Below are 57,671 nucleotides of genomic sequence, written 5' to 3'. Positions count from 1 at the left end.
CGCCCCAGGCCAGCATGCCTAGCAGTTCACCCATGGCCGCAGGCGCCAGGTAGGCACGGTGGCAACCGGGCTTTACAACCACAGTAGGCAACCCCAGGTACTTCAATTGCTCACGGCCCCGCGCAAGCTGCCGGTCGAACGCAGCGGGGTCCCAGACAGGCCCGGCAACACTGGTTTTGACGGCCTGGCCGTTTTCGTGGAACAGGCTCCAGTCCAGGTGCAGGCTGTAAGCATCGTGCCAACCGAACGCACCGGCGCTGTTGGCAAAGCCCCGGCTCACCGGGCCGTTGGCCAGGATACCTACCAAGTCCAGCCCCTTCGCCGCAGCGCAGACATGATTCACTACCGCTAGGGTATCGGCCCTGTTGTCGGGGGCCAGGTTGCGTACCTCCCAAGGTGCTGTATGGGGTGCCAACCAAGGGTCTGGGGCAATCAGCGGCAACAGCTGTCGTAGTTGGGAAACCCCGGCCTGCACTTGGGCCAGGTCTTGGGCGGTGCCGGCCAGGGTGAGCTGAAGGCTGGCCTGGCGAACGCCATCGTTCAAGGCCAGCGTGAGCATGGCCTGTTTGACCTGCCCCGCCTGGCGTACCTGGGCATGGTTGAAGCGTACGAAGTCTGACGTTTCAGCCGCCAGCGAAACGTTCAGGTGCTCACCAGGGCGCAGGGTCTCTATCGCTGCCTGGGCCAGCTGCTCGAACTGGGCCGCGCGCATCATTCCTGCCCACCAAATACGTCAATGTTCCCGAACAGGCAGGGCGGTGACGCATGGCCTACCCGGATTATCTGGTTGGGTTCGCCCTTGCCACAGTAGGGTGTACCCAGCACGCCAAGGCTGTCGCGGTCGCCTACGCCTGTGAGGCTGCGCCAGAAACTGGCGGAAATGCCTCGGTAATTGGGGTTTTTCACCACGGCGCCCAGTTGGCCGTTTTCAATCAACTGGCCCCACTGGCAACCGAACTGGAATTTGTTGCGGGCATCGTCAATGGACCAGGACCGATTGGTGCGCATGAGAATGCCGCGCTCTACTGAAGCGATCAGTGTTTGTAGCGATTGCTGCCCTGGCTCGATGTTGAGGTTGGCCATGCGGTCGATGGGCGCACGGTTCCAGCTGGAAGCTCGGCTATTGGCCACACCCGGCAACCCGCTGCGTAGCGCCGACAAGGCACTACCCAGCGGGCGCTGCAGGATACCGTCGCGGATTAGCCACGTTTTGCTGGCTGAAGTGCCGTCATCATCAAAGCCATAGCTGGCCAGCTCTTCCGGCAGGGTAGGGTCAAAGGTGACGTTCAACAGCGGTGAGCCATAGCGCAGGCTGCCAAAGTCTTCCAGGCGAACAAAGCTGGTACCTGCATAGTTGCGTTCATCGCCCAGAATGCGGTCCATCTCCAGCGGGTGGCCGATGGATTCATGAATCTGCAGGGCCATCTGGTCTGGCATCAGCAAAAGGTCGCGAGCGCCCTCAGGGGTATTGGGCGCCAGCAGCAACTGCAACGCTTCGTCGGCTACCTGTTCGGCGCTACCGGCCAGGCCAAGGCGTTCAAGGACTTCCAGGCTACCCTGTTGGCCAAAGTTCTCGCGGCCCAGGGTGCGGGTCTGGCTGTCCGTGCTATTGGCGGCCGTTACACTCACACCGGGGTACACAAAGCGAAACGCCTGGCGCAGTTCGCCACCGGCGCTGTTGAAATACAGGTGCTGGACGTCGCTGATACCCAGTGTGGTTTCCCAATTGGCAAAGCGAGCGTCAGCCGGAACCCGAGCCGCTTCAGCCTGTAGCAGCGCCACGCAATCGCTAAGCGCAGCGAACGGCTGTTCCACGCCAGGCGCGAGGTAATCCTGGCGAGCCTGGGTCATGGCCAAAGGGGCCTGGTCGATCAACCCATGGGGGCCAAGCTGCCGTGCCAAGGTTTCGGCACGGTTCAGTGCCTGTTGCAGGCCCGCCTGTGACAGGTCGCTGGTGGCGGCATACGCCTCGTTGCCCCCTACCCGCGCTACCAGCATTGCGCCTTCATCCAGCACCAGGCGGGGCGGCTCGGCAACGCCGCGGCGCACGCACAGGTACTGGTCGGCCTGGCGCACATGGCGCAGCGAAAAAGCATCTGCCCCAGTGCGCAAGGCTTTAAAGCGCTCGCGCAGGGTAGCAGTTTGGGCAAACAGTGGGCCGCTCAGATGGGGCAACCTTTGGCACGCAGGATCGCATCGAAACGCTTCGGGTCCAGGGTGCCATTGGCAATGCCTTCCAAGGTAGCGCGCTCACGGGCCAGCAGGTCGTTGCAGCGTTGAACCAGTTCCGGCAATTCAGCACGTGCCGCAGCGACTACGCCGTCGCCGTCACCGATCATGAGGTCACCTGGCATTACCAGCATGCCGGCGCAGGAGATGGGTACGTTGATTTCGCCGCCGCCATCAGTGCTAGGGCCACGGTGTACTGCGCCGATAGCGTACACAGGCAGCTCGCCGGTCTGCCATTCGTCTACGTCACGCAGTGCGCCGTTGATGACGACGCCGGCAATGCCTGCCTTCAGGGCCATGGCGCGCATGATGCCGCCGAACACGGCGCGGGTCAGGTCCGCGCTGCCGTCGATGACCAGCACGTCGCCTGGGCGAGCCATCTGCATGGCCTTGAGGATCATCAGGTTGTCGCCCGGGCGAACCCGCACGGTCAGTGCGCTGCCCAGCATAGGCTTGTTGCCATGAAACGCCTTGAGGCCCAGGCCACCAACATTACGGCCCAGGCAGTCGCTTACTGCAGCGGCGGGGATCTTGCTGAATTCTGTCAGCCACCGCGGATCAAGCGGCTCGACGTTGGGATTGATCATGTAGCCAGCGGGCCATTTGCTGGAAGATACGACATCAAACATAGGGATAAAGCCTCGGTGAAACCTCGACGCCGGCCGATGCCAGCAGGGCGGGGAACTTTTCTCTTGGGTGAGCAAGCTTAGGCCCGGTGTCCGGTACACCGCAAGCAGTGGCTGGCCAATGGCTTAACTGGGGCTGAATCGTTTAGCCTTTGAAGGGTGCAGGCCGCTTGTCGGCGCGAGATCGCAAGGGCTACAGGTCTCGCCAGAGGGAATCGAAATCTTCGTCGCGCGCGGCTACGTCCAGGCTGGCGGGTTTGGCAGGGGCCTGTGGTGCCTGTTCGGCAAAGCGGTACTCGAACTGATTGAAGCTGCCCGTGCTGGAAAGGCGCTTCAGCAGGCTGGCCCTATGCTCGCTTCCGTTAGTATTGAGCACGACCTTGTGGCCTTCCTGGAACGGCAAGCGAGGGGCCAGCAACGTAGCGGGAATATCGATGGCACGGATTTCCGGCAGTACCAGCCCGCGCAGGTACTCGCTGTGCGGGTCATCCCCTCGTACCAGTTGCAGACCACACGGCTGCGCATGGGGAGCGATCAATTCGATGCCCATCTGTGTACCGCCGTCACGTACCTGGCGAATCCACCTAACCACGGCCACGCTCCAACCTTGGGAAGGGGTATCCTGAATGCCTACCAGCTCGCCTGCCTGCAGTTGAGAGGGCACTTCCTTGCGCCATGCCAGGCAGTAACCGCCTGGGCTGTGGTTGACGATCTGCAGCCCATAAGTGGGGAACTCAGGAGGTTGCCCTTGCTGATGGGCGCGTTCGGGCATGTACTCGATCTCTTCGACTGCCGGCACCTCTATTACGGGGCCCCAGACACCCTGCTTGCCTAGCGCATTGAACTGAGCGGAGGTGGTGCTGCCGGGCAGCCCCAACTGTTCACCAAAGGTGCGCTCGCCGCCCAGGTAGTAATGCATGGCACTCATGCCGATGCACACAGTGAGATGGCCTTGGCCCGGCGTGCGTTGGAACGTGCGCTCGGCCACGTCGCCCCAGGCCGCTGCCACATGCTGCAGTACATCACTGCTGAAACCAGGCGGCACCGCCAGGCGTGCCTGCGGGCGCTGCTCTTCGGGCAGCGTAAGGAACTCGGAGATGTAGTGTGCCAGTACTGAGGTATCCAGCCCTAGCAGGTCAGGCAGTTCAGTCGGCTCGAACAAAGCCTTGTAGCGAGGTGGCCCATCGATTGTAGGGGCAATGGCGAACAGGCTGCTGACGGCCAGTGCGGGCTGCATGCGAGCATACTGGCTCCAGCCTTCGAGCATTTCGGCCAAGCGCATGATCGCCGTTTGCCGCATCTGGTTGCAGCGAGAGCTGCCTAGCAACAGCGCCGCTACATAGGTTTGCTCCGGCGTGAGGGCCTTCACATGATGAGCAAGGTTGTCTGCTACTGAGGTGTGCTGCACCTTATGTTCGCAAGCGGTAAGGTACAGATGATGCAGGTCCAGCCATAGCCGTTCTGGTACAGGGCAATACAGCAACGCTGCCCGCACCAAGGGGCCATAAAGGCAATGGGCGGCCCGTTGTAGCGAAATGGCCAAGGCCGTCGACTGTTCACGACCCGCCGACGCCAGGCGTATCACGATGATCTTGTAGCCCACAGCGAGGTGGTTCTGCAGCGCTTGGCACAAGTTGACGACCTTGCGTGCGCGCTCGTCCAGCACAATGGCCTGGTTGAGGAAGTGCCGCTCCAGCTGCTTGCAGACGTAATACACCTCCGGGCGCAGCAATTCGAGCAGCTGTAGCCGGTTTTCACTGGGTGTTACCAGCTGGTTGAGTTCGGTAAGCCCCTGGTACAGCAGCCGCGCCGTTTCCCCAATATTGGCCTTGGGCAACTGCGAGATCCATCGCTTGAGGTCGCGCGGGTTCGCCTCGCAGAACGACAAGGTGTTCTGCGTGGGAGTGGGCGCACGAAGCGACAGATGGGCATTGGGGCGAAGCATCCGCTGGTTCCTGATCATCGTCCGAGGTAGGTACGGCATTGGCCCGAACACGCATGGCCTTTGGCGGACCTTCGTTCATTGAACTCTAACAGCATCCCGATAAGGCCGCACTCGCTGCAAGGCACATCACGGCGTAACAGTAGGCATCCCCAGCGACTGGCCCATGCGTACGGGTGACACTGCGGCCAGATGATGCCCCCAGGTCACTTGGTCTGGCCCGAACAGCATGATCACCGTGGAACCCAGCTTGAACCGGCCCATTTCAGCCCCTTTTTCCAGGTGAATAGGGCCACGGGCCGCTTCGTCGTAGCGCCAGCTTTTCAAGGTGCGCTTGGGGGGCGTTACCAACCCGGCCCAGACCGTCTCGATGGAAGCGACGATCATGGCACCCACCAGTACCATGGCCATGGGGCCGCGTTCGGTATCGAACAGGCACACCACGCGCTCGTTGCGTGCGAACAGTTCAGGTACGTTCTCGGCGGTTGTCTGGTTCACCGAGAAAATTCGGCCCGGAACGTAGATCATCTCCCGCAGGGTGCCTGCCAGTGGCATGTGCACGCGGTGGTAGTCCCGTGGTGACAGGTAAACAGTGGAAAAGCTGCCGCCCATGAAGGCAGCAGCGTGCGCAGGGTCGCCGCCGAGCAGCTCCAGCACGCTGAAGCTGTGCCCTTTTGCCTGGAAGATGCGGCCGTGTTCGATGGGGCCCATCTGGCTGATGGCGCCGTCAGCGGGTGAAAGAATGGCACCAGGGGTAGGGTCCAGCGGGCGGGCATCGGGCTTGAGGGCCCGGGTGAAGAAGGCGTTGAAATGCTCATAGGCATTCTGGTCTTCGACCAGTGCTTCGCTCATGTCCACATTGAACCGCCGCACAAACCAGTTGGTGAACGTGTTCTTCACCCAGCGTGCGCGTGATTCTGCCAGGCAGCCTGCCAGCCGGGACAACAGGTGGTGGGGCAGCAGGTACTGGGAAATGATAAACAGCCGATCTTTCATGAAGTGCCCTTAAAGGTCGATAGGGGTGTCAGGGTTATTGCCCCATTCACCCCAGGAGCCGGCATAGGCTTTGACTCGCGGGTAACCGAGTGCCTTGGCGGCCAGATAGGTAAAGCCTGACCGATGGTGGGTCTGGCAATGTGTAATGATTTCCTTGTCCGGCGTGATGCCGAGCGCTTCCAGCACCTGAGGAAGGTCCTTGCGAATGCGCAGGTGACGGGTAGGGTCCATGCCGGCGGTCCATTCGAAGTTCACGGCGCCGGGCACATGGCCACCGCGCGCAGCCACAACCTTTTTCCCGGAAAACTCCAGAGGGCCACGAGCGTCCCAGATCACCAAGTCCGAAGCGCCCAGGCGGCTGCGCAAATAATCGAGCGTGGCCGTTGGGCCGTCGTCGACAGCCAGGTTTACAGGTGTAGACAGCGGCGCAGGCACTTCAGTGCTGAGGGGATAGCCTTCGGCCTCCCAGGCCAGCAGGCCACCATCCAGGTAGTGATAGCGGCTGTGGCCGATGACGTCCAGTAGCCAGATGAACCGGCCCGCCCAGCCACCGCCTTCGTCGTCGTACACCACATACGTGGCCTGCGGGTTATGGCCAAGCTCGCCAAACAGTGCATTGAGGCTGGCCAGGCTTGGCAGGAGCCCCGGCGCTGGCGCGGTGCCCAATTGGGTGCGGGAGGGCGCAACGAACCGGGCACCTGGAACATGCCCGGCGGCGTAACGCGCCTGGCTGGTAAGGTCGACCACGATCAGGCCGGGCGCATTCAGGCGGGCTGCCAGGTCTGAGGGTTCGATGATCAGCCCCAGGTCAGAGAAGTCAGCCATACAGGAATCCTTGGTGGGTAAGAGGCCAGATTGTAGCGCAACCCTTAGCGGCTGCGGCTACTGAACACCGTCAAGGCGTGCTCGATACATTGAGCTGTTTTGCCAAACGCCTGAACGCTGGTTTCGGCCATGGGTTGCCCACCTTGGTCGGCTAGCACCAGCATCAACACGCGATCCTGGCTGGCAATTGAGCGCAGCAGCAGGTGCTCGCCGCGAAACATGACCCGTAGGCTGGCAGGCACAAGCCGGGACAACGATGCGTTGTTTTCAGGGGTAAGCCGCAATTGGCCGGGGCGCTCCACCAGGCGCTGCAGAAGAGGGGCATGGCTCAAAGGCATGCTCAGGTCCACGGCTGCCTTTGGGAGCCCGGCAATCAGGTGAACGCGCAGGTTGGCCTGGGCCTTGTCTACCATCAGCAGGGCCACACGGCGCATGCCGCAGGCTTCCAGCGCCTGCATGGCTACCCCCATCAGGTGCATGGCGTTATTGAAAGGGCTGGGCGCCTGGCGCAGGGTCAGACAATGCTGGCGCCACAGCGCCAAGGCCTCCTGGCTCGGCCCGGCCACTGGCAACAGGCCAGGGTGCACGCGACGTTCATGCAGCGGCCAGACCAGGGCCATGGCCGGGTGCCAGAGCCCAGGGCCGGCGTGGCTATGGGCACTCTGCACCGCCTGTACATGTGCCTGCTGCTGCACCTGCTCTAACGGTGCCTGCGTATACAGCGCCAGTAGCTGTTGCCAGCGCAGCACATGGGGCGTACCCCAGCCCTGCTCGCAAGCCAGGGCCATGCCGTTGGCCAGCAACACGGTGGTGGCGGGTTGGTTGAGCCAGCGGTAAAGCTCTGGGTCGCTGTCCAGCTTATGCTGCTGGGCCAAGGGGGCGTCCTGGTTACGGGCGATCAACATGGCCTTGGTGAGTGAGCGCCGCTCCAGGGTAAGGGCGCGGTAGCCCTGGCGCACCCAGGCAGGGAGCCCCCAGTAGTCTGCCAATGCCTTGCACAGGTCCAACACCCGTATGCCAAACAGCTCGTGCTCCACGCGGCCCGGGTTTTCACCCTTGTGCAGCACGCGCAGGTCCCACTCCTCGAACAGCTTGGGTTCGGTCATCGCCAAAGGCCATAGCGGTGCCAGAAACAACAGGCTGCCCCAGTGTATTTCCTGCCACAGTCGCGCCAGGCGGGCGGCAAAAAAGCCGCTGGCTTGCTGGGTAGCGTGCTGGCTGATCAGCTGGAGTTGGCGCAGGGGCAGCGGGATGTCTTCAGGTGCCATGGCTGGCACGCGTGCCAGCAACTCGCCGGTGCGCTGCAAGCCCAGGCGGTTGAGGGCGATTTCCAGGCTCTCGGCTGGCTCCACCAGGGTATTGCTGGCCTGCAGGTTGGCTTCGCGGATAACGTTGAGTACCAGGGCCGGGCTGCCCTGCATGCATTCTGCGATGTCTCGCAGCGAACTGCGGCTATCGTTGAGTACAGCGCATACGCGCTCATGGCTGGCACGAGGGACCGGAATGCGAACGTTACCCAGTGATTTAACCCAGGTTTCAAGGCTCTGCTGCCGAACGGCTGACATAGGAGGTGGCGCTCGCGTACGTGTGTTTAAGAAAACGTAACTATAGTCTGGCGCAGTTCTGCCGATAGGTAGAAGCAGAGATTGAAACGGCCTTGCGCCAGTTGTCCCACGTTTGCGAAGTGTTCCTGACCTATGGCTAAAATTATCGGCATTATCGTCGTATTCGCGAGCGTTCTCGGCGGGTACGTCCTTTCCCACGGAAAAATCGCGGCCCTGATCCAGCCTTTCGAGGTCATGATCATCGGCGGGGCATGCTTGGGGGCCTTCCTTCAGGCCAACCCAGGGTCGGCGACCATGCACGTGCTCAAGAAATCGTTGAAGATGTTCAAGAGCCGGTTTACCCACGCCTTCTACTTGGAAGTGCTGGGCCTGGTGTACGAGATCCTCAATAAAAGCCGCCGTGAAGGCATGATGGCCATCGAAAGCGACATCGAAGATGCCGCCGCCAGCCCGATTTTCGCCAAATACCCGGCCGTGCTGAACGATGCTCGTATGACCGCGTTTATCTGCGATTACCTGCGCATCATGTCCTCGGGCAACATGGCGCCCCATGAGCTGGAGGGCCTGTTCGACATGGAACTGCTGAGCATGAAGGAAGAGTTGGAGCACCCTTCCCATGCCGTGCAGGGCATTGCCGATGGCTTGCCAGGTTTCGGTATCGTGGCGGCTGTACTGGGTATCGTGGTCACCATGGCTTCCCTGGGTGATGGCGACAAGGCAGCCATTGGCGGTCACGTGGGTGCGGCCTTGGTCGGTACGTTCTTCGGTATTCTGGCGGCCTATGGTTTCTTCGGGCCCTTGTCGACGAGCCTGGCCCATGACGCCAAGGAAGAAATGAACGTGTTCGAAGCCATCAAGGCGTGCCTGGTAGCCTCTGCCTCCGGCATGCCGCCTACCCTGGCAGTGGAATTCGGCCGCAAGGTGCTGTACCCCGCCCACCGTCCGAGCTTTGCCGAGCTCGAACAAGCGGTTCGCGGTCGCTAAGCCATGGAGAACAATCAGCCGATCATCGTCAAGCGCGTAAAGCGCTTCGGCGGAGGGCACCACGGGGGTGCCTGGAAAATTGCCTTTGCCGACTTCGCAACCGCGATGATGGCCTTCTTTCTGGTGCTGTGGCTGTTGTCTGAAGCCACCCCGGAGCAGAAGCTTGCTATCGCGGGCTATTTCAAGGACCCGATCGGCTTCACTGAAAGCGGCTCACCTTACGTGATCGACCTGGGTGGGTCGCCCCAGCTGGCGCCTGACCATACGCTGAACCCGGAAACCAAGGACACTCCGCCAAAACCTGAAGCGGAAAGCTCGGTGGACCCGGACCAGGCTGAAAACATTGCTGAGAAGGTGGAAAAGGATCGCTTGGAGCTGCTGCTGCAGGAATTGCAGAACAAGGTGGACGAGAACCCGCAATTGCAGAAATTCAAGGACCAGATTCTGTTCGAGATCACGCAGGACGGCCTGCGCATCCAGATCATGGATGCTGAGAACCGCCCCATGTTCGACTTGGGCAGTGCCCGGCTCAAACCCTATTTCGAAGACATTCTACTAGCGATGGCCGATACCATCAAGGAAGTGCCTAACAAGGTCAGCATCAGCGGCCATACCGACGCCAAGCCCTATGCGGCCAGTGCAGACTTCGGCAACTGGGAGCTGTCGGCCAACCGTGCAAACGCTGCCCGGCGCACGCTGGTGGCAGGCAGTTACCCTGAATCACAGATTGCACGTGTGGTGGGCTACGGTTCGTCTTCGCTCTTTGATCGCAAGAACCCGCTGAACCCGGTAAACCGCCGTATCGACATCATCGTGCTGAACAAGAAGGCCCAGCGTGATATCGAGGGAGAGCAGCCGGATAGCCCGCCAGCCACGGCGCCTGCTACACCGGCGGCACCTGGCGCCGCTGCACCGCCCACAGCACCTGCGCCAGCAGTGCCCAGTGCTGCCAGCGGACAGATCCCTACGGTCCAGCCTAGGGACCTGCGAGAGAAGGTGAACATCTTTGACAACGGCGCCTTGCAGATGCAGGCACCGGCACCCTCGGCCCGGCAATTGTAGCCGGGCGCAAGGGGAGGCCTGAGGGCAGAGGGTGTGGGCTCAGTTCCCGGTTTAAGCCTGCAGCTTCGCCCGGTCTCACACAGTGAACCGGCTCAGTAGCGTTCTTGTGCCAGGCTGGCAATGATCGAGCGATAGCTGTGCATGCGTTGAGGGTGAATACGGCCCTCTTCCAAGGCCATCAACAGGGCGCAACCCGGCTCGCGGTCGTGCTTGCAGTCGCGGAAGCGGCAGTGGCCGAGCAGGCCGTCGAACTCGATAAAGCCTGCTTCCACATCCTCACGGCTGACATGGGCCAGGCCGAACTCCCGGATGCCCGGTGAGTCGATCAGGTCGCCCCCTTGAGGGAAATGGAACAGCTTGGCCGTGGTGGTGGTGTGCTGGCCCTGGCCGGACCACTCCGATAGCGCGCCCACCCGAGCCTGGGCCTCAGGCAACAGCTGATTCACCAGCGACGACTTGCCCACACCGGACTGGCCCACGAATACGCTGGTGTGCCCCTTAAGCCGCGCCTTTAGCTGCTCCATGCCATCACCCTCATGGGCGGACACCTCCAGCAGCGGGTAGCCCAACTGCCGGTACGCCTCTAAAAGGTCGTTAAGCCTGCCCTCGTTGTCGGCGTTGATCAGGTCAGCCTTGTTCAGCAGCAGCAGGGGCCGGATGCCCGAGTGCTCCGCTGCCACCAGATAACGGTCGATCAAGTTGGCCTGAGGCTCAGGCGCGGGTGCGAACACAATCACGATAAGGTCGACGTTTGCTGCGACGGGTTTGAGTTGCCCGCGGTGGTCGGGGCGGCACAGCTCCGTGCTGCGTGGCAACTGCGCCACGATAACGCCAATGCCTTGGTTGCCGGCGCGCCATACCACTCGGTCCCCCGTAACCATGGCCGGCAGGTTGGCCCGCAGGTGGCAACGGAACACCTCGCCTGCCCGCTCGCCTTGCTGGGCTTCCACTTCAACCTGAACCCCGTAGTGGGCAATGATCAGGCCGGTCTCTTCCGGGCCCAGATCGCCGCCTTCAAGCACTTCTACGGCGTGTGACTCACGTTTGGCGACGCGTTCGGCGCGCTCGTTCTGGATCTTGTCGATACGCCAGGCCTGGCGACGGTTGAGTTGGCGTTTGGCCATGGGATTCCTGGAAAAAAGCACCGACAGGGGCGCGCAGACGACGGGGATGGAGCGAGCCATGAGTCTAGCATGCCCCGGTGCGCTACACTTCCCAGTCTTGTCGAGGAGAGTGCAATGCTGAACCCCACCAACCTGATCTGGATCGACCTGGAAATGACCGGCCTGGATCCGGACACCGACGTCATCATCGAAATGGCGACGATCGTTACAGACAGTGAACTCAATACCCTGGCTGAAGGGCCAGTGATTGCCATCCACCACAGCGATGAAGTACTGGCACGCATGGACGAGTGGAACACGCGTCAGCACGGTGGCTCGGGCCTTACCCAGCGGGTGCGTGAAAGCCAGGTGTCCATGGCCGAAGCCGAAGCCCAGACTATCGCGTTTCTAGAGCAGTGGGTACCTAAGGGCAAGTCGCCGATCTGTGGCAACAGCATCTGCCAGGACCGCCGTTTCCTGTACCGCCACATGTCGGCGCTGGAGGGCTACTTCCATTACCGCAACCTGGACGTTTCCACGCTCAAGATTCTGGCGGGCTTATGGGCGCCGGAAGTGCGCGACAGCCTTAAAAAAGGCGGCAGCCACCTGGCACTGGACGACATCCGCGACTCCATTGCCGAGTTGCAGCACTATCGCAAGCATTTCATCAAGGCGTGATGCACTGCCCGTGGCGGCCCAAGGCCCACTCTACATGCTCGCGAACGAGCGCCGAGGGGTGGTCGCGGCGGGCATTGAGTGCCTCGACCGCTGCAATGGTAGTTGGCGCATTGCCCAGGCCCACTGCCAGGTTACGTAACCAGCGCTCGTAGCCTGCACGGCGCAGGGGTGAGCCTTCGGTCTGCGCCAGAAACTCCTGCTCATCCCAGCGAAACAAGGCGGCCAGTTCCGCATTGTCCAAGCCGTGACGTGGGCTGAAATCGCGCTCGGCTGTGGGCCGGGCGAAGCGGTTCCAGGGGCATACCAACTGGCAGTCGTCGCACCCGAATACGCGGTTGCCGATCAGAGGGCGCAGGTCTTCAGGAATCGAGCCTTTGTACTCGATCGTGAGGTAGGAAATGCAGCGCCGGGCATCCAACTGATAGGGGCCCACAAAGGCCTGTGTGGGGCAGATGTCCAGGCATGCGGTGCATTTGCCACAGTGCTCGGAGGCCTGTGGCGGGTCGGTGGGCAGGGGCAGGTCGACGAACAGCTCGCCCAGAAAGAAATAGCTACCGGCCTTACGGTTCAGCACCAGCGTGTTCTTGCCAATCCAACCCAGGCCGGCCTGTTCGGCGATGGCTTTTTCCAGCACGGGTGCGCTGTCCACAAACGCCCGGTAGCCAAAGGCACCAATCACGGCAGTGATACGCTCGGCTAGCTGCTGCAGGCGTTTGCGCACGAGCTTGTGGTAATCCCGGCCCAGCGCGTAGCGTGAAATGTAAGCAGCGTTTGGGTCTGCCAGGCGTTCGGCCATGCGTGTGTCACCGGGCAGGTAATCCATGCGTACCGATACCACACGCAAGGTGCCAGGCACCAGCTCATCGGGCCGCCACCGCTTGCTGCCGTGGGCACCCATGTAGTCCATTTCACCGTGATAGCCGGCGTCCAGCCAGCGTTGCAGGTGCTGCTCGTGCTCACCGAGCGCCAGGCCGCTGATGCCGACTTGCTGGAAGCCGAGTTCGCGCCCCCAGTCCTTGATGGAGGAGGCCAGGGCAGTGAGGTCGATGACGGCGGCGGACATGAAAAGGGGAAACCGAAGCTTGGGTGCGTATAATTCTGCCAGACATCCAGGCTTATGGTTGAACGATGGCACAGGAAGATACCGCTTTACCCGACGTACTGTACTCCGCGCAGCAAGTTCGCGACCTGGACGCGCGCGTGATCGCAGCCGGTACGCCCGGCTTCGACCTGATGCAGCGTGCCGCCAAGGCATGCTGGCGAGCGTTACGCCTGCAGTGGCCGCAGGCCAGGGCGCTGACGGTGCTGGCAGGCGCTGGCAACAATGGTGCTGACGGCTACCTGGTCGCTGCATTGGCGCAGCGCGCCGGGTGGCAGGTGACGGTGTACACCCTGGCCGACACCACTGCCCTGGCGGATGACGCGGCGAAGGCCTATGCCGAGGCCTGCAGCGACGGCGTGAACATACAGCCATGGGCCCCAGGCGCACCCCTGAAAGGCGTGGTGGTGGATGCCCTGTTCGGCACAGGCCTGGCACGCGACGTTCAAGGTGTTTATCAGCAGGCCATTGAAGCAATCAATGCCAGTGGCCTGAGCGTACTGGCGGTGGATATACCTTCCGGGCTGAACGCTAGCACCGGGCATGTAATGGGTAGCGCCGTGCGCGCCGATATGACCGTGACCTTCATCGGCCTCAAGCTGGGCCTGCTGACGGGTGAGGCCCCTGCACTGGTGGGCCGACTGGTATTCGACCCACTGCACACCGACCTTGCTCTAGCCCACGGTATTCAGGCCGAGGCGCAATTATTAAGGCCGGGTAACCTGAGCCTGCCAGCACCGCGCCGGGCTACGGCACACAAGGGCCAATTCGGTCGCGTGCTGGTGGTCGGTGGTGAACAAGGCACCGGTGGTGCGGCCATCATGGCGGCAGAGGCTGCCCTGCGCAGCGGGGCGGGCATGGTGTCCCTGGCCACTCGGCAGGCTCACGTGGCGCCGGCGCTGACCCGGTTGCCCGAGGTCATGACGGCCAGCGTGGCATCTGCCAACCAGCTCCGCCCGCTGGTGGAGGCCGCATCGGTCCTGGTGGTAGGCCCCGGCCTTGGCACAGCGGCCTGGGCGCGCAGCCTGGTTTCTGTAGCGGCGACGCGGCAGGTGCCTCAAGTGTGGGATGCCGACGCGCTGAACCTGTTGGCAAAAGGCATCGTGCGCCTGCCGGAAGGGTCTGTCATCACTCCGCACCCTGGGGAAGCGGCGCGCCTGCTCGGTATCGACACCGAGCAGGTGCAGAAGGACCGGCCCTCGGCGGTGCGCGCTTTGGCCGGCCGATACCGTGCTACCTGTGTGCTCAAGGGGGCCGGCAGCCTGGTCGCGGCGCCTGACGGTAGGCTGGCCCTGTGCAATCATGGGCACCCGGCCATGGCCACAGGTGGGCTGGGCGATGTGCTGTCGGGGGTGATCGGCGCATTGTTAGCTCAACACCTAGCGCCGTTCGAGGCGGCCTGCCTGGGCGTGTGGCTGCATGCCAGGGCCGGTGAGTTGCAAGGTGCACAAGGGCGAGGGTTGGCCGCAGTCGACCTGATCCCCACCATTCGTCAGTTGATAGAGGAACTTGCGCCATGCAAAGCCTGACGCTATTCATGCCAGACGAAGCGGCCATGACTGCCCTGGGTGCCAGGCTCGCCGCAGTTTCCAGCGGTAAAGGCACCGTATTCATGGAAGGGGACCTGGGGGCGGGCAAAACCACCTTGTCACGGGGCATCGTTCGCGGTTTCGGGCACATGGGCGCTGTCAAAAGCCCCACCTTTACCTTGGTCGAGCCTTACGAGCTAGGCGATGTAGCCCTTTATCACTTCGACCTCTACCGTTTGGCAGACCCCGAAGAGCTGGAGTTCATGGGTGTCCGTGATTACTTCGACGGCCATGCACTGTGCCTCGTGGAGTGGCCAGGCAAGGGCGAGGGCGTTTTGCCAAAGCCAGACCTGACCATTACCATAAGCGCCCAAGAACAAGGGCGCCGTCTCGAATTGCACGCCAGCAGTTCGTTGGGTGAAACGTGGTTGGGCGCACTTGCGCCGGTTATTCAATGAAGGGGTAGGGAACATATGCGCATTCGCGCGCTGATCGCCGTCGTGGGACTCTGGCTTACGGTATTCGCGGTCGACGCCATGGCCGTCACACAAGTCAAAAGCATGCGACTGTGGCGAGCTCCCGATAACACCCGCCTGGTGTTCGACCTGTCCGGCCCTGTGGAGCACAGCGTGTTCACGCTGACGGCCCCAGATCGCCTGGTGATTGACATCAATGGTGCGACCTTGGGCGCGCCGTTGAAGGTCTCCACGGCTAATACGCCTATTGGAGATGTACGCTCCGCGCAGCGTACGCCGACCGATCTGCGGGTAGTGATCGACCTGAAAAAACCGCTCACGCCTAAAAGCTTCACCCTGGCGCCAAACGCCCAGTATGGCAACCGCCTGGTAGTGGACCTGTATGACACCCCGGCCGATGCCGAGCCAGAGGCGCCGCCACCTACGCTGGCCACTACGCCAGCCGTGCCCGTTAGCCCAGCCAAGCCCGAGATCAAGCTGGCGCCGGTACCCAATGGCAAGCGTGACATCATCATTGCCATCGACGCCGGCCACGGTGGCGAAGACCCCGGCGCGTCCGGTTCGCGGGGTGAGCATGAGAAAGACGTAGTGCTGGCCATCGCCAAGGAGCTGCAGCGCCAGATCAACCAGGAAAAAGGCTTCCGGGCAGAACTTACCCGTACCGGGGACTACTTCATTCCTCTGCGGGGCCGTACCGAAATCGCCCGCAAGAAAGGCGCTGACCTGTTCGTCTCGATTCACGCCGACGCGGCCCCGTCCTCGGCGGCCTACGGTGCGTCGGTATTTGCCTTGTCCGAGCGGGGCGCAACGTCGGAAACGGCCCGCTGGCTGGCGGACAGTGAAAACCGTTCCGACCTGATCGGAGGCGCCGGCAATGTGAGCCTGGACGACAAGGACCGCATGCTGGCCGGTGTGCTGCTGGACCTATCCATGACCGCATCGCTCAGCTCCAGCCTTAACGTAGGGCAGAAGGTGCTGAGCAATATCGGCCGGGTGACGACCCTGCACAAGAACCGAGTCGAGCAGGCCGCCTTCATGGTGCTCAAGTCCCCGGACATCCCTTCGATTCTTGTGGAAACAGGCTTCATCTCGAACTCGGGTGAATCCAGCAAGCTGCGCTCTGCCGCGCATCAGCAGGCGTTGGCACGTTCCATTCGGGCAGGTGTGAAGCAGTTCTTCGAGCAGAATCCGCCGCCTGGCACTTACATCGCCTGGCTCAGGGATTCCGGCAAATTGGCCCGGCAGGCCAGTGAGCACACCGTCCGCAGTGGCGAGACGCTGCCTATGCTTGCCACGCGCTATCAGGTGTCGGTAAGTGCCCTGCGCAGTGCCAATGACCTGAAAAGCGATGCCTTGAAAATCGGGCAACTGCTGACCATTCCTTCTGCCCCTGTAGCGTCCCAGCCATGACTACCGTTCTTACATCACGCATCGAGCTGCTGAGCCCCAGGCTGGCCAACCAGATTGCTGCGGGTGAGGTGGTGGAGCGCCCGGCATCGGTAATCAAGGAGCTGCTGGAAAACAGCCTGGACTCCGGTGCACGCCGTATCGATATCGAGGTAGAGCAGGGCGGCGTGAAGCTGTTGAAAGTACGCGATGACGGTTCCGGTATTGCCTCTGATGACCTGCCGCTGGCACTGGCCCGCCATGCCACCAGCAAGATCCGGGACCTTGAAGACCTGGAGCGCGTCATGAGCCTGGGCTTTCGCGGTGAAGCCCTGGCTTCCATCAGCTCGGTTGCCCGTTTGGTGCTTACGTCCCGTACGGTCGATGCTGAGCAGGCCTGGCAGGTGGAAACCGAAGGCCGGGACATGGAACCCCGGGTTCAACCGGCGGCCCATCCGGTGGGCACTTCGGTGGAAGTGCGGGACCTGTTTTTCAACACGCCTGCCCGGCGCAAGTTTCTCAAGAGCGAAAAAACCGAATTCGATCACCTGCAGGAAGTGATTCGCCGCCTGGCCCTGGCGCGTTTTGATGTGGCCTTCCACCTGCGGCACAACGGCAAGAGTGTGCTTAGCCTACACGAGGCGCCTGACGAAGCCATGCGAGCACGGCGCGTAGGGGCTATCTGCGGGCCTGGTTTTCTGGAGCAGGCCATGCCCATCGACGTGGAGCGCAGCGGCGTGCGGCTGTGGGGTTGGGTAGGCCTGCCCACATTCTCACGCAGCCAGGCTGACATGCAGTATTTCTTTGTGAACGGCCGGGTAGTGCGCGACAAGCTGGTTGCACATGCGGTTCGCCAGGCCTACCGCGATGTCCTGTTCAACGGTCGCCACCCTACGTTCGTGCTGTTTCTTGAGGTAGACCCAGCCGTGGTGGACGTGAACGTTCACCCTACCAAGCACGAAGTACGGTTCCGTGATGGCCGCATGGTGCACGATTTCCTCTACGGCACCCTGCACCGTGCCTTGGCTGAAGTGCGGCCTGAAGACCAGCTGGCTGCCGCACCGGCAGGTACGCCAACCGAGGCTCGCCCCACCGGGGCTGAAGCCGGAGAGTTTGGCCCCCAAGGTGAAATGACGTTGGCGGCCCGCCCGGCCCAATCGACACCCTTCCAGCCCCAGGCCACCTATGGCCATGGCGGCGGTGGCAGCTCCGGGGGCTACAGCGGCAACGCCGAGCGCCGGCCACCAGCGATTCCATTGGCTGAAGCAGGGGGGGTGTACCGTGCCTTCTTCGCACCCTTGGCGCAAAGCGAGGCTGCTCCATCCCCTTCACCTCTACCAGAGCAACAGGGCGAAATACCACCCTTGGGCTTTGCGCTGGCTCAGCTGAAAGGCATCTATATCCTGGCCGAAAATGCCCATGGCCTGGTGCTGGTGGACATGCACGCGGCCCATGAACGCATCATGTACGAACGCCTGAAGGTCGCCATGGCCACAGAGGGGCTTAGTGGCCAGCCGTTGCTGGTGCCCGAGTCCCTGGCGCTGAGCCAGCGTGAAGCGGATTGTGCTGAAGAGCATGTGGCCTGGTTCTCGCGGCTGGGTTTCGAGCTGCAGCGTCTGGGGCCGGAAACCCTGGCGATCCGGCAGATTCCAGCCCTACTGAAACAGGCCGAAGCCAACCGCCTGGTGGCCGATGTATTGGCCGACCTGATGGAGTACGGCACCAGTGACCGTATCCAGGCGCATATTAATGAACTGCTCGGTACCATGGCCTGCCACGGTGCAGTGCGGGCCAACCGCCGCCTGGCTGTGCCGGAAATGAACGCGCTGCTTCGGGACATGGAGGTCACCGAGCGCAGCGGCCAATGCAACCATGGCCGGCCGACCTGGACCCAATTGGGCGTAGACGAGCTCGACAAACTGTTCCTGCGGGGCCGCTGATGACACCTTTGCCACCTGCCATCTTTCTGATGGGGCCCACGGCTTCCGGCAAGACCGACCTTGCCCTTGAGCTGGCCAGGGTGCTGCCTTGCGACCTGATCAGCGTAGACTCGGCCCTCGTTTACAAGGGCATGGACATCGGTACAGCCAAGCCCTCCAAAGCCTTGCTGGCGGAGTTTCCGCACCAACTGGTGGACATTCTGGACCCTGCCCAGAGCTACTCTGCCGCTGAGTTTCGCCGTGATGCCTTGCAGGCCATGGCCCAAACCACTGCACGGGGGCGTATTCCGCTGCTGGTGGGCGGCACCATGCTGTATTTCAAGGCGCTGCTCGAAGGCTTGGCAGACATGCCAGGCAACGATCCGGCCATTCGCCAGGTACTGGAAGCCCAGTTGGCAGCCGAGGGCCTAAAGCAGCTGCATGCAGAGCTTGAGCGTGTAGATCCGGTGTCAGCCGCGCGCATCCACCCCAATGACCCACAGCGGATTATCCGGGCGCTGGAAGTGTATCGCGCCAGCGGCGTCAGCATGACCGAGCTACATACTCGGCAAATGGCTGAAAATGGTGCAACAGGCGCATCGGCGTCGGCTGTGTTCCCCTATACTGTCGCCTGTCTGGCCATTGCGCCAACCGATCGGTCGCTGCTGCATACGCGCATTGCCCAGCGGTTCGACTCAATGTTGGAACAGGGTTTCATTGACGAGGTCAGAGCGTTGTGGAGCAGAGAAGACCTGCACGCAGGTTTGCCTTCGATCAGGGCAGTTGGGTATCGGCAAGTGTGGGATCATCTGGACGGCAAGCTAACGGCCGTTGACATGAAAGCGCGCGGCATCATTGCCACGCGCCAGCTGGCCAAGCGGCAGTTCACCTGGCTGCGCGGCTGGAAAGACCTGCACTGGCTCGACAGCCTTGCTTGCGACAATCTGACGCAGTCCTTGAAATACCTTGGCTCGATCTCCATATTGGGCTGAGCCACGCATTGCCGTCTATCCTTGGGAAAAGCCGGTCAGCAACTATTTTTGAAGTCTATTTATTGATCCTTAAAGGAGTGCGGCACATGTCAAAAGGGCATTCGCTACAAGACCCTTACTTGAACACATTGCGTAAAGAAAAAGTGGGGGTTTCGATCTACCTCGTAAATGGTATCAAGCTGCAAGGCACTATTGAGTCGTTCGACCAGTTCGTGATCCTGCTCAAAAACACCGTCAGCCAGATGGTGTACAAGCATGCCATTTCTACCGTAGTACCTGTTCGCCCCATTCGCCTGCCTAGCGCCGGTGACACCGAACACGCTGATGCCGAGCCCGGCAACGCCTGACCTGACAGGAGACTCCTTTGTTCTTTGAGCGCCACGGTGGTGGTGAACGGGCCATTCTCGTTCATCTGGATGGACAAGCCCCTGAGGCGCGTGAAGACCCGCAGGAGTTTCAGGAGCTGGCAGCCTCGGCCGGTGCAGAAACGGTTGCTTTCGTAAGCGTTTCGCGGCACCAGCCGACGGCTAAATACCTGATTGGCACTGGCAAGGTCGATGAGTTGCGTGAGCAGGTGAAAACCGGCGAAGCAGACCTGGTCATTTTCAATCACACCCTGACCCCCAGTCAGGAGCGCAACCTCGAACGTGCGTTCGAGTGCCGCGTGCTGGATCGCACAGGCCTTATTCTCGACATCTTCGCCCAACGCGCGCGTACCCATGAAGGCAAACTGCAGGTCGAACTGGCTCAGCTTGAACACATGAGCACGCGGTTGGTACGTGGGTGGACACACCTTGAGCGCCAGAAAGGCGGGATCGGCCTGCGTGGCCCTGGTGAAACCCAGCTTGAAACCGACCGTCGCCTGCTACGGGTACGGTTGCGCCAGATCAAGGCCCGCCTGGAAAAAGTACGCAGCCAGCGCGAGCAAGCGCGGCGCGGGCGCAAGCGGGCAGATATCCCTTCAGTTTCATTGGTGGGCTATACCAACGCCGGCAAGTCTACCCTGTTCAATGCCATTACCGAATCGGACGTTTATGCGGCGGACCAGCTGTTCGCCACGCTGGACCCAACCCTGCGTCGCCTGGAACTGGCAGACATAGGCCCGGTAGTACTGGCCGATACCGTAGGCTTTATTCGTCACCTGCCTCACAAACTGGTCGAGGCATTCCGCGCCACGCTCGAAGAGTCCGCCAGTTCCGATCTGTTGCTGCATGTGATAGACGCCCACGAACCGGAGCGTATGGCCCAGATAGAACAAGTGATGGCCGTTCTGACGGAAATTGGCGCCCAAGGCCTTCCGATTCTGGAGGTGTACAACAAGATCGACCTGCTGGAAGCGGTAGAACCTCATATACAGCGCGGGGAGGACGGCAAGCCGCAACGCGTGTGGGTATCGGCACGCGACGGCAGCGGTCTGGAACTGGTAGGCCAGGCCATTTCGGAGTTGCTGGGCGAAGATATGTTCATCGGTACCTTACGGCTGCCACAGGCATTAGGTAGGTTACGTGCACAGTTTTTTGCTGCCCACGCTGTGCAAAGCGAAGCCCACGACGAAAGTGGTGCGAGCTTGCTGGACATTCGCCTGCCGCGGGGAGAGCTTAATCGCCTTGTCAGCCGGGAAGGGTTGCAGCCGCCGGATTTCCTTCGGGAACACACTTTGCAATAAAAGCTTACCGCACAGGTTTGGTGGGGAAGGCTTGCATTCTGTAGCATTGGCCGACGCGCCGCGGGTGCGTCTTAGCTTTATCTGATGGAGAGCGCTATGGCTTGGAATGAGCCGGGTGGTGGCAATTCGAACAACCAGGACCCTTGGGGCGGCCGCAAAGGCGGCGGCGATCGCAAGGGGCCACCAGATCTGGACGAGGCCTTTCGCAAGCTGCAGGAAAGCCTCAATGGGCTCTTCGGTGGCGGCAAGCGTCGAGGCAGCGAGCCTTCAGGTTCAAAAGGCGGTGGCCTCGGCCTGTTAGGCATCGGCCTGGCCGTCCTGGCGGCTATCTGGCTATACAGCGCGGTCTACGTGGTGGATGAGCAGGAGCAGGCCGTCATTCTTCGGTTCGGCAAATACCATGAAACCGTAGGGCCAGGCCTGAACATCTACTTCCCGCCCTTCGATCGCAAGTACCTCGAGAACGTCACCCGTGAGCGCGCCTATAGCAAGCAGGGCCAGATGCTCACCGAAGACGAGAACATCGTTGAAGTACCCCTGACGGTTCAGTACAAGATCGTGAACCTGCGTGACTTCGTGCTCAACGTCGACCAACCTGAAGTCAGCCTCCAGCATGCGACCGACAGCGCCTTGCGCCATGTAGTGGGCTCAACGGCCATGGATCAGGTGCTGACTGAAGGTCGTGTACAGATGGCCGGTGAAATCAAGGACCGCCTGCAGCGCTTCATGGACACCTACCGTACCGGTATCAGTGTTACCCAGGTGAACGTGCAAAGCGCAGCCGCCCCCCGTGAGGTTCAGGAAGCGTTCGACGACGTTATTCGTGCCCGTGAGGACGAACAACGTGCGCGCAACCAGGCTGAAACCTATGCCAATGGCGTTGTGCCGGAAGCCCGTGGCCAGGCCCAGCGCATCATCGAAGACGCCAATGGCTACCGAGACGAAGTCGTTTCTCGCGCCAAGGGTGAGGCCGATCGGTTCAGCAAGCTGTTGGGCGAGTATCGCAAGGCACCTGATGTCACCCGTGAACGCCTCTATCTGGAAACCATGCAGGAGGTCTACAGCAATACCAGCAAGGTACTGGTATCAGGCAAAGGCCAGAACAACATGCTTTACCTGCCGCTGGACAAGCTGATGGATAAAGGCCGCACCTCCACACCTGCGCAGCCTTCCGTGAACCCGCCTTCGGATTCAGCCGGCCGTAGCGCCGGGGACCTGCAACAGCAGCAGCGAGAATTGCGTACCAGGGAGAGCCGCTGATGGGCAATAGATCCGTAATCGCGCTTATCGTCGGTGTGGTTGCCGTGGTAGCGCTATGGAACAGTTTCTACATCGTGTCCCAAACCGAGCGTGCCGTACTGCTGCGGTTCGGCCGTGTGGTAGAGGCTGATGTGCAGCCAGGCCTGCACATGAAAATCCCTTACATGAACCAGGTACGTCGCTTCGACGCCCGCCTGATGACCTTGGACGCGCCTACCCAGCGTTTCCTCACGCTTGAGAAAAAAGCTGTAATGGTCGATGCCTACGCCAAATGGCGTGTCAAGGACGCAGATCGCTTCTACACAGCGACCGCTGGCTTGAAGGCTACAGCCGATGAGCGCCTTTCGCGTCGCCTGGAATCAGGCCTGCGGGACCAGTTCGGCAAGCGCACGCTTCATGAGGTGGTCTCCGGTGAGCGCGACGCCCTGATGGCTGACATCACGGCATCGCTCAATCGCATGGCCGACCAGGAGTTGGGTATCGAGGTGGTAGATGTCAGGGTCAAAACCATCGACCTACCCAAGGAAGTGAACCGTAGCGTGTTCGAGCGCATGAGTACCGAGCGGGAACGCGAGGCTCGCGAGCATCGCGCCAAGGGTAATGAACTGGCCGAGGGTATCCGTGCCGATGCAGACCGCCAACGGCGCGTATTGCTGGCCGAGGCCTATCGTGAGTCCGAGGAAACCCGAGGCGACGGTGATGCTCAGGCGGCAGCCATCTATGCCAAAGCCTACACGCAGGATCCTGACTTCTATGCGTTCTATCGCAGCCTGCAAGCCTACAAGCAGGGCTTCTCTGGCAAGGACGACGTGCTAGTGCTGGACCCGAGCAGCGACTTCTTCCGCTTCATGGAGCGGGCAAAGCCGTAAACAGGGCAAGTGTTGCAGGAATGAGCCCCGCCCGGCAGGTTGTACGGCTGGCGGGGTGATCCCCCAGCCAAACCTGTGTATGATGCGGCAGCCGGGAAATTCCCGGCTTTTTTGCGTCTGCACGGTCATGGGCCGTGTCAGGCCCAGCAGTTTTTCGAGGACACTGCCCCGTGGCGCGGCAAGCGCTATGGTTTTCGCGCCTGCGCGGCAGTATCTGCTTCACTCAAGGACGGGCCGATATGGCCCTCCGCCCGGAACGAAGGGGAAGGGGTAATGGCAACGGTAGACCGCTGGCTTTTGCCGGATGGTATCGAGGAAGTACTGCCACCTGAGGCCGCACGGATTGAAGTGGCGCGGCGCCAGGTACTGGATCTGTTCCAGAGCTGGGGTTACGAGTTCGTAGTAACGCCGCATATCGAGTACCTGGAATCGCTGCTGGTCGGCGCTTCGCAGGACCTGGACCTTCGCACCTTCAAGGTGGTCGATCCATTGTCTGGGCGGCAGATGGGCTTTCGTGCAGACATCACCCCGCAGGTTGCACGCATCGATGCTCACTCCCTGCGCAGGGAAGGCCCTAGCCGCCTGTGCTATGCCGGTAGCGTGCTGCACGCCAACCCGCGTGCGCTGTCCACCTCTCGCAGCCCGATCCAGCTAGGCGCAGAACTGTATGGCGATGCCAGCACCGGCAGCGACCTGGAAGTCATCAGCCTGATGTTGGCCACGCTTGAGTTGTGGCAAGTGCCGGATGTACACATGGACCTGGGGCATGTGGGTATCTACCGGGGCCTTGCACGGGCGGCAGGCCTGTCCGGCGATACGGAGCAGCGGTTGTTCGACGCCCTCCAGCGCAAGGCCACCGACGAAGTCTTCGAGCTGACGGCTCAGGTAGCTGCCGGCCCTGCTCGCATGTTGCGTGCGTTGGTCAACCTGTCGGGCGATCGTTCGGTACTGGGGCAGGCGCGCGAGATCCTTGGCGGTGCGCCAGCGCCCGTCCTGGCGGCACTGGATGAGCTGTTCGAGCTGGCCGAGCGGCTGGCGGCGCGCTTCCCTGGGCTGCCGTTGTACTTTGACCTGGGCGAGCTTCGTGGCTATCACTACCACACCGGTGTGGTATTCGCCGCATTCGTGCCTGGAGTAGGGCAATCCTTTGCCCAAGGCGGGCGCTATGACGATTTCGGCGCCGACTTTGGCCGGGCGCGCCCGGCTACAGGGTTTTCCACCGACCTTAAAAGCCTGGTTACCTTGGGGCGCGCCGAAGTCCAGCTGCCCGAAGGCGGTATCTGGATGCCTGACAGCCCAGATACCGCGCTCTGGCAGGTGGCCTGCCGCTTGCGCGGTGAAGGCCAGCGCGTGGTTCAGGCATTGCCGGGCCAGGCGGGCGCAGCGGCACGCGAGGCCGGGTGCGATCGCCAACTCATTCTGCAGGGCGGTAGGTGGCAGGTAGCACCGCTGGTTTCCTGAGTTCACGCCGGCCGAGGTCGGCACCAAGTTTGCGCCAATGAGGACAAGTGTTATGGGTAAGAATGTCGTCGTCCTGGGCACCCAATGGGGTGATGAGGGCAAAGGCAAGATCGTTGATCTGCTCACAGAACATGCTGCCGCAGTCGTTCGTTACCAAGGTGGCCACAATGCTGGTCACACGTTGGTGATCGACGGTGAAAAAACGGTATTGCACCTGATTCCATCCGGCATCCTTCGCGAAGGCGTGCAGTGCCTGATCGGCAACGGTGTGGTGGTCGCGCCGGATGCACTCCTGCGTGAAATCATCAAGCTGGAAGAGAAAGGCGTTCCTGTGCGCGAGCGCCTGCGTATCAGCCCTTCATGCCCGCTGATCCTGTCGTACCACGTGGCACTGGACCAAGCGCGTGAAAAGGCCCGTGGCGAACACAAGATCGGCACCACCGGCCGTGGCATTGGCCCTGCGTACGAAGACAAAGTGGCGCGCCGAGGCCTACGCATCGGTGACCTCTACCATCGCGAGCGTTTCGCCGCCAAGCTGGGCGAGTTGCTGGACTATCACAACTTTGTGTTGGTCAACTACTACAAAGAGCCTGCCATCGACTTCCAGAAAACCCTGGACGAGTGCATGGGCTATGCCGAACTGCTGCAGCCGATGATGCAGGACGTGACTGCTGAGCTGCATGCGCTGCGTAAAGACAACAAAGACATCATGTTCGAAGGCGCACAGGGGTCGTTGCTGGACATCGACCACGGCACCTACCCCTACGTAACCAGCTCCAACACCACCGCTGGAGGCATTGCCACCGGTTCGGGCTTTGGGCCGATGTACCTGGACTACATCCTGGGTATCACCAAAGCCTACACCACCCGTGTAGGGTCTGGCCCATTCCCTACCGAGCTGTTCGACGACGTAGGCGCATTCCTGGCCAAGCGTGGGCATGAGTTTGGCGCCACCACGGGCCGTGCTCGCCGTTGTGGCTGGTTCGACGCTGTCATCCTGCGTCGTGCCATCGAAATCAATAGCATTTCCGGCTTGTGCCTGACCAAGCTGGACGTGCTCGATGGCTTGGAAACCATCCGGATTTGCGTGGGCTATAAAAACGAAGCCGGTGCGGTAATCGATGCGCCTACAGATGCAGACAGCTACATCGGCCTGCAGCCTGTATACGAAGACGTACCCGGCTGGACCGAGTCCACCCTGGGCGCCAAAAGCCTGGAAGAGCTGCCTGCCAACGCCCGCGCTTATATCAAGCGTGTCGAGGAGTTGGTCGGTGCGCCAATCGACATTATTTCGACAGGGCCGGACCGCAACGAAACCATCGTGCTACGCCACCCGTTCGCGTAAGCCATTGGTAGGTAAAGCAAAGGGCCCCTGAAGGGGCCTTTTGTGTTTCTGGCCTGGTATTCGGCACGGGCCTTGCTGAAAACACCCATGGCCACCCGCTACCGCCGGTTCAGGTACATCCGGGTCGTTAGCAGGTACACCGGCAACCCAGAAACCAGGATCAGCAATGCTGCGAAAGGCGCTGCGGCGGCGAACTCCATGTTCGAGGTATGCGCCCACACTTCGGTGGCCAGGGTTGTTGTTCCGGTGGGGCTCAGCAGCAGCGTGGCTGTGAGCTCCTTCATGGCATCGAGAAACACCAAGGCAAACGCTGCTGCCAGCGCTGGGAAAATGATGGGCAGGGTCACTTTGCAAAACGCTTTGAACGCGCTTGCACCCAGCGTTCGCGCAGCCTCTTCCAGTTGGGGTGCGGCCTTGGTAAGTGCGGTGCGCACAGGCCCTTGCGCCAGGGGTAGAAAGAGCAATGCATAAGCCAGCACCAGCAGGCCTGTGGTCTGGTAAAGCGCAGGAACGTAGTGCAAGGCGAAATACACCAGAGTCAGCGCGATAACCAGCCCTGGCAGCGCATGTAGAAGGTAGGGAAGCCGTTCCGCCCAAATGGCAAGCACGCCACGATACCGTACCACTAGCAACCCTACCGGTAACGCCAGTATCAAGGAAACAGCCGCGCCAGCCAGGGACAAGCCAAGCGAGGACAGTAACGCCTTGCCGATTGCCATGACAGGGAAGGCAGCGGAACTGCCCTCTACCAGCCAATACCCCAGCATTACCAAGGGTACGCCACTGCCTAGTACCGCCAGCAGTACACAAAAGCCCTGTGCCAGTGGTATTGCCCACCCTGGCAGCGGCAGGGGCGGCGCCCGGCGTGCTACCCCTTGCCCTGTACGCACATGGCGCGCGCGACCGCGTGCCTTGAGCTCCAGCCATAGAAAAGCCAGGCACAGCATCAGCAGTACGGCCGAAAGCATAGCGGCATTGACGTTGCTGAATTCGAGTTCGAACTGCTGGTAAATCGCGGTAGTAAAGGTGCGTACGTTGAGGATCGACAGGGCGCCGAATTCCACCAGCATGTGCAGGGCGATCAATAGGCTCCCAGCCAGGATGGCAGGCCACAGCAGTGGCAGGGTAACGCTGAAGAACAGCCGGCGGCGGCTGGCACCCAGCAGCCGGGCCGACTCCTCAAGGGCGTGGTCCAGGTTGCGCAACGTAGCGGCTACGGGCAGAAAGACCAACGGATACTTGGACAGGCTCATGATTAAAATGGCACCGCCCAAGCCTTCGAAGCCAGAGCTGAGCGATACCCACGTGAAGCTTGATACAAAAGACGGCACCGCAAAGGGCAGGCAGAGCAATACGCCCCATATGCGTCGGCCCCTTAGGTTGGTGCGTTCCAGCAGCCATGCCAGCAGTGTGCCCACGATGGCGCAGGCCACAGTGACACCGGCCAATAACGTAAGGGTATTGGCCAGTAGCCCATAGACATAGGGGCGTAGCAGCAAGCGGGAAATATCGTGCCACCCGGCCTGTGCAGTGCGAAGGGTGACATAGGCCAAAGGCAGCAGGCTCAGGCCCACCAGTAGCAGCACAGGCGCAACAAGCCAGGCAGAAGGGCGCCGGGTGCGGCTATTACGTAGCGGTGTTGCGACAGGAAGCCTTCGTGCCTGTGCTGTCATCAGTTCAGACCAACATCGCGTTCAAGGTCCAGGGCCTCCTCGGCATTGCCGATATCGGCGGGCGTAATGTCCGGTGCTTCCAGCTCCTCGAAAGGCTTCAAGCCCTGGTCGGACACCATGCCCTTGCGCAGCGGGTACTCAGCCTGAGCGCGCGTGATCACCCGCTGGCCTTCCTCACTGGTCATCCAGGCCAGCAGTTGCTGGGCTTCCTTGGGGTGTTTGCTGGCTTTCACCACGGCAGCACTGGAAATACTCACAAGGGCGCCTGGGTCCTTGTTCTTGAAGTAATACAGCTGCGACTTGAGGTTGCCTTTCTCGCGTTTGAGCGCGTACCAATAATAGTTGTTGACCAGTACGGCAGCGATTTCGCCGTTTTCTACCGCTTTGATGGCAACCATGTTGTTGGCGTAGGTTTTGCCGTACGCCTTGAGCCCAGTGAGCCATTCTTCGGCAGCGTCTTCGCCCTTGAGCCGCAGCACGGCAACCGCCTGTTCCTGGAACGCGCCGCTGGTGGGCACGAAGCCAATCTTGCCGTTCCAGTCCGAGTGCGCAAAATCCATTACCGACGCAGGAAGGTCTTTCTCGGCCACCAGGCTAGGGTTGAAGGCCACCACGCGTACCCGTGCCGTTACGCCGATCCAGGTGCCATCTTTGGCCACATAATCGGCGGGTAGAGCGTCCAGGGTGCTTTTATCGGTAACGGCCAGAAAGCCTTTTTCGCCCAGGGCGTTAAGAGGCGGGGACTCTTCGCTGTAGATCACGTCGGCAGGCGAGCGATCGCCTTCCTCCATGATTTGGCTGGCCAGCTGGTTGCTGCTCCCTTTGCGCACGTTGACGTGAATGCCGGTACTGGCTTCGAACGCCTTTGCGATGGCTTCACCCAGTTCCTTGTGCTGGCCGTTGTACAGAGTAAGCGCAGGGGCATCGGCCGCGTGTGCAGCGCCAGCGAACAGCGACATTGCCAACAGGGGCAAGGCACATAGGCGCAGAAAGGCAATTCGAAATGACATCCGAACGTATCTCCTTAAGGGTTGAAAATGGACCCAAGTATAAAGGAGATCGCTTCTCGTATGCGGCTGTATTTGAATCGCGGCTCTGACGACCCAAGGGGCGGGCCAAGGTCTGTTTCAAGTGCTTCAGCATAGTAAGTGGCGCTCCTCATGAACAAGCTTGATTTAGGCCGGCGCTGATGTGAATGGGGGGTGCATTTCTTTTCGGATTTTTATATCAAAACAGTGGGCTATCTTTGACAGGCTCAAGAGTTGAAGGTATTTTTTCATTTCAAGCGTAACAGTACACGGGTTTTCAGGTACATTTGCGCCTGATAATTCAGCAATGAGCAGAGTGTAGGCCTTACTAAGTGCTACCGCGTCGTTAGCAGCTGTAAAAGGTGTGCTTCGAAGGGGTCTTTCGTCAGAACAAGGCAAGGTCTTTAGATCTTTTTTATTTTCCCGCACCATTGCCTTGGTTGATCTTCGAGAAGTCGAGCCTCTGAACAACCGTTCGGCGCTTTCTAATATGCTCCTGTCATTTGGAGACGCTAAACACTCGAAAGCCTTGGATTTTGCCATCGGGGTGTCAGAGAGTAGCGACTCGTAGCCTTTGGATAGCGCCCTGATCTTAGCAATGGTTTCGCAAAAGTCCACGCATTCAAATTCAAAAATTCGGAAGAAGCGATCTATATCTGCATGCTGTTCTGAAAGTTTTCCGCGAGCGATCTCAAACGCTTTGGTTGATGCGGATTTTCGATAAGGGCGCAATACGGTCAGTGTTTCCCAGCGCCACTTTGGGCTGATAGTTTGCGGGCTGGCTAGGCTCGCCTTAACAAATGCTTTGAATTTTTCCAGAGGTGTGTAGTTGTCATGATGGACACCTATGATTTGAGTTTGTAACCATTTAGGTAGCGCTTCCGTTTTAAGGAGTGTGTGAAAGTCCAGCCCGTTTGTATAAGTGGAAATTATCAAACCGTATTTCTTTATGGTTGCTTCAAGCGGCTCGCTTATTATGTCATCAGTTATGAACTGCGGAGGTGCAACTTCTTCAGTGGTATACCTGGCCGTAATGGTAATGCCGATGTGAATTTTTTCCTTGTGCGGTTTCTTGCAGGTCTCGGGCTTTCCACTCAAGGAAGAACGGTTCGATGATGCTTTTAGTGTGGCAAGGGGCGAGGTAGTCGAAGGGTTAGGCGTTTCATTAGGTGTGGAGCATATATGAGGCATTTGGTTCTGTGGTTGAATTTTCATGTTCGGTCCGATGGGGTTTGCATTGCTTTGATCCTTGGTTGAAAGCGGTACGGTGATTTTTTGCAGCGTCATGCGGATCGTCCGCATATTTCATCAAATGCCCACCCCGCTGCCTGGCATGGTTATAGCACTCGGCGCGGCCTGATGCTGGAAGAAATGCCTAGGTAATCATTTCCCTCTTAAAATTTTTTTGACGGTAGCTAATGTGGTGCATTGTGCAGGCACCATTTGCTTGATGAGGTGCGAAATCAATGCTGTCTTCAGCAGCCAGCGATGAGCACACGCGTATAAAAACCTGTCCGTTGAGGAGCATTGAGAAAATGATATTTGCTATGGCACCGATGGGTGCGCTGGTGGGTTCTTGTTATTGGGGTGTGAGTGTTAAAGCAACGCCTCTTGCCTGCGGAGCAGGTAAGCGTGCTTAATATTGCTCAAGTACAGGGTGTATGTAGCAATAATCAGCAGCAGGTTGTTGGTTCAAACGCATCTGAAGCGCCCGGCGAGATCGTAGTAAATGCAAATGAGCTCCTTAGCGGTTCTGGAAATAATACGGTTATTCAACAGTGCCCTCCAGAACTGACAAGCGTTTGCCAAACTCAGATAGAGAACTTCTCAGACCAGCCGAACGTTTCACAAGGCGCCATTTCTTTTATACAAATGCACACCGAATGCTTAGCTATCGACAACAATCTTCGTTTGTACGCAAATGCCGATGTGCCGACTGCTGATCGCGCACAGGCCGTTATGGAGGCGTGCAAGCAGCATTTAAGCAATGTCACTGCTGTTGCTCGCCGCAGCGGCCTGATTACGCTGTTCGCTGTTGCTCTACGCGAGCTGGCGGCCGAAGGGCTAAGGCAGGCGACCCTGGAACCGAGCAGCGGTCGTGCGCTGGCGATTATCAGCAGCCTCGTAGGCCCGGCATTGAACCTGGCAGGCTGGTTGCGAGCCGAGCGGCATGACAATGCCAACTGGCACAACAGGGCGGGCCGCTTTGCACTGGGGATCACCAGCCTGAGCCTTGCAGCCTGGTTGGTACAGGCCGACCTGCACGAATCCATGATGCCTGTATTAACCGGGACGGTGCTGTATTGCGGGCTACGTGATTCGCTAAACCTGCTATGGCAATTGCCTGACAACGTCGACGCTCTACATCTGGGATGTTCCACTGCGGCAGGGCTGGGCTATGGCATTCTGGGCGGCGCGCTTGATTACCTGGGCGGATTCATGGAGCAGACGCTGAACATTTCAGACCCGCTGGCTGCGCTATTCACGCGGGTAAGCAGCATGGCATCTAGAACGGCGCTGCATGCAGTAAGCGACGATACGCTGCTGCCCTACCTCAATGCGCTTTGCGGCACCCAGGATGGCGGCACCCTGGCTATTGTCAGCACGTATGAGCCATGCCCAGATACCCAAGCGCTGCTCGATAAGCTTACAGGGCCTGCCGCTTTACGCATGTGCGCCCTCAACGTCATTAATATGGTACTTGCGTTGGCCCTTCACGCCCAGATTCTGGGTGACGAACAGACCAGTGCACGGTTGCAGCCGTTACTGGTGGGGTTGGCCTATTTTATGATTTATGTGCCTTTCGTAGCCGGCGCACTGCCTCAGCCTTTTGGGCAAAGCAAAGTGTCAGTGTCGAACGTTGAGGTGCTTGGAATGCGGCCTATCAGTGAGCCAGGGCAGGGCAGCCGTCAAAGCGCCAAGCTAGCAGGCGAAACCGCATCACAGGTGTGAGTGGCTTCAGGTATGGCGCGTCTACTTTCTTAACGCGCACAAAAAAGCCTGCTATTGAGCAGGCTCTTTTGCAGCGTTACCGCTTTGATTTGGTGCCCAGGAGAAGACTCGAACTTCCACGGCCGTAAAGCCACCAACACCTGAAGCTGGCGTGTCTACCAATTTCACCACCTGGGCTTATCGAAGACTGGCGTCGTCGATGGCGCGCACTATACGGCGGTCCCCTGGCGCTGTAAAGCCTCTGCCAGAAAAAAATCGAGGAGGGTGATGCAGAAGTGGCAGAAATGCAAAAGCCCGCTTTCGCGGGCTTTTGGAACGCAAGAGACTCAGGTAGTCTCGCGTTTGAAGATGGTGCCCAGAAGAAGACTCGAACTTCCACGGCCGTAAGGCCACCAACACCTGAAGCTGGCGTGTCTACCAATTTCACCATCTGGGCAAATCGACTACTTGCGTCGTCGATGGCGCGCACTATACGGTCGCCATATTGCAGTGTAAACCCCTGACTGCAAAAATATTTCGGCCGCCTACCGGCATCGTAATCTGCGTCGCGCCGGTGGCCTGGATATCTTGATGCGGCGTTGGAATTTCCCGTTTTAACAGGGGTATGCCAAACTAACTTGCATATCACACAAGGTGAACACTCTCTAATGGCCGATTGGCAGTCCCTCGATCCCGAGGCCGCTCGTGAAGCGGAAAAATACGAAAATCCTATTCCCAGCCGTGAACTGATCCTGCACCACCTCGCCGAGCGTGGTTCTCCAGCAAGCCGTGAGCAGCTGGTGGAGGAGTTCGGCCTGGGGACTGAAGACCAGATTGAAGCCCTGCGCCGCCGCCTTCGGGCCATGGAGCGCGACGCCCAGCTTATCTATACGCGCCGGGGCACGTATGCCCCCGTAGACAAACTCGACCTTATCGCCGGCCGGGTAAGTGGCCACCGCGACGGGTTCGGGTTTTTGGTGCCGGATGACGGCAGTGACGATCTGTTCCTCAGCCCTGCACAAATGCGACTGGTGTTCGACGGCGACCGTGCCTTAGCCCGTGTGTCGGGGCTGGACCGCCGTGGCCGCCGCGAAGGGGCCTTGGTTGAAGTGGTCAGCCGTGCCCATGAAAGCATCGTGGGCCGGTACTTCGAGGAAGGTGGCATTGGCTTCGTTCAGGCCGACAACCCCAAGGTGCAGCAGGAAGTCCTGGTTACACCGGGCCGCAATGGCGGTGCGAAGGTTGGCCAGTTCGTGGAAATCAAGATTACCCATTGGCCGACTGCACGCTTCCAGCCTCAGGGCGATGTGATCGAAGTACTGGGCAACTACATGGCGCCCGGCATGGAAATCGACGTAGCGCTGCGTAGCTACGACATTCCCAACGTGTGGCCAGAGGCTGTCGAGAAGGAAGCGGCCAAGCTCAAGCCTGAGGTGGAGGAGAAGCACAAGCTTAACCGTGTGGACCTGCGGCATTTGCCATTCGTCACCATCGACGGTGAAGACGCCCGCGATTTCGACGACGCGGTGTACTGCGAGCCCACAGGGCGGATCAAGCTGTTCTCCGGCGGCTGGCGCCTGTACGTGGCCATCGCTGACGTATCCAGCTATGTGAAGGTGGATTCCGCGCTGGATGCAGAGGCCCAGGTACGTGGGAACTCGGTGTATTTCCCCGAGCGCGTTATCCCCATGTTGCCTGAAGAGCTGTCCAACGGCCTGTGTTCCTTGAACCCGCACGTGGATCGCCTGGCCATGGTGTGCGAAATGACCATGTCCAAGAGTGGGCAGATGGTCGACTACAAGTTCTACGAGGCGGTCATCCATTCCCATGCGCGCCTGACCTACAACAAGGTCAGCACCATGCTTGAGCATGCACGCAGTGCGGAAGCCAAGGCGTTGCGCAGCGAGTATGGCGAAGTATTGCCGCACCTTAAGCAGCTCTATGCGCTGTATCAGGTGTTGTCCGCTGCGCGTCAAGTACGGGGTGCGATCGATTTCGAAACCCAGGAAACACGCATTGTGTTCGGTAGCGAGCGCAAGATTGCGGAGATCAAGCCGACTACCCGCAATGACGCTCATAAGCTGATCGAAGAGTGCATGCTAGCCGCCAACGTGGCCACGGCCGAATTTCTCATGAAGCATGAGATACCCGCCCTGTACCGTGTGCATGACGGCCCGCCACCCGAGCGGCTGGAGAAGCTCCAGGCCTTCCTCGGTGAACTGGGCCTGTCGTTGCACAAAGGTAAGGAGGGGCCCAGCCCGAAGGACTACAAGGCATTATTGGAACATATCAAGGACCGTCCGGATTTCCAGCTGATCCAGACGGTGATGCTGCGTTCCTTGAGCCAGGCGGTCTATACCTCGGACAACAATGGCCACTTTGGCTTGAACTACCCGGCGTACACGCATTTCACTTCTCCCATCCGCCGCTACCCGGACCTGCTCACCCACCGAGCCATCCGCAGCGTGATCCGCTCCAAGCGTGAAACGCCTCATGTGGTACGGGCGGGTGCCGCTGCGATGCCTAAGGCGCGCCTCTACCCCTACGATGAAGGGGCGCTGGAGCAACTGGGCGAGCAGTGTTCCATGACAGAGCGCCGTGCCGACGAAGCCACCCGTGATGTGGTGAACTGGCTCAAGTGCGAGTTTATGAAAGACCGTGTGGGTGAGGTGTTCCCCGGCATCATTACCGCCACCACCGGCTTTGGTCTGTTTGTGTCCCTGACCGACATTTACGTTGAGGGCCTTGTGCATGTGACGGCGCTGCCAGGTGATTACTATCACTATGACCAAGTGCATCACCGCCTGACGGGTGAGCGTACGGGTCGCAGTTTCCGCTTGGGTGACACGGTGCAAGTGCGTGTCATGCGTGTCGACCTGGATGAGCGCAAGATCGACTTCGAGCTGGCAGACAAGCAAGCCGAAAAAGGCAGCACCAGGGGCGGCGATAGCGTCACGCGCAAGTCACGTAAAACTACTACCCATGCGACGGAGCCGGCCACATCTCCGGCGCCGGCCGCCCGCAGCCGTAAAGCCGAACCCGCCCAGGAAGAAGCCGCTGCGCCTTTAAGCAAACCTCGCAAGCGCAAGGCTGGAAAAGACCCGGCAGTCGATGAAGCCTATCGTGCTTCCCATGCCACGGCCAACAACGCCGAAGTGCGCAAGAGCCGTGAAATGAAGCAGGCACTGATGAGCGATGCTCGGCACAGTTCGGGGAAAACCGACAGCACCAAGCCCTCCAAGCACCGTAAAGGGCCATCGAAAAACGGCTCGCGCAAGCCCAAGGCAAACACATGAGTCAGCTGGAAAAGATCTATGGCGTGCATGCCGTAGAAGCGTTGTTGCGCCACCATCCGCGCCGGGTCAAGCAGATCTGGCTGTCCGAGGGGCGCAGTGAGCCTCGCCTCCAGGCGTTGTTGCAGCTGGCAGGCGAGCACCGGGTTGCTGTCGGTGCTGCAGAGCGCAGGGAACTGGATGCTTGGGTCGAAGGCGTCCACCAGGGTGTAGTCGCGGATGTGAGCCCTAGCCAAGTATGGGGCGAAGCCATGCTCGAAGAGCTGCTGGACCGCCATGAAGGTGCGCCTTTGCTGCTGGTGCTCGATGGCGTGACCGATCCTCATAACCTGGGCGCTTGCCTGCGTACCGCAGACGCTGCTGGAGCATTGGCGGTGATCATTCCTAAGGACAAAGCCGCCACCCTGACACCTGTGGTGCGCAAAGTGGCCTGCGGTGCGGCTGAAACCATGCCTCTGGTGGCGGTCACTAACCTGGCCCGCAGCCTGGAAAAGCTCCAGCAGCGTGGGCTATGGATTGTAGGCACCGCTGGCGAAGCCGAGAAGGAGATCTACCAGCAGGACCTTACGGGCCCGTTGGTGCTGGTGATGGGGGCTGAAGGCAAAGGCATGCGCCGGCTTACCCGCGAGCATTGCGATCACCTGGTAAAACTGCCCATGGCCGGCAGCGTGAGCAGCTTGAACGTTTCGGTAGCCACTGGCGTGTGCCTGTTCGAAGCCCTGCGCCAGCGCAAGCCCAAATAGGGCGGCAAGCTGCGTAAGTTCCCCAGGCTTTGCCTAGCCCTGCGGGGCAAGATTAACGGAAAGGGCGGCGTTGCCGCCCAAGCGCAGGCAGAGCCAGGTGCCTGTAATACCGTTAGCGGGCAGCCTGGTTTGTGTCTGCTCTATAGCTGATCAAATATTCGCCAATCTCCTTGCGCTGCCTCGGCCCCTTCTCTACAATTGCGCCCCTTGCCGTGGCGGTAGGCGTGTTCGCGCTCGCCTCGGTCAAGTCACAGAAAAGATCAACTCCTTGTCTGACCGATTTCCCGGCAGGCTACAACCCGTAAGGAGCATTCATGCGTCATTACGAAATCATCTTCCTGGTCCACCCGGATCAGAGCGAGCAAGTCGGCGGCATGGTCGAGCGTTACACCAAGCTGATCGAAGAAGACGGTGGCAAGATTCACCGCCTGGAAGACTGGGGCCGTCGTCAACTGGCCTACGCAATCAACAATGTTCACAAGGCTCACTACGTGATGCTGAACGTTGAATGCACTGGCAAGGCCCTGGCCGAGCTGGAAGACAGCTTCCGCTACAACGATGCCGTTATCCGTAACCTTGTGATCCGTCGCGACGAAGCTGTTACCGGCCCGTCCGAAATGCTCAAGGCTGAAGAGAACCGCAGCGAGCGCCGTGAGCGTCGTGACCGTCCTGAGCAAGCTGAAAACGCCGACGGCGATGACAGCGACAGCAGCGACAACAGCGATAACGCTGACGAGTAATCCACGGATCTTTAGAGGAGCCTGTTAAATGGCACGTTTCTTCCGTCGTCGTAAATTCTGCCGTTTCACTGCAGAAAACGTTAAAGAGATCGATTACAAGGATCTCAACACCCTGAAAGCTTACGTATCTGAAACCGGCAAGATCGTTCCTAGCCGTATCACGGGTACCAAGGCTCGTTATCAGCGTCAGCTGGCCACCGCTATCAAGCGTGCCCGCTTCCTGGCCTTGCTGCCTTACACCGACAGCCACGGCCGCTGATACGGGTTTTGTCGACAAGCCGTAAAGGATAGAACGCATGCGTGCCTTGGCTGATTTCATCATGCGGGGTCGTATGCAGGCCACCCTGGTGGTGGCGGGATGTGCGGCATTGCCGCTGTTGTTCTGGTTGAGTGCCGCTGCTGGCTGCCTTGTGCTGCTGCGGCGGGGGGCAAGCGATGCCGTTGGCGTCCTGGCCTGGGGCGTATTGCCAGCGTTTGTCTGGTGGTACTTCGGTGAACCGCGCACCCTCATGGTGTTGCTGGGTTCACTCGGGCTTGCCGCGCTACTGCGCGCAGGCTGGTCCTGGAGCCGGGTATTGCTGGCAAGCATCGGCCTGGGTGTGGTGTATGGCGTGGTACTGGGCATCGCCTTTGGCGAACCTTTGAACCAGCTGGCGGTGGCCATGAACAGCCACCTGCCCACCTTGCTTGGGGGGATCTACCAGCGCTTGTCGCTGGCAGAGCAGGCCCACCTGGAGGCGTTGATAGCTCCAGTGCTCACCGGTTTGATAGCCGCGCTGTTGCAGGCCGTTAGCCTGTTGGCCCTGATGCTGGGGCGCTACTGGCAGGCCGTGTTGTATAACCCCGGTGGGTTCGGGCGCGAGTTTCGTGCCGTAAAGCTCCCCGGTGCCGTGGCACTCGGGTTGTTGGTGTGCATGCTGGTAGGGCCGCAGTTCGGCCCGCAGGTGGCGATGTTAACGCCCCTTTGCAGTGTGCCGCTGATGTTTGCCGGTGTGGCCTTGGTGCACGGGCTGGTCGTTCGCGGCAAGCTCGGTCGCTTCTGGCTGGTAGGGTTGTACGTCACGCTCCTGCTGTTTATACAGCTGGCCTATCCGTTACTGGTGGCTGTGGCCATTGTCGACAGCCTGATTGATTTTCGCGGCCGCCTGGCCCCCGAAAAGGGGAATGACCAGGGTTCCGCGAACGGTGAAGGTTAAAGTTAAGAGGTTAATACCAAATGGAACTGATCCTGCTGGAAAAAATCGCCAACCTGGGCAACCTGGGCGATAAAGTAAACGTCAAGTCTGGCTATGGTCGTAACTACCTGCTGCCACAAGGCAAGGCTACTGCTGCTACCGCTGCCAACCTGGCTGCGTTCGAAGCTCGCCGCGCCGAACTGGAACAGGCTGCCGCCGACAAGAAAGCCTCGGCCGAAAGCCGCGCCGCTCAACTGGCCGAACTGGAAGTCACCATCACCGCTACTGCGGGCGATGAAGGCAAGCTGTTCGGTTCGATCGGTACGCACGACATCGCTGACGCCCTGACCGCCTCTGGCGTTGAAGTGGCCAAGGCTGAAGTTCGTCTGCCGAACGGCACCATCCGCCACGTGGGCGAATACGACGTAGCTGTGCACCTGCACAGCGACGTTGAAGCGACCGTTCGCGTTGTGGTTGTAGCCGCCTGAGCCATTGGTTGGCCGCTCGGCCAGCCAGCAGGCTAACATTGGGCACGGTTCTGTCTTCGACAGGCCGTGCCCTTTGCTTTTGAGAACACCCAAGAATTCTTCCGGTCATGAACGAAATCTCGACGCCTGAACAGTACGACCTGCAAACCGCCGCGCTCAAGGTGCCGCCTCATTCCATCGAGGCCGAACAGGCCGTGCTTGGTGGCTTGATGCTGGACAACAACGCCTGGGAGCGGGTACTGGACCAGGTGTCCGACGGTGATTTCTACCGTCATGACCACCGCCTGATCTTTCGCGCCGTGGCGCGCCTGGCCGACCAGAACCTGCCGTTCGACGTGGTCACGCTGTATGAACAGTTGGACAAGGAAGGGCAGGGCAGCCAAGTAGGTGGCCTTGCCTACCTGGGCGAGCTGGCCAAGAACACGCCTTCTGTAGCGAACATCAAAGCGTATGCGCAGATTGTTCGAGAGCGGGCCACCCTTCGCCAGCTCATCAGCATCAGCAGCGACATTGCTGACAGTGCCTTCAACCCGCAAGGGCGTAACGCCTCGGAAATTCTTGATGAAGCCGAGCGGCAGATCTTTCAGATTGCCGAGGCCCGGCCCAAGACGGGCGGCCCGGTGGGCGTAAACGACCTGCTGACCAAGGCCATCGACCGTATCGATACCCTGTTCAATACCGACCAGGCCATCACCGGCCTTTCCACGGGTTATACAGACCTGGACGAAAAAACCAGCGGCCTTCAACCGTCCGACCTGATCATCGTGGCGGGGCGACCCTCCATGGGTAAGACCACCTTCGCCATGAACCTGGTGGAAAACGCTGTGCTGCGCAGCGACAAGGCCGTGCTGGTGTATTCCCTTGAAATGCCAGGGGACTCACTGATCATGCGTATGCTGTCGTCCCTGGGGCGTATCGACCAGACCAAGGTGCGTACCGGCCGGCTGGACGACGACGATTGGCCACGGCTCACCTCCGCGGTAAACCTGCTCAACGACCGCAAGCTGTTTATCGACGATACGGCCGGTATCAGCCCGTCGGAAATGCGCGCGCGTACCCGTCGTATTGTGCGCGAGCATGGGGATATCGGCCTGATCATGATCGACTACCTGCAGCTGATGCAGATTCCAGGCTCAAGCGGTGACAACCGTACCAATGAAATTTCCGAGATCTCTCGCTCCCTTAAGGCGCTGGCCAAGGAATTCGAGTGCCCGGTAGTAGCGTTGTCGCAGCTCAACCGCTCACTGGAGCAGCGCCCCAACAAACGGCCGGTAAACTCGGACTTACGTGAATCCGGTGCAATCGAACAGGATGCTGACGTGATCATGTTTGTATACCGGGACGAGGTGTACCACCCCGAAACCGAGCACAAGGGCGTTGCTGAAATCATTATCGGCAAACAGCGGAACGGGCCTATCGGGACGGTGCGGTTGGCCTTTATCGGTAAGTACACAAGGTTCGAGAACCTGGCCCCAGGCAGCTACCAATTCGACGACGAGTAGGCCGGTTCGCGGGCTCTCTAGCGTTCTCACCTGTGGGACCGGGCAGAGCCCGGGAACAAGCCGCTACGCTTCAACAGTCAGGCCAAATCCGACAAAGGTAGTCGGGTTTGGTTGTTTTTTGTGCTATTCTCCGCGGCCGCGAATTCATGCGGGTCCATCTGTCTCAACCTCGGTTATCGCCATGCACGCAGCCAAGCCATTATTCGACTATCCAAAGTACTGGGCCGAATGTTTCGGGCCGGCGCCTTTCTTGCCGATGAGCCGTGCTGAGATGGATCAGCTGGGCTGGGATTCGTGCGACATCATCATCGTGACCGGCGATGCCTATGTGGACCATCCCTCGTTCGGGATGGCAATCATCGGTCGGCTGCTGGAAGCCCAGGGCTTTCGTGTCGGCATCATTGCCCAGCCAGACTGGACCAGCAAAGACGACTTCATGAAGCTAGGCGAGCCCAACCTGTTCTTCGGCGTGGCCGCCGGTAACATGGACTCGATGATCAACCGCTACACCGCGGACAAGAAAATCCGTTCCGATGACGCCTATACCCCTGGCGGCCTGGCAGGCAAGCGCCCAGACCGCGCCAGCCTGGTGTACAGCCAGCGGTGCAAGGAAGCCTACCGGCATGTACCTATCGTACTGGGCGGGATCGAAGCGTCGTTGCGCCGCATCGCCCATTACGACTACTGGCAGGACAAGGTTCGCCATTCGATCCTGATCGACGCCTGCGCCGATATCCTGCTGTACGGCAATGCCGAGCGCGCGGTGGTCGAAGTGGCCCAGCGGCTGTCGGCAGGCGAGTCGATCGAGAGCATCACGGACATTCGTGGGACGGCGTTCGTACGCCGGGACACGCCCGAGGGCTGGTACGAGGTGGACTCCACGCGTATCGACCGCCCCGGCAAGATCGACAAGATCATTAACCCCTACGTCAACACTCAGGACACCCAAGCCTGCGCTATCGAGCAGGAAAAGGGCCCGCAAGACGACCCGAGCGAAGCGAAGGTGGTGCAGATCCTCGAAAGCCCGCGCATGACCCGTGATAAAACGGTCATCCGCCTGCCGTCGTTCGAAAAGGTACGCGGTGATGCTGTGCTGTACGCACACGCGAACCGCGTATTGCACCTTGAAACGAACCCAGGCAACGCCCGCGCATTGGTACAGCGCCATGGCGAGATGGATGTGTGGTTCAACCCGCCTGCCATTCCCATGACCACCGAAGAAATGGACTACGTGTTCGGCATGCCGTATGCGCGGGTGCCACACCCGGTGTATGGCAAAGAGAAGATTCCAGCCTATGACATGATCCGCTTCTCGGTGAACATTATGCGAGGCTGCTTCGGGGGCTGTACCTTCTGCTCGATCACCGAGCATGAGGGTCGCATCATCCAGAACCGGTCCGAAGAATCGATCATTCGTGAAATCGAAGAAATTCGCGACAGAGTGCCTGGCTTTACGGGTGTCATTTCCGACCTGGGTGGCCCTACCGCGAACATGTACCGTATCGCCTGCAAGAGCCCCGAGATCGAATCGGCGTGCCGCAAGCCGTCCTGTGTGTTCCCAGGCATCTGTCCGAACCTGAACACCGATCACTCGGCGCTGATTCAGCTGTACCGGAGCGCACGGGCGTTGCCCGGCGTGAAGAAGATCCTTATCGCTTCTGGCTTGCGCTACGACCTGGCCGTGGAGTCACCGGAGTACGTGAAGGAGCTGGTCACCCATCATGTGGGCGGCTACCTGAAGATCGCGCCGGAGCACACCGAAGAAGGCCCGCTCAACCAGATGATGAAGCCGGGCATCGGCAGCTACGACCGCTTCAAGCGAATGTTCGAGAAGTACTCCAAGGAAGCGGGTAAAGAACAGTACCTGATTCCGTATTTCATTGCGGCGCACCCTGGCACCACCGACGAAGACATGATGAACCTGGCCCTTTGGCTCAAGGGCAACGGCTTCCGTGCGGACCAGGTACAAGCGTTCTACCCGTCGCCCATGGCCTCCGCCACGGCCATGTACCACTCGGGCAAGAACCCCTTGCGCAAGGTGACTTACAAGAGCCCAGCGGTCAGCATCGTCAAGAGCGAAGCGCAGCGCAGGCTGCACAAGGCCTTCCTGCGTTACCACGACCCGAAGGGCTGGCCAATGTTGCGCGAAGCCTTGGAACGCATGGGGCGTGCCGACTTGATCGGCCCGGGCAAGCATCAGCTCATTCCCGCCCATCAGCCCAACGGCGAGACCTACGTCAGTGCCCGCCGCAAGAACTCTACGCCAGCAGGAAGCCATAAGGTTGCGCGTGAGCAGCGTATCCTGACCCAGCACACGGGTTTGCCACCGCGTGGTAGCGACGGCAGCAAACCGTGGGACAAGCGTGAGGAGGCCAAGGCGGCGGCCCAGGCTCGTCGCGAGCAAACCGCCCGCGATAGCCGTGGCAATACTGCCAGCAAGGGCAAGAAGAAGCCGAGCCGCCAGCCGGTTATTCCCCGCTAGGCGCGCGCGGCTGTTCAGGCAACCGCACCGGCCCTGTTGTGTCAGAAGCCGGTAGCGGCCCTTCGTAAACACGGAAACGGTCGACGGGAAAACGCTGCCGATACCTGCTGATAAGCGTGGTACAGCTTTCACAGGTGGGGAACCGGGTGAACAGTGTCGCCTGCGTCACATCGCTCAGGTTTACTTCGGTGCGCTCAAGGTGCGCCAGGATATTGCGCTCCGAATCCAGTTGGCGCGTATTGTAGTTGCCAGAGGTCAACTGGCCGGGCTTCGACAGGTCAGGCAGGTGCAGCAAGCTTTCCTCACCCGGCTTGCCGCCGGCGCCTTGGCAACTGATATAGCGGGTTCCGTCTTCAGCACGCCAGGGCAGCGCAGGGTCTGTACCCTGGCCCACCAGGCGCTTACCCAGTGCCAGCTCTGACTTGCGGCGGCTGCCACCGGAGCCGCTGTAGTACACAGTGTGTGGCTGACCCTCTCCGTACTCCACTACCACGAACGCGATGTTTTTCCCTTTTGGAGGAGCGTCGGCCATCGCACCAGGGTCCAGTACCCGCTGGGCATCGAAGGGCGTGGCGGGCTCTGTCAGTCGGTTAAGGTGTGTAGCGACCATGGCGCGTACCGCTTCGGGCGTTTGATCGTTCAGCGGGTGGGTATAGTCACTTGTGGCAAAACGGCGTGCCTGCAGGGTGAAGCTTTGACGTTGGCAGCGGTTGAAAAAGGCCGCTTCTGCAGCAGTTGTGTTCAGGGCATACCGTTGCAGCAGCGAGAGGTCGATCCTGTGCCCGCCCTGGGCAATAGACTGCTCGACCTGCTCCAGATGATCCTGTGCAATGTCTAGGCCCCGGTTACGGATATGAATATTTGCATCCCAGCTTCCCGTATAAAGCAGCTTGAGCTCATCGGCTTCGGTCAGTGCCTCGGGGTGGGGCGAGTTCCCTTCTGGCAGTTTGCGCAAGGGAACAGGGCCGGCTTCGGTCGGGATGGTTCCGTGATAGTAGACACCGTCGTCCACGCACGTGACCAAATGAAATCGATCACTTTCAATATGCTTCACTTTCACGGCCGATAGCAGACGACGGTCTGCGACCTCGCCAGCGATACCGTCACGCACCTGGATGCGAAGGAAAATATCATTACCCGCGATGATCTCAGCCGAGATGTCGCTGTAATAATCTGCCCAGGCCAAAGGCTTCACTACGTGTGCCTTGCCGCCACGCACCTCTTGAAGCGCCCGGCTATCTACAAAGCGGCCAGTGGAGGTTGGAATGACCTTGCGTTGGTCGAACCACTCAACGGAGCCATTCGAAACCACGTCGCCTGCTTTGAGTTCGGTAAAGGGCTCTGTTGTCCGCTCTCCAGAGGGCCTGCAGACCAAGGCAGGCAATTGTCGGGCGACCCGGCAGCGCCCTTTAAGCAGCGGGCGTTCGAAGGGAGGCCGCGCCTGAACAAACGTGGCGGCACCCGTAGGCGTGGCCTCTTGCAGCCGATAGTAACGGCCCGAGCATTCCAGCCAGGTGTCATCCCCCCACCTAATCCATCGCTTGGGCAAGGCGGGCGCGGGGTCGGGCAGGTAACGCAGGCCATCGCGCGTTATCACTGGCAATGCCAGAGGGAGCCGACCAAGGCGCCCCCTGCCGTCCACGGTATCCAGTGAGGGGCCGTAGGGATGGCCGGTATAGGCATCCACGTGCCTGATCTCTCTGGCGTTACTCGTTTGCAGCCGGCCAGTCATCGCTAAAACCGTGCGCCCATCTTCGAAGCGTTGCACGGAGCGGTCGGGATAGGCCCAAGGCGCCTGGTCCGCACGGCTACCTACGCTAGCAGCGTCCGACAGTGGCCCAAGTTGCCGGGCAGCCCGGCGTAGCGCCTCGCGGTGGTTGAGCCGAACAGCTGCGATGAGCGCGACGTCGGCTACAGGCGTCATAGCGTCGTGGCCTGCCCCGTTAGCCAAACTGTCATCCAGCGCTTCACGCGCAGCACTGCGCAGGCGAGGCAAAAGCGCCCTGGCGGCGCTTCGCGTGCCTCGGCGCAACGATAAGCTGAGAAAGCGAAGGGTGAGGGCGCTGAGCCGCCCTAGCGTGCCCAAGGTGACCACGTCGGCGAGCAGCCCCAGTACGCCTAGCAGCACCAGCCAACTGGATTTTTCTTCGTGCCCTTCTCTGATTGTTTCGACGGATGACCAGAACGGCACTAGCGCCTTTACAGCCTCGGGTATACCTTGTTGGGCCTCAAGCGTGAGGGTGCCCTGTGCTTGCTTGTAAAACGTGCCCAGGTATGTCTGTGTCTGAAGTGCGCATTGTTTGGCAATGGCCGTGGCATTTCGGAAAACAGGCAGGCTGGAGGTGTATGCCGGGAGCTTGGCCACTGGCACCAGCCACCCGTCGAAGGTAGCGCGAGGTGAAGGTACCCCGCCTCGGGAAAACGCTTGCCAGTCAAAAGGCAGTGTCTGCTCTGCGTGTAAATGCCAGTTTCGGTCAAGCGTTGGGTAGGAAAGGTGGAGGCCCCTGTGCACCTGGCACCATCCGGCCCAAGGCAGGATAGTGTAGTGCCATATACCCTCATTGGTTTCTATTTGAAGGACCATACCGAGTGCAGCTACTTCTGGAGGCCCATCCGGGGCAGGGCGCTTGGCCAATTGGTAGAGGGTTACTTCATGACGTTCGAGGCGTAGGCGGTCGTGCAGGGGAAGGTCGTCGGTCAGGGCTCGCACCATGACCTCGATACCGTTGCTGATATTGGTTTTCCAACTCAGGAATGCTTGCTCAAAGCGCATTCCGATATCTGGAAGGTCAACTGCATTGCACCAAGGCTCGTAGAGTTGGCCATTGTGGCCTCTGACCAAGGCAGGTACGCGCGCGGGGGCCGGGCCTGCGGCCTCCCCTGTGATGATGGCCTCCAGCGCCGACACACCTGCCTGGGCAAACAGGCTCTGGCGTTCACGGTCCCTGGCATTTACGAAGCGCATCTCTGGGTCGATGCCACTCTGGCGCAAGGTTTCCAGAGCCATGGCTATGCGCCTGGGCATTGGCTGTTCCAGCGCCAAGGTAGCCCTCTCCAACGACGCAACACGCATGAGGAAATGGCGCCGTGCACTGGCCAGGCTGGCCAAGGCAGGCAATCGATAAATACGCTGGTTGGCTCTGCGCCAGTGCTCAAGCCCTAAAACCAAGGCATCGGCTAGGGCATTTGCCGATGCTTCGTCGGGCGAAACCTCAGACAGCCGAGCAGGCAATTGCAATGCATCAGCAAAAGACAAGTACGTGGCAGCCCCTGGGGTGATTGATTCTGCAAGTGCCACCCCTTGGGACAGCAAAACAAAGGAACCGCTCGTCAACCAGGCCAGTTCAGCAGGCAGGCCCAGTACACCGAGCTGAGCAGGTGCATGGCTGCCTAGCAGAAAGCGTATAAGGCCAAAGGTTTCAGCTGTACAGCCGGCCAGCGAAGGCATCAGATGGTATTGCATTGCTTCGAACAGGTCGCTTACACGAAGCCCGGTCATGGCGTGCGAATAAAAGTCAAAGCCGTGAATGTCTCCTTGGGGGTCTAGCGCCCAGGGTAACACCAGCGTCAGCAAGGCCAGGTCATGAACCGTGCAGGCCATAGCCCGAGGGGGCTCGTTGTCCCAGCCCAGGGTTTGGCCAAACAGGCGCAGCAGCGTTTGCGCGGTGTCATTGCATAGCACGCGTAACAGCCCAGTCAGGGGATAGTCCATCAACGTGCCCGCGCCTTGTTGGCCGCCGGCCTCATTGAGCAGCGTGCTTACCAAGGGGTGGGGCCCCCCGGCCAGCTGCGGCAGGGCGCGAAGCTTCTGGATTTCTACGTCATCCAAAAGGCTCAGCAGGCCGTAGTGCGCCGAATGCAGCAGGTAACGCAAGCGTCGTTCTCGCTCCAGGCGAAGGGCCTCTAGCAACAGGGTGACCTGAACAGCACGTTCGCCGGTGTACCCGGTATAGCGTTTGAGCAGAACGCCCAATTCCGCTTCCCGACGCCGCACCTTTGGCCGCCCCTGCTTATCCAGATAAAAGCTAACTGTCACGATGCGACGTTTGCGCAATTCATGTGCTTCAAGGCGCTCTACAGCGGGAAGGTGGCTTATGGCGGTTTCCAGTTCATACAATGGCTCATCTCGCCAGTGTGCAAACAGGTCAATCAGGCGCATCGGTGGTCTATGCATGTGGCTGCTCCTCTTTCATGGAGCAAGCATTCAATGCAAATCGGCCACCTGCGGGTGTTATATACGTCCTCACGTAGTGTTGAGGGGGATTTGCCCAGCAGGCAAGATAGGCCGCTCAATCATCGTGATACCGCGGGCCCCCCGAGGGGGGCCGGTCAATTGCCTGGAGCGTATGTATGTTGTGGAAAGCCTTGTTCGCCAGCCTGCTTAGCCTGGCTGCCGTTCCTGCACTAGCGGACGAGTGCAAAGTGACCGTGGACTCTACCGACCAGATGACCTTTGACCAGAAGCAAATCGAGGTCAGCAAAAGCTGCAAAACGTTCGAGGTAACCCTGACTCACTCCGGTAACCTGCCGGTGAACGTAATGGGGCATAACTGGGTGCTCACCAAAACCGCTGACATGCGAGAGGTTGCCAGCGATGGCATGAGTGCAGGTGCGGACAAAGGCTACCTCAAGCCTGAAGACACCCGAGTGATTGCCCATACCCGAATGATTGGTGCAGGCGAGAAGGACAGTATCACCTTCGATGCGTCTACTCTCGACCCTGCCGGGCAGTACACCTTCTTCTGCAGCTTCCCTGGCCACATCGCCATGATGCAAGGCACGCTTAAGATCGTGGATTAACCTCAAGCACACCGGCCCTGTCGAGTGTGGGGGAGGCCGGGAACCTGCCGTCCCCAAGCCAACAGGGTGCGGAGGGGCCTGCCTACATCACCTTGAACACATGTCGCAAATAAGCCACGAAATTAGGGTCGCGGCATTGGGTCTTGGCGGCTTCGTCAGAAATTTTCGCCACTGGCGCGCCGTTGCAGCTGGTCATCTTCAGCACCATGCTCATGGGCCTCACGCCGTCGAGGTCGCACGTAAGGTTAGTGCCGATGCCGAAACTCACATTGATACGCCCACGCAATACGCGGAAGAGGTTGAGTGCCCGGGGCAGGTCCAGGCCATCGGAAAACACCAGCGTCTTGGTCATAGGGTCAATGCCCAGCTTGCGGTAGTGGGCAATGGCTTTTTCGGCCCATACCACCGGGTCACCCGAATCATGGCGCAAGCCGTCGAAGAGCTTGGCAAAGTACAGGTCGAAGTCGTTGAGAAAGGCATCCATGGTAATGGTGTCGGTCAACGCGATACCCAGCAGGCCTCGGTACTCGCGCACCCAGCAATCCAGGGCGGCGATCTGGCTGTCGATCAGCCGAGGCCCTAGTTGCTGGTGCGCCATCACCCATTCGTGCGCCATGGTTCCCAAGGGCTTGAGGTCATACTTGCGTGCCAGGTACACATTGCTGGTGCCTACGAACCGCGCAGGAAACTCGGCCTTCAACAACCGCACCACTTCGTCCTGCACACCAAAGGAGAAGCGACGGCGTGTACCAAAATCAGCCACCTGCAAGCCTGCCAATTCGTCGACTGTGGCGTTAGCCACCAGCCAGTCGAATTTGCGGTATAGGGCGTCCCGGGCCTTTTGTAGCGTGACCTGCGGGTGCAAGGCACGGTTGCGTACCTCGCTGATCAAGGCCAGCACCGGCACCTCGAACAGAATGACATGCAGCCAGGGCCCCTTGAGTCGAATAAACAACTCATCGTGTTCAATACCGATTTGAACGTAGCGCAGGTTGAAGCGGAACAGCCCCAGGAAACGCAGGAAATCCGGCTTCATGAAGCTGATGTTTTCAAGGAAAGCGGTGTCCTCGTCAGACAGGCTCAGCTCGCACAAGCGCTCCATTTCGTGGCGCAGCGTTTGAAGGTAGGGCCGCAGGTCTTCACCGTTGCGGCAGCGGAACTCCCATTCCACATCGGTATTGGGGTAGTTGTGCAATACAGCCTGCATCATCGACAACTTGTACAGGTCGGTATCCAGCAATGACTGGATAAGGGCAGGGCCAAAGGGTGAATCGATCATCAAGGGCTCCAGATAGGCCAATGCCGTTCAGACAGCGGGCTATGCAAAAAGTCGAGCAGAGCTGGCAGCTTTGTACATCAGTCGCGATGGTGCGTGGTGTAGCGCCTGCGCACCGCCATTGTGCACTTCCGTTACGCTTGTTGTTACGCCTGGGTTGCGCTGGCTTACCGCTGGTGGTTGCTCCGCCACTGTTGTGCGGGTTGCTCCTGGCTATTGCCAGGGTTCTACTTGCCATGGCGCAGACGGTTGCACGTCCCACAAGCACGCCCCCTTGCCACCCTTTCTGAAAAGCTGTGCTAAGACTTTGAGCGTACCGAAAAAATGATGGCACGCTGCTTGCTCTGAGCAGAGCGCTGAAGTTGTAGTGCCAACCAAAATAATGTTCAGGAGCACCACCTCATGTCGCAGACGTTTTCCAAGAAAGGCATTCTGGCCCTGGCTGTTGCTACCGCCATGGGCGTTGCGTCTTATGCTCAGGCTGATGTGAAGATAGGTGTCGGCGGTCCTATGACCGGCGCTAACGCCTCATTCGGCGAACAGTACATGAAGGGCGCACAGGCAGCGGCGGATGCTATCAACGCTGCTGGCGGCGTAAACGGGGAGAAGATTGTGCTGGTGGCAGGCGACGATGCCTGCGAGCCTAAACAGGCCGTGGCCGTGGCCAACCGTTTGGTAGACCAGGACAAGGTCATCGGTGTGGTAGGGCACTTCTGTTCGTCTTCCACCATCCCGGCATCCGAGGTCTACGCCGATGCAGGCGTGATCGCTATCACGCCCGGCTCGACCAACCCCACTGTAACCGAACGTGGCCTGGCGACCATGTTCCGCATGTGTGGCCGCGATGATCAGCAGGGTGTTGTAGCGGGCGACTACATCGTGGATATGCTCAAGGCCAAGAAAGTAGCCGTAATCAACGATAAGGACACCTACGGCAAAGGCCTGGCCGATGCGACCTCAGCCCAGCTCAAGAAGCGTGGCGTCACGCCTGTATTGGAAGAAGGCCTGACCCGTGGCGAGAAAGACTTCAGCGCCCTGGTGACCAAGATCCGCAGCACCGGCGCGGAAGTGGTGTTCTTCGGCGGCCTGCACCCAGAGGCAGGCCCTCTGGTTCGCCAGATGCGTGAGCAGGGCCTGAAGGATGTGAAATTCGTGTCCGATGACGGCATTGTGACGGATGAGCTGGTGACCACGGCGGGCGGCGCGCAATATGTGGACGGCGTGTACATGACCTTCGGCGCCGATCCCCGCCTGCTGCCTGATTCCAAGGCTGTGGTGGACGGGTTCCGCAAGAGCGGCTACGAGCCTGAAGGCTACACCCTCTATGCCTATGCCTCGATGCAGGCGCTGGCCGCCGGGTTCAACGGCGCCAAGTCCAACAAGGGCGAAGACGCTGCCAAGTGGCTGAAGGCCAACCCGGTCAAGACCGTCATGGGCGAGAAAACCTGGGACAGCAAGGGTGACCTGAAGGTGTCGGACTACGTGGTGTACCAGTGGGGTTCGGACGGCAAGTACAAGCAGCTCGAAAAACAAAAATAAGTGTTGTGGGCCGGCGTGCGGGCTATGCCCCACGCCGGTATATGCCCTACCTTGCCTGCGCAACATGACAGCCGACCGTATCTTTTGGCATTTCCAGAGTACGGGTGGCTGGCGCGCTGATACGTTCACGAGAGTGCATGATGGACGGTATTTTCCTGCAGCAAATGGTCAACGGGCTGACCCTGGGGTCGGTCTACGGGTTGATCGCCATCGGTTACACGATGGTGTACGGCATTATCGGCATGATCAACTTCGCCCATGGCGACGTGTACATGGTCAGCTGCTATCTTTCTGCCATCGGGCTGGCCGTGCTGTCCTTTTTCGGCATCGAGTCTTTCCCCTTCCTGATTCTCGGTACGCTGATCTTCACCATTGTGGTCACGGGGGTGTACGGGTTTGTGATAGAGCGCGTGGCTTACAAGCCCTTGCGCAACTCCACACGCCTGGCACCGCTGATCAGCGCCATCGGCATTTCGCTGATCCTGCAGAACTACGTGCAGATCAGCCAAGGGTCACGTCAGCAGGGCGTGCCTACGCTCCTTGAGGGCGGCTGGCGGTTCGAGGTCGGCTCCGGCTTCGTGCAGTTGAGCTACACCAAGCTGTTCATCATCATTGCCGCCTTCGTGGGCATGGCGGTGCTGACCTACATCATCAAGTACACCAAGCTGGGCCGCATGTGCCGGGCCACCCAGCAAGACCGAAAGATGGCCTCCATCCTGGGCATCAACACCGACCGAGTGATCTCCTACGTGTTCATCATTGGTGCCGCCATGGCGGCACTGGCCGGTGTGCTGGTCACCATGAACTACGGCACATTCGATTTTTACGCAGGCTTCATCATTGGTATCAAGGCATTTACCGCGGCTGTGCTCGGGGGCATCGGCTCATTGCCCGGCGCCATGCTGGGCGGGCTGATCCTAGGAGTAGCTGAATCGCAGTTCTCCGGGCTTGTGAACTCTGACTACAAAGACGTGTTCAGCTTCGGCCTGCTGGTGCTGATTCTGATCTTCCGTCCCCAAGGCCTGCTGGGTCGCCCACTCGTGGCGAAGGTGTGACCATGTCTTCTGCGATCAACAAACCTGTCAACCTCAAGAAAAGCATCATTGATGCGATCGTGGCCGGCCTGCTGGCGCTGATCGTGTTCGGCCCTGTGGTGGGTATTGTGCTCGACGGCTATGGCTTCAACCTGCAGCCGGCCCGCACAGCCGTGATTGTGGCCGTGGTGATGGCCGGGCGTTTCCTGCTCAGCCTTTTCCTGCAAACGCCAAGCGGCCTGCGTATTGCGCAAGGCTTCGAGAGCAGCGGGGGCGGCGTGCATGTGCTTGCCCCGGACTACAAGTCCCGCCTGCGCTGGATCATCCCGCTGTTGATCGTGATCGCGCTGGTGTTCCCGGTGTTTGCCAACAAGTACATGCTCACTGTAGTCATTCTGGGCTTGATCTACGTGCTGCTGGGGCTGGGGTTGAACATTGTGGTAGGCCTGGCCGGCCTGCTGGACCTGGGGTACGTGGCCTTCTACGCCATCGGGGCCTACGGCCTGGCCTTGGGTTACCAGTACCTAGGCCTGGGCTTCTGGTCGGCATTGCCATTGGCGGCTATTGCAGCAGCCTTGGCGGGGTGCATCCTGGGTTTCCCGGTATTGCGTATGCACGGGGACTACCTTGCGATCGTGACCTTGGGCTTTGGTGAAATCATCCGCCTTGTACTGAACAACTGGCTGGATTTCACCGGCGGCCCTAACGGTGTGCCAGTTCCTTCGCCCACGATCTTTGGCCTTGAGTTCGGGCGTCGCGCCAAGGACGGTGGTATCCCCATCCATGAATATTTCGGCTTCGAATACAACGGGGACCTGAAATTCCTGTTCATCTACGCCGTGCTGTTCCTGGTGGTGATGCTGGTGCTGTACATCAAGCACCGCCTGACCCGCATGCCGGTAGGGCGTGCCTGGGAAGCCTTGCGTGAGGATGAGATCGCCTGCCGTGCCATGGGCCTTAACCATGTGCTGGTCAAGCTGTCGGCCTTTACCATTGGCGCCTCCACTGCAGGCCTGGCCGGTGTGTTCTTTGCCAGCTACCAAGGCTTTGTGAACCCCACATCGTTCACCTTCTTCGAGTCGGCACTGATACTGGCCATCGTGGTACTGGGTGGCATGGGCTCTACGGTCGGCGTGGTGATTGCGGCCTTCGTATTGACCGTGGCACCTGAGCTGTTGCGCAGCTTTGCCGAATACCGAGTGTTACTGTTCGGCATTCTAATGGTGTTGATGATGATCTGGCGGCCACGTGGGCTTATCCGCATCAGCCGTACTGGGGTGATGCCGCGCAAAGGAGTGGCGCCATGAGCGACGATATCATTCTGTCTGTCGAGCACCTGATGATGCAGTTCGGCGGTATCAAGGCGCTGAGCGACGTCAACCTGCAGGTCAAGCGCAATTCCATCTTTGCCCTGATCGGCCCGAACGGCGCAGGCAAGACCACCGTGTTCAACTGCCTCACAGGGTTCTACAGGGCCAGTGGCGGTCGTATCCAGCTCAATGCCCGCAAGGGCAGCGTAGAAGTGATCAAGCTACTGGGCGAGCCGTTCAAGGCTTCAGACTTCGTGGCCCCTAACCGCTTCTTCAGCCGGCTGTACTACAAGATGTTCGGCGGTACTCATTTGGTGAATCGCGCGGGCCTGGCCCGGACGTTCCAGAATATTCGGCTGTTCAAGGAAATGTCGGTGGTGGAAAACCTGCTGGTCGCCCAGCACATGTGGGTAAACCGCAACATGATCGCCGGCATTCTCAACACGCCTGGCTACCGCAAGGCCGAAGCGCGTGCACTGGAAACGGCGTTCTACTGGCTGGAGGTAGTGGACTTGGTGGATTGCGCCAACCGCCTGGCCGGTGAGCTGTCCTACGGGCAGCAACGCCGGCTGGAGATCGCCCGCGCCATGTGTACACGGCCTCAGGTCATCTGCCTGGATGAACCGGCCGCGGGCCTGAACCCACAGGAAACCGAAGCGCTGAGCGGGATGATCCGCCACCTGCGGGACCACCACGACATGACCGTGGTACTGATCGAGCACGACATGGGCATGGTAATGAGCATTTCCGACGACATCGTGGTGCTGGATCACGGCAACGTGATCGCGGTGGGCAAGCCGGAGCAGATCCGCAATGACCCGAAAGTAATCGCAGCCTACTTGGGTGCCGACGAGGAGGAGCTGGTATGACCGCCCCTATTCTGGAGCTCAAGGCCATCGATGTGTTCTATGGGCCTATACAGGCTTTGAAGCAGGTCTCGATGCACATCAACCCTGGCGAAACGGTCAGCCTGATCGGCTCCAATGGCGCTGGCAAATCCACGCTGCTGATGTCGATCTTCGGCCAGCCACGTATTGCGGCTGGGCAGATCTTCTACCAAGGCACAGACATCAGCCAGAAGTCCTCCCACTACATTGCCTCCAACGGTATTGCCCAGTCCCCGGAAGGGCGACGGGTATTCCCGGACATGTCAGTGGAGGAAAACCTGATGATGGGCACTATTCCCATTGGTGACAAATACGCCGGTGACGACATGCAACGCATGTTCGACCTGTTCCCGCGGCTCAAGGAACGGCGTAATCAACGGGCCATGACCATGTCCGGCGGCGAGCAGCAGATGCTGGCCATCGCACGTGCCTTGATGAGCCGCCCCAAGCTGTTATTGCTGGATGAGCCTTCCTTGGGGCTGGCCCCTATTGTGGTGAAGCAGATCTTCGCCACGCTAAGGGAGCTGGCCAAGTCTGGCATGACTATCTTTCTGGTAGAGCAGAACGCCAACCATGCATTGAAGCTCTCGGACCGGGCGTATGTGATGGTCAACGGGCAGATTCGCTTGAGTGGCACGGGGCAGGAACTGCTGTCCAACGATGATGTGCGCAATGCCTACCTGGGCGGGCACTGACACAGCGGGTGTTCTTCTCAGCCGGCTTGGAAATGTGGAAAACATTTTTTGGCCGGCTTTGGAATGCGACAGAAGGCCACGTTTCCATAGCTCCTATCCGCCTTGCCTTTTAGCCCCCAACCGCCGTGGACCAGGCTGTTGATAACCTGGGTGTGTAACGCTGGAGGGCGCGTATCACGTGGCTTTCAAGCGTTTGATCAAAAAACGTACTGCCGCCCTCGCTAGCTTCTATTGCTACCTTGTCAAGCCTTGACAGGTAAGGGTCGGACGAGTAAGTGCCCTGTGGATAACTCTGTGGGAAACCTTTGGAAACGATGCTGTAGAGGCCGTATTCAGGGCCTTGAATAGGTGCGTTGTACAAAGAAATTATTTTTTGGGGCTCGGTCCGAAAGGAAATTTGCCTCGGCCAATTGTGTCTACAGCGCACGGCGGGCATGCTGAGGTCCCTACTTATCTATCGTTTGGCCGGTTCGCTGGCACCTTAGGAGAGCCTAATGACTTCCACCGTCTTTATTACTGGCGCCACGTCTGGCTTCGGCGAAGCCTGCGCCCGGCGCTTTGCCGAGGCCGGCTGGTCGCTCATCATCACTGGCCGTCGCGAAGACCGGCTTAACGCTTTGGCCCAAGAGCTGTCCGCCAAGGTAGACGTGCTCCCACTGGCCGTGGACGTTCGGGACCGCAAAGCCATGGAAGCTGCCATTGGTAGCCTTCCAGCACAGTTCTCCACCCTGACCGCGCTGGTGAACAATGCTGGCCTGGCCTTGGGCAACGATCCAGCGCCCTCGTGCGACCTGGACGACTGGGAAACCATGGTCGATACCAATATCAAGGGCTTGCTGTACACCACCCGCCTGCTCCTGCCTCGGCTGATCGCCCATGGCCGGGGCGCAGGTATCGTCAACCTAGGCTCGGTAGCCGGTAGCTACCCTTATCCGGGCAGCCATGTGTACGGTGGCACCAAGGCCTTCGTGAAACAATTCTCGCTGAACCTGCGCTGTGACCTGCAAGGCACGGGTGTGCGCGTAACGGACCTGGAACCTGGCATGTGCGAGAGTGAGTTCTCGCTGGTACGCTTTGGCGGGGACAAGGCGCGCTATGACGCTACCTATGCCGGCGTCGAACCCCTCCAGCCCCAGGACATTGCCGACACTATCTACTGGATTCTCACTCAGCCGGCCCACATCAACGTGAACCGCCTGGAAGTGATGCCAGTGAACCAGGCCTGGGCGGGCTTCGCAGTCAATCGCCAGAAGTGAGCGCGCTAGCCAAGGCCGCCAGGCAGGTGTAGAGGTGGTAGGGCGTAGTGGATGGCATGTCATGCCGGCTCACGGCGCCTGCTGCGTCCCGGCATTCGAACCAGCCTGCAGGGCGCAGGAACTGGGCCTGCAGGTGCTGCAGGCCAGCCATGAGCGCCTCGTCGCTATGTGGAAGCAGGGTTAGTGCACGAAGGTATTCGGCCTGTGCCCAGATGCGACGGGTGCCGTCCAGCAAGGTGCCGTCGGCCTTAAGCGTGGCGCACACAGCACCGTCGCGCAGCCCTTGCTGCTGTGAGCGCACCATCGCTTCGGCCATGTCGGATGCCAGGGCATGGGTGCTCAGCCGTGCTGATGAGGCCAGCAGGTAGAACCATTCGAACTGGTGGCCAGGCTCGTACCAGTTGTCCACGGCGGTGAGTGGCTTCTCCAGCAGCACGCCGTGCTGCGGGTCGAAGAACAGCTGGTGCATGCCGTTGCACAGGTTTAGCAGCGCCGCGTGTGTTGCCGCCTCCGGGCGTACCTCAAGGCTGGCCAGGAACGCCTCGGCCAAATGCATCAAAGGGTTCTGCAGTGCACCTTGCCCCAGGCTCGACCAGTCTTGGGCCAGGCAGGCTTCGTACAACCCATGGTCGATCGAGAACCGCTGCACGGCTGCCAAGGCTTGGTCCAGGCACGCCTGCGCGGCCGGCTCGCTGCGCAGGTAATGGGCGCAGGCGAACACGATGAACGCGTGGGTGTATAGGTCTTTGCGGGTGTCCAGAGGTTGGCCATGGGCATCGACGCTATAAAACCAGCCCCCCTGGGCGGGGTCGGCGAAATGCCGGTTCAGTGAATCGAACAGTTGCCTGGCGCGTTGGGCCGCGCCCGGGCGCTTGCCCAGGGAGGTAAACACGAACAGCTGCCGCGCACAGGCCATGGCTCGGTAGCGCTGGGCTGGCAGCGGCTGGTGATGTTCATCCAGGGCCTCGTAGGGCAGCTGAAGGTCGGCGTTCCAACCTGGCCCTTCCCACAAAGGAACGATGCCAGTGAGAAAATGTTCCCACACCAAGGTGTAGGTAGCGGCAAGCTGAGGGTTCACGCAGGAGGCAGGCATGGACGGCTTCATGGGGCGGCAAATGCGCGCCACTCTAGCAGAAAACCAAGGCCAGGTCGGCACACCTGGCAGGCGCCACAGCCCTGTGGGTGCCGGCCTTGGCCACGCATAGCGCTACGCTGCCAGCAGATACCCCCCAGCAATGGCTGCCGCTGCACCTGCCAGGCGTACCAGGGGCGCAGCTGCATGGGGCAGCCAGCGGACAACGGCGTAGCCTGCGGCATGCAAGGCGGCCGTGACACCAATGAAGCCGGCCGCATAGGCCCAGGCGCTGGACATGGCCGGCAGCTCAAGGCCATGAGCCATGCCATGGCACAGTGCAAAGCCTGCGGTGGCGATCATTGCCAGCGACAGCGGCGGGCGCACGGCCAGCGCCACAGCCAGGCCCAGCGCCAGTACCGAGGCTGCAATTCCGCTTTCCAGGCCCGGCAGGGCTACACCGGCAAAGCCAAGGCCGCCACCTGCCAGCATGGCGACCAGGAACGTGCAGGGCAGTGCCCAGCGCCCGCGGCCTTCCTGCTGGGCTGCCCACAGGCCTACGGCAACCATGGCCAGCAGGTGGTCCAGGCCACTGAGGGGGTGGCTGGCGCCGGCCAGCAGGCCCTGGCCATGGCCGGGGTGGGCGAATGCCATGGCGGGCAAGGCGAACAGAGCAAGCGTGGCGATCAACTGCTTACGGGTCATAAGGGCTTCCTTGTGGTCAGGCTGCGTTCAGCAGGCCTTGACGTTCGATAAAGGCGATAATGGCGTCCAGCCCCTGGCCGGTTTTCTGATTGCTGAACACAAAAGGCTTCTCGCCGCGCATCTTGCGTGTGTCCCGGTCCATGCTGTCCAGTGAGGCGCCTACCAGGTCTGCCAGATCGATCTTGTTGATGACCAGCAGGTCGGATTTGCAGATGCCCGGGCCACCTTTGCGCGGCAGCTTGTCCCCAGCCGATACGTCGATCACGTACACCGTCAGGTCCGACAGTTCAGGGCTGAAGGTCGCCGAAAGGTTATCCCCACCGGATTCCACCAGAATCAGGTCCAGCCCAGGAAACCGGCGGTTCAGCTGATCCACGGCTTCAAGGTTGATGGAGGCGTCTTCGCGAATGGCCGTATGCGGGCAACCCCCGGTTTCCACGCCAATGATCCGCTCAGGGGCCAGCGCTTCATTGCGCACCAGGAAGTCCGCGTCTTCGCGGGTATAGATGTCATTGGTGACCACCGCCAGGTTGTAGCGCTCACGCAGGGCCAGGCACAAGGCCAGGGTCAGCGCCGTTTTGCCGGAGCCGACAGGGCCGCCGATACCGACACGCAAGGGTTGGGTGTTCATGCAGTTCTCCTAGGATCTGAACAGGCGGCTGTACTGGCGTTCGTGGGCCATGCTGGCCAACGCCAGGCCGAACGGGGCGCTGCCAATGTGGGTAGGGTTCAAGGCGCAGGTGGCGCGCTGGGCATGCTCCAATGCCGGGAGCAGTTCGCTGGTCAATTGCTGGGCGGCCTGTTGGCCCAGGGGCAAGGTCTTCATCAGCACCGCCAGTTGGTTCTCCAGCCAGCCCCAGAGCCAAGCTGCCAAGGCATCTTCTGGAGAAAGGCCCCATGCCCGGGCGGCTAGTGCCCAGCCGAGTGCCAGGTGGGGCTCGTCCATGTGATCGAGCAAGGTGCGTGCGGCAGTATCCAGCTCGGGTAGCCCCAACAGCAGTTGTTTGAGCGAATAGCCCATCTGCCGGCT

At 60.2% G+C, this 57,671-nt stretch carries 48 protein-coding genes and 2 tRNA genes (2 of these 50 only partly in view); 30 read left to right on the top strand and 20 right to left on the bottom strand.

Annotated elements, in window-relative coordinates; translation table 11 throughout:
* From HBH25_RS07155 to HBH25_RS07125, 7 genes are all read right to left on the bottom strand, one after another.
* Positions 1 to 712, bottom strand: the 5' portion of a protein-coding gene (locus HBH25_RS07155) for a metallopeptidase TldD-related protein (RefSeq protein WP_420708453.1). It extends 608 nt beyond the left edge of the window; 712 of the gene's 1,320 nt are visible here — the first part of the coding sequence; the start codon lies at positions 710 to 712; its stop codon lies beyond the left edge, outside the window.
* Positions 712 to 2,154 carry a TldD/PmbA family protein gene (locus HBH25_RS07150; RefSeq protein WP_168083506.1) on the bottom strand — a complete coding sequence of 481 codons (1,443 nt, stop codon included), beginning with the start codon at positions 2,152 to 2,154 and terminating at the stop codon, positions 712 to 714. Before HBH25_RS07150 ends, HBH25_RS07155 begins: the two co-directional genes overlap by 1 nt.
* A gap of 8 nt (positions 2,155 to 2,162) precedes the next feature.
* On the bottom strand, positions 2,163 to 2,858 hold the full coding sequence (locus HBH25_RS07145) for an RraA family protein (protein ID WP_168082947.1): 696 nt from the start codon (positions 2,856 to 2,858) through the stop codon (positions 2,163 to 2,165).
* Positions 2,859 to 3,048: 190 nt separating this feature from the next.
* Entirely contained in the window at positions 3,049 to 4,800 is a 1,752-nt protein-coding gene (locus HBH25_RS07140; RefSeq protein ID WP_168082945.1) for a molecular chaperone, read from the bottom strand.
* A gap of 126 nt (positions 4,801 to 4,926) precedes the next feature.
* A complete protein-coding gene (gene asd / locus HBH25_RS07135) occupies positions 4,927 to 5,793 on the bottom strand; it encodes an archaetidylserine decarboxylase (RefSeq protein WP_168082943.1) in 867 nt (288 codons plus the stop codon).
* 9 nt (positions 5,794 to 5,802) lie between these two features.
* Positions 5,803 to 6,618, bottom strand: coding sequence for a rhodanese-like domain-containing protein (locus HBH25_RS07130; protein WP_168082941.1), 816 nt, complete (start codon positions 6,616 to 6,618; stop codon positions 5,803 to 5,805).
* A 44-nt stretch (positions 6,619 to 6,662) separates the two neighbouring features.
* Positions 6,663 to 8,183: an HDOD domain-containing protein gene (locus HBH25_RS07125; RefSeq protein WP_168082939.1), complete on the bottom strand. Its 1,521-nt coding sequence runs from the start codon at positions 8,181 to 8,183 to the stop codon at positions 6,663 to 6,665.
* A 132-nt stretch (positions 8,184 to 8,315) separates the two neighbouring features.
* Between HBH25_RS07125 and motA the strand changes: the two genes are divergently transcribed.
* Entirely contained in the window at positions 8,316 to 9,167 is an 852-nt protein-coding gene (motA, locus tag HBH25_RS07120; RefSeq protein WP_168082937.1) for a flagellar motor stator protein MotA, read from the top strand.
* 3 nt (positions 9,168 to 9,170) lie between these two features.
* Positions 9,171 to 10,229 (top strand): flagellar motor protein MotB, encoded by a 1,059-nt coding sequence (gene motB / locus HBH25_RS07115; RefSeq protein ID WP_168082935.1) that lies wholly within the window; start codon positions 9,171 to 9,173, stop codon positions 10,227 to 10,229.
* A 92-nt stretch (positions 10,230 to 10,321) separates the two neighbouring features.
* Here the strand turns inward: motB and rsgA are convergent, their stop codons facing one another.
* Positions 10,322 to 11,353: a small ribosomal subunit biogenesis GTPase RsgA gene (rsgA, locus tag HBH25_RS07110; RefSeq protein WP_168082933.1), complete on the bottom strand. Its 1,032-nt coding sequence runs from the start codon at positions 11,351 to 11,353 to the stop codon at positions 10,322 to 10,324.
* A gap of 114 nt (positions 11,354 to 11,467) precedes the next feature.
* On the opposite strand from rsgA, the gene orn reads away from it, so the two are divergent.
* Positions 11,468 to 12,010, top strand: a complete 543-nt coding sequence (gene orn, locus HBH25_RS07105) for an oligoribonuclease (protein ID WP_168082931.1) — start codon at positions 11,468 to 11,470, stop codon at positions 12,008 to 12,010.
* On the opposite strand, the gene queG is transcribed toward orn, so the two are convergent.
* Positions 12,000 to 13,073, bottom strand: a complete 1,074-nt coding sequence (gene queG, locus HBH25_RS07100) for a tRNA epoxyqueuosine(34) reductase QueG (RefSeq protein WP_168082929.1) — start codon at positions 13,071 to 13,073, stop codon at positions 12,000 to 12,002. The two genes, orn and queG, sit on opposite strands and share 11 nt — an antisense overlap.
* 65 nt (positions 13,074 to 13,138) lie before the next feature.
* Here queG and HBH25_RS07095 point away from each other — a divergent pair, with 65 nt between their 5' ends.
* From HBH25_RS07095 to HBH25_RS07045, 11 genes are all read left to right on the top strand, one after another.
* Positions 13,139 to 14,638, top strand: a complete 1,500-nt coding sequence (locus HBH25_RS07095; protein ID WP_168082927.1) for an NAD(P)H-hydrate dehydratase — start codon at positions 13,139 to 13,141, stop codon at positions 14,636 to 14,638.
* Entirely contained in the window at positions 14,626 to 15,096 is a 471-nt protein-coding gene (gene tsaE, locus HBH25_RS07090) for a tRNA (adenosine(37)-N6)-threonylcarbamoyltransferase complex ATPase subunit type 1 TsaE (RefSeq protein WP_168082925.1), read from the top strand. Before HBH25_RS07095 ends, tsaE begins: the two co-directional genes overlap by 13 nt.
* A gap of 15 nt (positions 15,097 to 15,111) precedes the next feature.
* Complete coding sequence (locus HBH25_RS07085; protein ID WP_168082923.1) at positions 15,112 to 16,524, top strand: N-acetylmuramoyl-L-alanine amidase; 1,413 nt, start codon at positions 15,112 to 15,114, stop codon at positions 16,522 to 16,524.
* Complete coding sequence (gene mutL, locus HBH25_RS07080; RefSeq protein ID WP_168082921.1) at positions 16,521 to 18,440, top strand: DNA mismatch repair endonuclease MutL; 1,920 nt, start codon at positions 16,521 to 16,523, stop codon at positions 18,438 to 18,440. Before HBH25_RS07085 ends, mutL begins: the two co-directional genes overlap by 4 nt.
* Entirely contained in the window at positions 18,440 to 19,411 is a 972-nt protein-coding gene (miaA, locus tag HBH25_RS07075; protein WP_168082919.1) for a tRNA (adenosine(37)-N6)-dimethylallyltransferase MiaA, read from the top strand. The genes mutL and miaA overlap by 1 nt, the downstream gene beginning before the upstream one ends.
* A gap of 86 nt (positions 19,412 to 19,497) precedes the next feature.
* Complete coding sequence (gene hfq / locus HBH25_RS07070) at positions 19,498 to 19,758, top strand: RNA chaperone Hfq (RefSeq protein WP_168082917.1); 261 nt, start codon at positions 19,498 to 19,500, stop codon at positions 19,756 to 19,758.
* Positions 19,759 to 19,775: 17 nt separating this feature from the next.
* Positions 19,776 to 21,077, top strand: coding sequence for a ribosome rescue GTPase HflX (gene hflX / locus HBH25_RS07065; RefSeq protein ID WP_168082915.1), 1,302 nt, complete (start codon positions 19,776 to 19,778; stop codon positions 21,075 to 21,077).
* Positions 21,078 to 21,173: 96 nt separating this feature from the next.
* A complete protein-coding gene (gene hflK / locus HBH25_RS07060) occupies positions 21,174 to 22,337 on the top strand; it encodes an FtsH protease activity modulator HflK (protein ID WP_168082913.1) in 1,164 nt (387 codons plus the stop codon).
* On the top strand, positions 22,337 to 23,206 hold the full coding sequence (gene hflC, locus HBH25_RS07055; protein WP_168082911.1) for a protease modulator HflC: 870 nt from the start codon (positions 22,337 to 22,339) through the stop codon (positions 23,204 to 23,206). Before hflK ends, hflC begins: the two co-directional genes overlap by 1 nt.
* Positions 23,207 to 23,479: 273 nt before the next feature.
* Positions 23,480 to 24,667, top strand: a complete 1,188-nt coding sequence (locus HBH25_RS07050; RefSeq protein ID WP_168082909.1) for an ATP phosphoribosyltransferase regulatory subunit — start codon at positions 23,480 to 23,482, stop codon at positions 24,665 to 24,667.
* Positions 24,668 to 24,719: 52 nt separating this feature from the next.
* Positions 24,720 to 26,012 (top strand): adenylosuccinate synthase, encoded by a 1,293-nt coding sequence (locus HBH25_RS07045; protein ID WP_168082907.1) that lies wholly within the window; start codon positions 24,720 to 24,722, stop codon positions 26,010 to 26,012.
* Between the two features lie 98 nt (positions 26,013 to 26,110).
* On the opposite strand, the gene HBH25_RS07040 is transcribed toward HBH25_RS07045, so the two are convergent.
* The 3 genes from HBH25_RS07040 to HBH25_RS07030 all read right to left on the bottom strand — a co-directional run bounded on the left by HBH25_RS07040 (position 26,111) and on the right by HBH25_RS07030 (position 30,000).
* Entirely contained in the window at positions 26,111 to 27,685 is a 1,575-nt protein-coding gene (locus HBH25_RS07040; protein ID WP_168082905.1) for an ABC transporter permease, read from the bottom strand.
* Positions 27,685 to 28,644: an iron ABC transporter substrate-binding protein gene (locus tag HBH25_RS07035; protein WP_229631853.1), complete on the bottom strand. Its 960-nt coding sequence runs from the start codon at positions 28,642 to 28,644 to the stop codon at positions 27,685 to 27,687. The genes HBH25_RS07040 and HBH25_RS07035 overlap by 1 nt, the downstream gene beginning before the upstream one ends.
* 216 nt (positions 28,645 to 28,860) lie before the next feature.
* Positions 28,861 to 30,000: a hypothetical protein gene (locus HBH25_RS07030; protein WP_168082901.1), complete on the bottom strand. Its 1,140-nt coding sequence runs from the start codon at positions 29,998 to 30,000 to the stop codon at positions 28,861 to 28,863.
* 324 nt (positions 30,001 to 30,324) lie between these two features.
* Here HBH25_RS07030 and HBH25_RS07025 point away from each other — a divergent pair, with 324 nt between their 5' ends.
* Positions 30,325 to 31,665, top strand: coding sequence for a hypothetical protein (locus HBH25_RS07025; RefSeq protein WP_168082899.1), 1,341 nt, complete (start codon positions 30,325 to 30,327; stop codon positions 31,663 to 31,665).
* 90 nt (positions 31,666 to 31,755) lie between these two features.
* Here HBH25_RS07025 and HBH25_RS07020 read toward each other — a convergent pair.
* Both HBH25_RS07020 and HBH25_RS07015 read right to left on the bottom strand, forming a co-directional pair.
* Positions 31,756 to 31,842, bottom strand: a tRNA-Leu gene (locus HBH25_RS07020).
* Positions 31,843 to 32,014: 172 nt separating this feature from the next.
* A tRNA-Leu gene (locus HBH25_RS07015) sits at positions 32,015 to 32,101 on the bottom strand.
* Positions 32,102 to 32,312: 211 nt separating this feature from the next.
* Here HBH25_RS07015 and rnr point away from each other — a divergent pair.
* The 8 genes from rnr to HBH25_RS06975 all read left to right on the top strand — a co-directional run bounded on the left by rnr (position 32,313) and on the right by HBH25_RS06975 (position 42,067).
* Positions 32,313 to 34,940, top strand: coding sequence for a ribonuclease R (rnr, locus tag HBH25_RS07010; protein WP_168082897.1), 2,628 nt, complete (start codon positions 32,313 to 32,315; stop codon positions 34,938 to 34,940).
* A complete protein-coding gene (gene rlmB, locus HBH25_RS07005; protein WP_168082895.1) occupies positions 34,937 to 35,680 on the top strand; it encodes a 23S rRNA (guanosine(2251)-2'-O)-methyltransferase RlmB in 744 nt (247 codons plus the stop codon). The genes rnr and rlmB overlap by 4 nt, the downstream gene beginning before the upstream one ends.
* A gap of 314 nt (positions 35,681 to 35,994) precedes the next feature.
* Positions 35,995 to 36,420 (top strand): 30S ribosomal protein S6, encoded by a 426-nt coding sequence (rpsF, locus tag HBH25_RS07000; RefSeq protein ID WP_168082893.1) that lies wholly within the window; start codon positions 35,995 to 35,997, stop codon positions 36,418 to 36,420.
* Positions 36,421 to 36,448: 28 nt separating this feature from the next.
* A complete protein-coding gene (rpsR, locus tag HBH25_RS06995) occupies positions 36,449 to 36,679 on the top strand; it encodes a 30S ribosomal protein S18 (RefSeq protein WP_040260021.1) in 231 nt (76 codons plus the stop codon).
* Between the two features lie 37 nt (positions 36,680 to 36,716).
* Positions 36,717 to 37,616 (top strand): YybS family protein, encoded by a 900-nt coding sequence (locus HBH25_RS06990; RefSeq protein WP_168082891.1) that lies wholly within the window; start codon positions 36,717 to 36,719, stop codon positions 37,614 to 37,616.
* A gap of 20 nt (positions 37,617 to 37,636) precedes the next feature.
* On the top strand, positions 37,637 to 38,083 hold the full coding sequence (rplI, locus tag HBH25_RS06985) for a 50S ribosomal protein L9 (RefSeq protein ID WP_168082889.1): 447 nt from the start codon (positions 37,637 to 37,639) through the stop codon (positions 38,081 to 38,083).
* Between the two features lie 107 nt (positions 38,084 to 38,190).
* Complete coding sequence (gene dnaB / locus HBH25_RS06980; RefSeq protein ID WP_168082887.1) at positions 38,191 to 39,585, top strand: replicative DNA helicase; 1,395 nt, start codon at positions 38,191 to 38,193, stop codon at positions 39,583 to 39,585.
* A gap of 181 nt (positions 39,586 to 39,766) precedes the next feature.
* Positions 39,767 to 42,067, top strand: a complete 2,301-nt coding sequence (locus tag HBH25_RS06975) for a YgiQ family radical SAM protein (protein WP_168082885.1) — start codon at positions 39,767 to 39,769, stop codon at positions 42,065 to 42,067.
* Here the strand turns inward: HBH25_RS06975 and HBH25_RS06970 are convergent.
* Positions 42,054 to 46,241, bottom strand: coding sequence for a deaminase domain-containing protein (locus HBH25_RS06970; protein ID WP_168082883.1), 4,188 nt, complete (start codon positions 46,239 to 46,241; stop codon positions 42,054 to 42,056). The two genes, HBH25_RS06975 and HBH25_RS06970, sit on opposite strands and share 14 nt — an antisense overlap.
* A 176-nt stretch (positions 46,242 to 46,417) precedes the next feature.
* On the opposite strand from HBH25_RS06970, the gene azu reads away from it, so the two are divergent.
* Positions 46,418 to 46,867, top strand: a complete 450-nt coding sequence (gene azu / locus HBH25_RS06965) for an azurin (RefSeq protein WP_168082881.1) — start codon at positions 46,418 to 46,420, stop codon at positions 46,865 to 46,867.
* Between the two features lie 82 nt (positions 46,868 to 46,949).
* On the opposite strand, the gene pncB is transcribed toward azu, so the two are convergent.
* Positions 46,950 to 48,146, bottom strand: a complete 1,197-nt coding sequence (gene pncB, locus HBH25_RS06960; RefSeq protein WP_168082879.1) for a nicotinate phosphoribosyltransferase — start codon at positions 48,144 to 48,146, stop codon at positions 46,950 to 46,952.
* Positions 48,147 to 48,545: 399 nt separating this feature from the next.
* Between pncB and HBH25_RS06955 the strand changes: the two genes are divergently transcribed.
* The 6 genes from HBH25_RS06955 (at position 48,546) to HBH25_RS06930 (ending at position 54,864) form a co-directional block, all read left to right on the top strand.
* Complete coding sequence (locus HBH25_RS06955) at positions 48,546 to 49,682, top strand: branched-chain amino acid ABC transporter substrate-binding protein (RefSeq protein ID WP_168082877.1); 1,137 nt, start codon at positions 48,546 to 48,548, stop codon at positions 49,680 to 49,682.
* Between the two features lie 140 nt (positions 49,683 to 49,822).
* A complete protein-coding gene (locus tag HBH25_RS06950) occupies positions 49,823 to 50,737 on the top strand; it encodes an ABC transporter permease subunit (RefSeq protein ID WP_168083505.1) in 915 nt (304 codons plus the stop codon).
* Positions 50,738 to 50,739: 2 nt separating this feature from the next.
* Positions 50,740 to 52,023, top strand: a complete 1,284-nt coding sequence (livM, locus tag HBH25_RS06945) for a high-affinity branched-chain amino acid ABC transporter permease LivM (protein ID WP_168082875.1) — start codon at positions 50,740 to 50,742, stop codon at positions 52,021 to 52,023.
* A complete protein-coding gene (locus HBH25_RS06940; protein WP_168082873.1) occupies positions 52,020 to 52,895 on the top strand; it encodes an ABC transporter ATP-binding protein in 876 nt (291 codons plus the stop codon). The genes livM and HBH25_RS06940 overlap by 4 nt, the downstream gene beginning before the upstream one ends.
* Complete coding sequence (locus HBH25_RS06935) at positions 52,892 to 53,608, top strand: ABC transporter ATP-binding protein (RefSeq protein WP_168082871.1); 717 nt, start codon at positions 52,892 to 52,894, stop codon at positions 53,606 to 53,608. Before HBH25_RS06940 ends, HBH25_RS06935 begins: the two co-directional genes overlap by 4 nt.
* 494 nt (positions 53,609 to 54,102) lie before the next feature.
* Positions 54,103 to 54,864: an SDR family oxidoreductase gene (locus HBH25_RS06930; protein ID WP_168082869.1), complete on the top strand. Its 762-nt coding sequence runs from the start codon at positions 54,103 to 54,105 to the stop codon at positions 54,862 to 54,864.
* Here the strand turns inward: HBH25_RS06930 and HBH25_RS06925 are convergent.
* The 4 genes from HBH25_RS06925 to HBH25_RS06910 all read right to left on the bottom strand — a co-directional run.
* Complete coding sequence (locus HBH25_RS06925) at positions 54,848 to 55,957, bottom strand: AGE family epimerase/isomerase (RefSeq protein ID WP_168082867.1); 1,110 nt, start codon at positions 55,955 to 55,957, stop codon at positions 54,848 to 54,850. The genes HBH25_RS06930 and HBH25_RS06925 overlap by 17 nt on opposite strands.
* 114 nt (positions 55,958 to 56,071) lie before the next feature.
* Positions 56,072 to 56,641, bottom strand: a complete 570-nt coding sequence (locus HBH25_RS06920) for a HupE/UreJ family protein (protein WP_168082865.1) — start codon at positions 56,639 to 56,641, stop codon at positions 56,072 to 56,074.
* A 16-nt stretch (positions 56,642 to 56,657) separates the two neighbouring features.
* A complete protein-coding gene (gene ureG / locus HBH25_RS06915; RefSeq protein WP_168082863.1) occupies positions 56,658 to 57,272 on the bottom strand; it encodes an urease accessory protein UreG in 615 nt (204 codons plus the stop codon).
* A gap of 9 nt (positions 57,273 to 57,281) precedes the next feature.
* Positions 57,282 to 57,671 carry the 3' portion of an urease accessory protein UreF gene (locus HBH25_RS06910; protein ID WP_168082861.1) on the bottom strand. The gene runs 285 nt beyond the window's last position, so the window shows 390 of its 675 coding nt (coding positions 286-675); the start codon falls outside the window, past its right edge; its stop codon occupies positions 57,282 to 57,284.

This window comes from Pseudomonas quercus (assembly GCF_012033695.1).
Classification (GTDB): Bacteria; Pseudomonadota; Gammaproteobacteria; order Pseudomonadales; family Pseudomonadaceae; genus Aquipseudomonas; species Aquipseudomonas quercus.
The sequence above is the reverse complement of the archived record's forward strand: the minus strand, read 5'-3'. Positions and strand labels throughout refer to the sequence as shown.

What these genes read in the sequence shown, in the direction of transcription:
- HBH25_RS07145 (WP_168082947.1), bottom strand. Translation starts at nt 2,858, where the DNA reads ATGTTTGATGTCGTATCTTCCAGCAAATGGCCCGCTGGCTACATGATC.
- HBH25_RS07140 (WP_168082945.1), bottom strand. Translation starts at nt 4,800, where the DNA reads ATGCTTCGCCCCAATGCCCATCTGTCGCTTCGTGCGCCCACTCCCACG.
- asd (WP_168082943.1), bottom strand. Translation starts at nt 5,793, where the DNA reads ATGAAAGATCGGCTGTTTATCATTTCCCAGTACCTGCTGCCCCACCAC.
- HBH25_RS07130 (WP_168082941.1), bottom strand. Translation starts at nt 6,618, where the DNA reads ATGGCTGACTTCTCTGACCTGGGGCTGATCATCGAACCCTCAGACCTG.
- HBH25_RS07125 (WP_168082939.1), bottom strand. Translation starts at nt 8,183, where the DNA reads ATGTCAGCCGTTCGGCAGCAGAGCCTTGAAACCTGGGTTAAATCACTG.
- motA (WP_168082937.1), top strand. Translation starts at nt 8,316, where the DNA reads ATGGCTAAAATTATCGGCATTATCGTCGTATTCGCGAGCGTTCTCGGC.
- motB (WP_168082935.1), top strand. Translation starts at nt 9,171, where the DNA reads ATGGAGAACAATCAGCCGATCATCGTCAAGCGCGTAAAGCGCTTCGGC.
- rsgA (WP_168082933.1), bottom strand. Translation starts at nt 11,353, where the DNA reads ATGGCCAAACGCCAACTCAACCGTCGCCAGGCCTGGCGTATCGACAAG.
- orn (WP_168082931.1), top strand. Translation starts at nt 11,468, where the DNA reads ATGCTGAACCCCACCAACCTGATCTGGATCGACCTGGAAATGACCGGC.
- queG (WP_168082929.1), bottom strand. Translation starts at nt 13,073, where the DNA reads ATGTCCGCCGCCGTCATCGACCTCACTGCCCTGGCCTCCTCCATCAAG.
- HBH25_RS07095 (WP_168082927.1), top strand. Translation starts at nt 13,139, where the DNA reads ATGGCACAGGAAGATACCGCTTTACCCGACGTACTGTACTCCGCGCAG.
- tsaE (WP_168082925.1), top strand. Translation starts at nt 14,626, where the DNA reads ATGCAAAGCCTGACGCTATTCATGCCAGACGAAGCGGCCATGACTGCC.
- HBH25_RS07085 (WP_168082923.1), top strand. Translation starts at nt 15,112, where the DNA reads ATGCGCATTCGCGCGCTGATCGCCGTCGTGGGACTCTGGCTTACGGTA.
- mutL (WP_168082921.1), top strand. Translation starts at nt 16,521, where the DNA reads ATGACTACCGTTCTTACATCACGCATCGAGCTGCTGAGCCCCAGGCTG.
- miaA (WP_168082919.1), top strand. Translation starts at nt 18,440, where the DNA reads ATGACACCTTTGCCACCTGCCATCTTTCTGATGGGGCCCACGGCTTCC.
- hfq (WP_168082917.1), top strand. Translation starts at nt 19,498, where the DNA reads ATGTCAAAAGGGCATTCGCTACAAGACCCTTACTTGAACACATTGCGT.
- hflK (WP_168082913.1), top strand. Translation starts at nt 21,174, where the DNA reads ATGGCTTGGAATGAGCCGGGTGGTGGCAATTCGAACAACCAGGACCCT.
- hflC (WP_168082911.1), top strand. Translation starts at nt 22,337, where the DNA reads ATGGGCAATAGATCCGTAATCGCGCTTATCGTCGGTGTGGTTGCCGTG.
- HBH25_RS07050 (WP_168082909.1), top strand. Translation starts at nt 23,480, where the DNA reads ATGGCAACGGTAGACCGCTGGCTTTTGCCGGATGGTATCGAGGAAGTA.
- HBH25_RS07045 (WP_168082907.1), top strand. Translation starts at nt 24,720, where the DNA reads ATGGGTAAGAATGTCGTCGTCCTGGGCACCCAATGGGGTGATGAGGGC.
- HBH25_RS07040 (WP_168082905.1), bottom strand. Translation starts at nt 27,685, where the DNA reads ATGACAGCACAGGCACGAAGGCTTCCTGTCGCAACACCGCTACGTAAT.
- HBH25_RS07035 (WP_229631853.1), bottom strand. Translation starts at nt 28,644, where the DNA reads ATGTCGCTGTTCGCTGGCGCTGCACACGCGGCCGATGCCCCTGCGCTT.
- HBH25_RS07030 (WP_168082901.1), bottom strand. Translation starts at nt 30,000, where the DNA reads ATGACGCTGCAAAAAATCACCGTACCGCTTTCAACCAAGGATCAAAGC.
- rnr (WP_168082897.1), top strand. Translation starts at nt 32,313, where the DNA reads ATGGCCGATTGGCAGTCCCTCGATCCCGAGGCCGCTCGTGAAGCGGAA.
- rlmB (WP_168082895.1), top strand. Translation starts at nt 34,937, where the DNA reads ATGAGTCAGCTGGAAAAGATCTATGGCGTGCATGCCGTAGAAGCGTTG.
- rpsF (WP_168082893.1), top strand. Translation starts at nt 35,995, where the DNA reads ATGCGTCATTACGAAATCATCTTCCTGGTCCACCCGGATCAGAGCGAG.
- rpsR (WP_040260021.1), top strand. Translation starts at nt 36,449, where the DNA reads ATGGCACGTTTCTTCCGTCGTCGTAAATTCTGCCGTTTCACTGCAGAA.
- HBH25_RS06990 (WP_168082891.1), top strand. Translation starts at nt 36,717, where the DNA reads ATGCGTGCCTTGGCTGATTTCATCATGCGGGGTCGTATGCAGGCCACC.
- rplI (WP_168082889.1), top strand. Translation starts at nt 37,637, where the DNA reads ATGGAACTGATCCTGCTGGAAAAAATCGCCAACCTGGGCAACCTGGGC.
- dnaB (WP_168082887.1), top strand. Translation starts at nt 38,191, where the DNA reads ATGAACGAAATCTCGACGCCTGAACAGTACGACCTGCAAACCGCCGCG.
- HBH25_RS06975 (WP_168082885.1), top strand. Translation starts at nt 39,767, where the DNA reads ATGCACGCAGCCAAGCCATTATTCGACTATCCAAAGTACTGGGCCGAA.
- HBH25_RS06970 (WP_168082883.1), bottom strand. Translation starts at nt 46,241, where the DNA reads ATGCATAGACCACCGATGCGCCTGATTGACCTGTTTGCACACTGGCGA.
- azu (WP_168082881.1), top strand. Translation starts at nt 46,418, where the DNA reads ATGTTGTGGAAAGCCTTGTTCGCCAGCCTGCTTAGCCTGGCTGCCGTT.
- pncB (WP_168082879.1), bottom strand. Translation starts at nt 48,146, where the DNA reads ATGATCGATTCACCCTTTGGCCCTGCCCTTATCCAGTCATTGCTGGAT.
- HBH25_RS06955 (WP_168082877.1), top strand. Translation starts at nt 48,546, where the DNA reads ATGTCGCAGACGTTTTCCAAGAAAGGCATTCTGGCCCTGGCTGTTGCT.
- HBH25_RS06950 (WP_168083505.1), top strand. Translation starts at nt 49,823, where the DNA reads ATGGACGGTATTTTCCTGCAGCAAATGGTCAACGGGCTGACCCTGGGG.
- livM (WP_168082875.1), top strand. Translation starts at nt 50,740, where the DNA reads ATGTCTTCTGCGATCAACAAACCTGTCAACCTCAAGAAAAGCATCATT.
- HBH25_RS06940 (WP_168082873.1), top strand. Translation starts at nt 52,020, where the DNA reads ATGAGCGACGATATCATTCTGTCTGTCGAGCACCTGATGATGCAGTTC.
- HBH25_RS06935 (WP_168082871.1), top strand. Translation starts at nt 52,892, where the DNA reads ATGACCGCCCCTATTCTGGAGCTCAAGGCCATCGATGTGTTCTATGGG.
- HBH25_RS06930 (WP_168082869.1), top strand. Translation starts at nt 54,103, where the DNA reads ATGACTTCCACCGTCTTTATTACTGGCGCCACGTCTGGCTTCGGCGAA.
- HBH25_RS06925 (WP_168082867.1), bottom strand. Translation starts at nt 55,957, where the DNA reads ATGCCTGCCTCCTGCGTGAACCCTCAGCTTGCCGCTACCTACACCTTG.
- HBH25_RS06920 (WP_168082865.1), bottom strand. Translation starts at nt 56,641, where the DNA reads ATGACCCGTAAGCAGTTGATCGCCACGCTTGCTCTGTTCGCCTTGCCC.
- ureG (WP_168082863.1), bottom strand. Translation starts at nt 57,272, where the DNA reads ATGAACACCCAACCCTTGCGTGTCGGTATCGGCGGCCCTGTCGGCTCC.